Source organism: Floccifex porci, from assembly GCF_009696175.1.
In the GTDB taxonomy this organism is placed as follows: Bacteria; Bacillota_I; Bacilli_A; order Erysipelotrichales; family Erysipelotrichaceae; genus Floccifex; species Floccifex porci.
In genome coordinates this window covers 1-57,671 of record NZ_VUMM01000005.1, presented here as the reverse complement: position 1 = coordinate 57,671, position 57,671 = coordinate 1, and the positions used below count along the sequence as shown (strand labels likewise).

Here is a 57,671-nt window from a genome sequence, read left to right as displayed (position 1 = left end):
TGTGTTCCATTTACCCAAATAAGTCTGTAATATTTTCAGCCACTTCTTCAAATAATCCATCCTGCTCCTCTTCCAATTTTTCCCAATTGGATTTAGCCCAGATTTCTAAATGATTGGCAACCCCAATAATCAGACATTCCTTTTCTAAGCCAGCCAGAGATATTAAAGACGATGGGATCAAAATTCTACCCTGACTATCCATTTCACACTCCGATGCCTTTGATAACATCATACGTTGATACATACGCGCATCTTTTTTAGTAGAAGGAAGTGATGAAAGCTTTGCGTATACTTTTTCCCATTCTTCCATGGTATATACATACAGACATCCATCCAATCCACGGTTGACAACCACACGTTCACCAAGCTCTTCACGAAATTTCGCTGGCATAATCAATCGCCCCTTACGATCAATATTGTGCTCAAATTCGCCCATGAACATGTGTTTCACCCCCCACTATTCAACACAAAATGCTACTTTGTACCACTATCTTACAACATTTATACGTAAAATCCAATTCTTTTCCTAAAAAAATCATATTTTTTATTGAACTTTATTAATATTTGTTATAATTTGATTCGTAAAGGAGAAAGATTATGGGATTTATATATTTTCTATTGGGATTGCTCCCAATTATCTGGCTTATTGTTGCTTTGATTGTATTGAAAATGCCAACTTTTAAAGCTGCAATGGGATCCTTAGCTGTCGCGATTCTTCTGGCTTTATTTGTATGGAAATTGCCATTTATGAATGTATTAACCGCAACCCTGGAAGGATTTGCCAATGCAGCCTGGCCAATTATTCTGGTTATTATTGCTGCTATGTTCACATACAATCTGACATTAAAAACTGGAGCTATGGAAGTAATCAAACATATGTTGAGTTCTGTCACAAATGACAAACGTATTCTGATTTTGATTCTTGCGTGGTGTTTCGGTGGATTTATGGAAGGTATGGCCGGCTTTGGAACAGCTATTGCCATTCCGGCAGGAATGCTGTATGCAATGGGATTTGATCCAATTTTTTCTTGTCTGGTCTGTTTAATTGCCAATGGTGTACCGACTGCATTTGGTTCCATAGGAATTCCAACGGTTACCTTAGCGGGTCTAGTTGGTTTGGAAAATACAACTTTATCGTTTTACACTGCAATTCAGCTGGCTCCATTTATCCTTCTTTGTCCGATATTGATTGTTATGGCAACCGGTAAAGGATTCAAAGCATTAAAAGGAGTCCTGCCCGTTACTTTGGCATCGGGAATCAGTTTCCTGATTCCTACCATTATTATTGGAAACTTTGTAGGAGCGGAATTAGCCGTTGTGGTTGGAAGCGTATGTTCATTACTTGTTACGATTCTGATGGGTTCTAAAGTTAAACCCGATCCACAATATGAAATGGAAAAGAAAGATAAACAGCCTTTAGTTGTAAAAGAATGTGTAAAAGCATGGTCTCCATTTATTTGTATTTTTGTATTCTTACTGTTAACATCCAAACTGGTTGCTCCAGTTAATTCAGCATTGTCACAATTCTCTTCTGCCGTACAGATTTATTGTGGCCAGAATCCAAATACCTTGACGTTTGCATGGATCAATACACCAGGAATCTGGATCTTCCTGTCTGCATTTATCGGAGGAAAGATTCAGGGAGCCAGTCTGAATGACTTCGTTTCTGTCTTTGTTTCCACATTGAAACAAATGAAAGCAACAATGATTACAATGTGTTCGGTATTAGGATGTGCAAAAGTTATGGGATACGCTGGAATGATTGCTGCCATTGCAGATTTTGCCATCGGTGTAACTGGACCTCTATATCCAATCGTAGCTCCATGGATTGGAGCATTGGGATGTTTTGTTACTGGTTCTGGAACAAGTTCTGGTGTCTTCTTTGGAGCGGTTCAAGCCAGCGCTGCTCAGGCACTGCATGCAAACACATACTGGATCGTTGCATTGAATTCGATGGGTGTAGCTGCTGGTAAAATGATGTCACCTCAATCCATAGCCATCGCTTTAAGCGCGGTTCAAAAAGAAGGACAGGATTCAAAACTGTTAGCAAAAATTCTTCCTTATGGAGTTTTGTTTTTGATTCTTATGTCCATATATGCATTTGTCGGTGCAAAAATTTTATAAAGTAAAAAACCAGATTGGTATGAATCCAATCTGGTTTTTTCTTTATCTTATTTTTTATCTATGCTAATGAATTACGTCCGTAAGCTTTTTCCCAATCTTTAGAGAAAGTTTCCACTGCACTTTCTGTTGCTGGATGATCAATTAAATTAAAGGCAACATCTACAGGAACCGTTACACTTTGAATTCCAGCTTTAAACAATTCATGAACCTGACGAGTGTTTTTAAAGCTTGCTGCGATGACTTCTGTTGGCAAGTTATTTAAACGTAACATATCTAATAAGTCACAAACCTGACCAATTCCATCTCCAAAGTTTTCCATACGGTTCACATAAGGTGCTAAATAATCTGCTCCATTTAAAGCAGCCATAAATCCCTGATTTGCTGTATAAATAGCAGTCGCTAATGTTTTAATTCCTAATTTCTTACATTCTTTAATTGCTTTTAATCCTTCGTGTGTAACAGGAATTTTAACAACCATATTCTTTTCTCTTAAAGAATTGATATATTTTGCTTCTTCCATGATTCCTTCAAAGTCTGTTTTAACAACCTGAATAAAAATCAGCTGATCTGGACTTAAAATATCAATTAAATCATTGATTACATCTTCACTTGGTCTACCTGATTTTGTAATGATTGTTGGGTTTGTTGTAACCCCAGCCACTGTCAATAATTCATTTAATTCTTTAATTTTCTGGATATCTGATGAGTCAATTACTAGTTTCATTTGTATTCCTCCTAAATGCATATAAAATATAACATAACCTTATTTTAAATACAAGATATATTTTATTATTTTTTATCGTTTTTTTTATAAACAATAAATATCAATAAATATCAATTATAATCTCTTTTCAAAACCTCCCGTAATTCCCGAACCTTCATTTAGAATCACAAATGCATTTGGATCCACTTCATCAATAATTTTCTTTAATCGTCGAATTTCATATTTATTCAGACAAGTCACCAGAACATACAGATCCTGTTCGGTATAAGCTCCTTTTCCATTCCAGTACGTAACACCTCTTCCTGTACGAGACATAATTTCGTTTTTCAGTTTTTCTTCTTTTGTAAAAATCGTAGCCGCAATATTGATATTCTGATAATGACAGCGATCACAGACAAAATACATTACTGAAACGTAAATAATCGAATATAGACTGCTTTCTAAACTCCATGCAAAGGCACAGAATGAAAAAAGAATTGCGTTTAGTAAAATTGATAGCTTCCCTACCGAAAAGCCTGGTTTTATCTTCGAAAAGTAAACCCCTAATATGTCCATTCCTCCAGCACATCCACTGCTTCTTAAACAGAAACCAATTCCAATTCCTCCTAAAATAGCTCCCATCAGACAATTGGAAAGCAAATCTTCCATAACAGGAATTTGTGTTTTTGGAAGAATCGACAGCATACAGGTTTGCACAATGACACTTAAAATTGTTTTGGCACAGAACTGTTTTGAAATATTGCGTATTGCCAGTATGAACAAAGGAATATTCAACAAACCATTTATGATTCCTGTTAAATCAAAAGAGGAACGATGTGGTATATAAAAATCAAAAAGCTGGGCAATTCCTACAATCCCTCCTGAATTGATATTATTAGGTGTTACAAATAAATTAATACTGATGGCAAAAAGCATGCTTCCAAAAATCAGTTCAACATATTTATAAATTTCATTTTTTTCCATATAAACTTTGTCCTTCCATTAATCTTAGTCCTTTGGGAATTTTGTTTTTGATCACATTCCCATCGCTTTTCCCAAAACCAAAAGGATATCCCTCAAAACATGTAGCAACATATCCTTTATCGCATTTCAGATCTAAAGACAATCCGTGAATAAACTGATTGGCCTGTTCAAAATCTAAATTGATCTTATGTTTAATATTTTCTAGATCATTATTCATATAAAATGCATGAGAAGGTTCAAATCTTTTTTTTATGATGTCTCCACAGTACAATCCCTGGCGAATGCATTTCACTTTTTTAAAATCAACAAATTCTCGATTCATACAGAATATTGAATTGGATACAGTATGCATGTAAGGATATAACCAATTTAACTGTTCCTTTAAAAATTTTTGGGCTAGAGGATCGATTTTTTCTTTTTTCAAAATAGGAAGATATTTTATATCACCTTCTATTTTCTTTAGTTTTGCGACAAAATGACCTTCTCCATGATCCATAGGAAATATTCGTCTTACCTTTTTTTCATCCAATCCATCGGTTTTTAATCCACTTCTTCCAAAATTTCTTTCTATATCTATAAGCTGCATATCTTTATGTTTCTTTAAAAAAGAAACAATTACTTCTTCATTTTCTTCTTTGGCATACGTACATGTGGAATAAACTAAAATACCATCTTTACGAAGTGCTTTATACGCCTGTTCCAGAATATCCAGCTGTCTTTTCTGACAATATAGAATATTTTCGTAAGACCATTCCTGATAAGCCATTGAATGTTTTTTCATCATTCCTTCTCCAGAACAGGGCGCATCCACTAGTACTTTATCAAAACAGGAAGGAAAAGCGGAACATAAAGTTTCTGGTTTAACATTGGTTATGGCCACATTCATAAATCCCATTCGTTCCATATTAGACAACAGAATTTTACAGCGTTTTGCATCAATTTCATTGGATACCAGAAATCCATTCTTTAATCTGGCGGCAATCTGAGAGCTTTTCCCACCAGGCGCTGCACATAAATCTAAAACCACATCCTCTTCTTTTATATCCAGGCACTCCACTACAGACATAGCACTGGGTTCCTGTAAATAATACAGGCCAGACATATGAAAGGGATGATTTCCTAAAGACTTTGAAATATAAAATCCGTTTTCACAAAAAGGGGTCTGCCCTTCTATGTCTTTAAATATTCGGATAAATTTATCTTTTGATATCTTACTGGTATTAACACGAAGTCCCTGATACATTTTCTGATTCAGCGTTTCCTTAAACGCATCAAATTCATCTGGTATATAAGACTGAATTCTCTTTAAAAATAAATCCATATTTACCCCCAAATACTTTCTGGTCGAATACGACATGCATAATCGGAACAAGTTGCAATCTGATTCCATCCAGTACCAAAGGAGAAATCTGCTCCCTTTAAGAAATAGGAAATAGCCTGTTCCAATGAACAGTTTAATTCAAATACCTCAATATGACAATGTGGACCTGAAGAATTTCCGCTATTTCCACTTAATGCCAGTACATCATTCTGTTTCACCTGCTGTCCAGCCACAACATAAATCTGACTGGATAAATGACAGAAAGAAATCCCATATAAACGATTTTGTACTGATACGATCATGCACAGAGTATTTCCTCCTCCATATGGCCATCCCGAACCATTTCCTAAATATCCACTATTATCCTTTTCTGGTGCATCTGCATAAAGTATGATTCCATTGCCCGGTGCATAAATCTTTGTATACATTTCACAGGCAACATCCATACCCAGATGCATTTTACCATTTGGATAAGCCCACGTTCCTGCACTTATATATCCATTTAAAATTGGTTTTGAAAAAGAATCACTTGTCACATCTATTTCAGGATTTCCATTCAAACATGCCTGATAGGAGTCACCAAACTGATCTATGTAAGAGCCATATGGCGGTAAAGACTGAATCCCCTGTATCATTTTTGAAGGATCGTACTTTCCATCGTCTGAAAATTCTAAATTTGAATCTTTCAAGAATAATTCTTCCTGCTTCCATTGAATCTGTTTTAAAGTATCTTCTATTTCAATGATATGATTCTGGATCCATTCTATTTTTTCTTTATATTTCTCATTACATCTTAAAAGATGATCATACTGTTCTAAGATACCCATATCTATTTCAATTTGATCTTCATGCATCTGATTATAAAGCAGAAACAGCTTAATCTGTTCATACTCCTTTTTTAATTGTTCAATCTGTTCCTCATTCCATTTTAAAGTGTCTCTATACTGATAATCCAATGCTTTATATTTTAATTCCTTTTCATTCAATTCTTTTGATAATTTAAGATAAGATAAAGATTTTTCAGAAGATGTTATATTCTGATTTTCAATGGAATGAAAAATAGACTGATTTGAAATCTGTAAAGAATAAAAAGAACATAAAAAAAGACAAACACAAAGAACTGATTTCATAAAATCCTTTCTACTGTCTGCCTGTTTTTATTTTATCAGACTTTATTTATTTTACAAACACTACAATTTAAAATCAGTAAAATAAAGACTCCTGTACAAATATTTAATAAAGAACAATCCATAATGCCATGAATCAATACAATCAGTATAAAAGCAACAATCATCGCAAAATATTCAGGATGCTCATTCCATTTTCGAATTTTAACAATATCTTTAAGAATAGAAACACAGGCTGTGATTATGCATATTGTTCCCACAATTCCATAAGAACAAAGCATATCAATATAAATATTATGGCAATGTGGAGCTGGATGCCCATTGTATATTTTATTCGCAATCGAATAGGAAAAAGGCCCCATTCCAAAAAGAGTATGATCTTTAATGGATTGAAAAGCACATGTCCATATTTTAAAACGACTACCTACCGTACTGATATCCGATAATCGGGGAATCAGATCCGGTTTTAAAAACAGAACACCGCTAAGCGCAACTATAGAAACAATGGATGCCCATCCCCACTTTTTTTCTTTTGATAAAAACAAGAAAGCAGGAACCATCACAACAAATGGAAGAAAAGCAGCTCTGCATCCTGTCAGATACATAAGAACCAGATCAAAGACTCCTATTCCAACATATTTTATTTTTTCTAAACCTTTTTTACATTGCACAAAACGAACCATACAGCAGACAATTAAGAATTCAAGAATCATCGCATAGTAATTCGCATTTAAAAATGTAGAGGAGATTCTTCTTTTTGGTGAATTAAATATATGAAAATCAAAAAAAGAATATCCATTTAATATAGAAATACGATAAAATTGAAACAATCCAATCAGATTAATAAAGAAGGACATTAAAATCATGATTTCAATTATAATCTGAAAGAGTTTATAGTTTAAATGATTTCGAACAAAAGCAATATACATAAATACAAGAATCAAACCAATGGATATCCCTATTCCATATAGATTCTTATAAAAACAGCTCACAAACAATTCTAACAGAAAAAAAGGATACAATATTTTATAACCCGGTGTATTTTTTATATCCTGTATCCATTCTTTTTTCCTGAATGCATAAATTAAAATTCCAATAATGAATATTCCCTGAACAAAAATATTGATAAATAGTAAAAATATACTCATTAAAATCAATTTTTCTGTTGAATTTAACGATTGAATCTTAGCTTTTAAATCTCTCATAAAAAAACTCCTTAAAGGAGTTTTAACATAACAATACCTAAAAATCAATAAATTCTATTGAACTAATTCCGAATAGAATATACCTAGAGAACCCATATAGTTTTCTTTCCAAGGTTTATTTCTTCCACAGTAATGAATGATCACACTGTTTTTTCTTATCCATTCTATATCTATTTTTTCATTGGGATGTTTTATATTATAAAGACTTAACATTCGATCGCTTAAATTATAAAGACGATAATCTAATATTTTCGTTTTATTTCCATATAAAGCCGTTAATACATCTTGGTCAAATAAAATCATTCGATTCTTATTTTTATTCACAAACTCTAATATTTCAGTTGAATTGACAATCTTTCTTAATTTTTCAAGATTCATCAAAAGTACACCTGTATTAATATAAGGGACTGTATTTTCAATTTTTAAACGACGTGAATTGAATTTTGTGAGTCCTTCATTTACATGTGTACAGGCACAATATGCATTGTCTTCAAAATCCGTATAATACAAATTCCTTAATGAATTGATCACAACAATGTCAACATCCATATATAAAACACGATCTAAAGTATTTGGCAATAAATTAGATGCAAACAATCGATAATAGATTTCTAAAGGATATCGATTGGAAACAGGAAAAGATGAAAACGATTCCTCTGTAACAAAAATAAAATGAAATTGTTGACTAGGAAAGGAATCGATGATTTCTCTTTGCGATTCATAAGATAAATCATGGTGCAGTATATAAAATGTAAAGTCTGTATCAAATCGAATCATTGAAGAAATACATAATTTTGTTAAGGATATAAACTTTTGATTAATGGAAAATAAAATATTCATGAGAGTATACTATCACATAATATAAAAGAAAACCAATGATATGCCATTGGTTTTGTGTCTTATGGTGCCGACTATAGGACTTGAACCTACGACCTACGCGTTACGAGTGCGTTGCACTACCAACTGTGCTAAGTCGGCATGTAAAGAATTGGAAATCCAATTCTTTATTGTTGTATTTGAGCTTTTAATGCATCAATCTGTGATTGAATGGAATTGATTCTCTGTTGTGTTTGAGAAATCACATCATTATTTGTCTGAATTTGTACCTGAATTTCAGAAGTATCCTGTCCATTATCCTGAGCGTATTTCAAATCAGCCTGCAAAGAATCAGCATATGTCTGAAGTTCCTGAAGATCAGTTTTTTCACTTTCCAGTTCACCTTCCAAAGAAGCAATCTGTGCCTCATTCTGCTGCTTCAATTTTTCAAAATATTCAGAATACAGTGACGTATAAGATTTTGTGCAGTAAGAACGAGACAAATCGTCAATTTTCTTTTGAAGTACAGAATTCAATTCGCTATAAGTTGTTTTGTAATTTACAACTTCCATCTTTTGTGCATCTGTATAGCTTTCCCAGCCTTCTAAATAAGCTTTTAAAGCCTGGTACCCTTCATTGGATTCATCTTCCAGATCTGATTTTAACTGTTTCAATTCTTTAATTAAACGAGTATATGTTTTTCCAACATGATCCTTGTCCTTAAAATAATCATTAATGGCATCTTTCTGTTTATCCAGTAAGCCATCATAATCATTCTGCATATCCAATAATTCCAGTTTTTCAGAATCGGACATCATATCAAATTCATCCGCATAGGCAATCAATCGATCATAAGCTTTTAACTGTTCTTCACTGGCAACATTTTGAGGATCATAAATATAAATCTTATAAGCGTATCCTCCCATTAAACAAAGTCCTAACAATACAAGAACAATTACAATTTTAGATGTTTTTGACATCTTATTTCTTTTCTTCTTTTTCTTTTTTTCTTTTTTTATTTTTTTTGGTTTTGTCTCTTCTGTCTTTTTCTCTTCTTTTTCTTCTATTTCTGGTTTCTTTTCTTCTTCAGACTCTGTCTTTGCATTTTCATTCAAGATTCCCTGAACCGTTTTTAAAGAAGCATCTTCATCTTTCTTAAACAAAGATTCTGTTCGTTTTAGATCCAATGTCTGTTCCAGTTCTTCTTTTAAAGAATATTCCAATTCTTCCTGCTGAATGGATTTCTGTCCTCTTTCTTTTCGAAGCATATCCAGAGCGGAAGACATTGTTTCTTCTTTTTTTAAACGTTCCAACTCAGAGGTAACCTTTGGTTGTTCATTTTCTAAATCTTTATATATAGCCATTTCGGTCTTTTTTTCTAATAATGCTTTGGCGAAATCATCAATTTCTTCATATTGTTGTTTTTTTCGTTCTGTTCTTTTCACTTTCATTCCCCTCTAGTATATTATACAAAAAAATCAAAAAAATAAAAGGTGAGTGCTTAATTCTTGAAAACAAATTTTATTTTCATTATAATCAAAGCATGAACGAAGATGAATTGATTAAATATCTGGCCGATCCGATTCTTAAGCAGATCGAAAAATTGTCAAATAAACAGGAATTGTCTCAGCTTCCTCAAATCGAATTTATCATGGAACCTGGACAGGAACCTATTTATATTCAAGGTGTTCAAATCACAGAGGAATTGATTGAAAAATTAAAAACCTATTTACAGGATGAAATTGAAATGATTTGTGCTCCAACGATTTTACATTAATAGTTGCAAAATATCAAAAATATGATAAAATAGTTGGGCATCCGGGTGTGGTGAAATTGGCAGACACGTTAGACTTAGGATCTAATGCCCCAAGCGTGCAGGTTCGAGTCCTGTCACCCGGACCATTATAAAAAAATTGCTCTGAGAAATCAGAGCTTTTTATTTAGGATTTTATTAATATTGGATGCAAACTGTTTATGTCCAGATTCTGAAAAATGTATCCCATCAAAACATAATTCTACTTTTTCATATGGAATACAAGGTACTTTTAATTTCATATATTCCTGATTCAATTCTATGCTTTTCTGTTTGAATTCCACTATTTCTATAACAGGTGGACAAAGAATGCCTGCATTTTCAAAATGGGTCAAAATAATTTTCATATCCTCTATAATATTTTCAATTTTACGATACTGTAAAATATCATTGGTTCCTAAACAGATCCATATAAAATCATAGGGTTCATATACTTTCATATCCAAAATATCATGTAGACATCTTCCATTGATTCCATTTGAAATAAATTTCCAATCATGGACTTCTAAATACTCCACCCATGTTTTTTTATATTTACCACCAAAATAACTTCTTGGATCGTATCCCCATGTATTTGAATCCCCTATTACCAATGCTTTTTTCATTTTATCCCTTTTCTTAACGATTTTAAAACTCAATCGTATTCAAAATATTTTATCAAAATATCATCGATTGTTTATAAATAAGCCCAATCCATAAACAGATATTTCATATCTTTTTCATTATCAACATATTCCTGATTGTGAACGGTTCCTTTATAAATCATTTTTCCATCTTTATAGGCAAATAACTGGCAAAGATCCACTTCTTTCCAATCATCGGAATCCAGTGGCTGCGTTGAAAATATCACTGTTTTTTCTTTTTGAAGCTTGTATAAACTGTGTTTATAATTTGTATGAACATACAATATGGAACCATCGTAAATTAATAAATTTAATTTATTATGATTGGAAAGCATACATACGATATCATCTAAACAATCAAATCTTTCTTTTTCATCAAAATCTTTCATTCTTTCAACGATAAAACATAATATTCTTTCACTGTCTGTTTGTCCTTGTTGAATATCACAATAAGAATCCAGCAGTACATTATCAAATATCGTACCATTATGAGCCAGTGTCCAAATTCTTTTTGTTTCATCCGATTTAATAAACGGATGGGTATTTTCATACTTTTCTACTCCTCTGGTTGCTAAACGAATATGAGCAATGGCATCTTTTACATATATATCTGATTTCAGTCTCTCTTTTAAATAAGAAGACTGATTGGAACAGACTGGTTCTTTTTCCAGATTTACAGAATCCGAATGAAAAATGGCAAGACCCCATCCATTGGGATGGTCTTGACCATGAGAAAAAAATTCATTTAGATACGTATTGATTTCTACTTTATATTCACTAGAAATACCAAATAATTCACACATTTAAATTGCTTCTTCCTGTTGTTTCAATGCCCATTTCAATCCTTTAGAAACAAAGTCTTTTTCATATTCTTTACGAAGGATCCATGCATAACGCTTTTCTGGGTTTTCCAATTTTTCTTCTTCAAATGATAATATATCCATCTGGGATTTACAATCTTTGAATAATAATTTCATCTGATCGATAATTTTTAATCCTGCTTTAACTCCCGAAAATGAATCTTGTCCTTTTATGCTGATTTTCACTGTTTTTAAATCATAATGAGCTGCATTTTTAAAATTCTGTACTGCCTGAATTTGCTCTTCCAGACTCATCGCATCCGATTGTGTTTCACTCAACCATATCAGAAACAGTTCAATGAATTTAAGATCTCTGATATCCAATCCTTCTTTGACTAATGGATTACAGTCCACCATTCTTAATTCAATATGATTGGCGCCATTTTCCTGTAAAGAAGAAAGCGAATTGATTCCTTTTGGTTTTAAACGGATGGGATAATATAGTTCACTAAAAGCAGCAATCAATCCTGTATCCACATATTTTTGAATGCTGCTGGCATAATTCTGTATAGAAGAATAGTCAAAATAAGGTGAAAACGAATTCCAGTATCCTAAATCCGAGCATCGCATTGAAGCCATTCCATTAAAGATGGTTTTTCCTAACACTCCTTTTTCACTATAACTGGAATCCAGTACAGGACTGGCAGCACATAACATAGTAATCAGCCATCCATATTTAGCCGCCTGCTGAACAACATTTAAATAGAATTGATTTTTAAATGTAAAATAATCTTCATTTGAATCTTTCCATTTCTCTTTTATATAATCTTCTGAAAAGGAATAGTTTACATGTATGCCACATAAAGCCATTTTATATTTCCCATAACGATTGGATAAATATTCACGATATTCTTTTTTTGAAGGATCTTCAAATTCAGCAATTTCGATATCTTTTTCATTTCGTATGTAAGGTGGATTACAAAAAGGCCATAATAATTCCGGTTCGTCTAAATTGACTAATGTATTCTGTATGTATTTTATCTGTTCATATAAAGCCTGAATGGCTTGTTCTGGACTGGAACAGACTCTTGTATTGATTTCCGTTTGGCATTCACAAAAATCTTTTGTGACATAAGGTGAATGCATAAAAGGATCTTTTGTTTTAGATAAAAATCCATCTCTTGTGATTCGTAAACTTTCTTTTTCTAAGCCAAAATGACCTTTAACCCATTCTTCTTTCATGTAAAACCTTTCTTTATAAATCAATTATATCAGGAATAATTATTTTTCCTGTACCTGAACAATATGCTGTTGTTATCTCAATGATCTGACTGGCAACTTCCATTAGCTGTGAATCATCAGTAAATTCATTCCCTTGTACAATATACCACACATTTCTTGTATCTTCATTGACTAATGTCTTTTTTACCTGACGAATTTCCAGGCAACATAAAACCGTATTGGAATCATCGATATAGGCATATTCATTAAGAGCAATCTTAACATTCTGATCGGATTGTAAAGGCTGATAATTTTCACTTCCATCTGTAAACCGAAGGGTTACATTCCCTTCGGTTTGATCCATATCGTGAGCGCCTAAAGCAGAATCAATGGATATCAAATTATAGAGATCAATAATTTTATTGATGGATCCAATGTTCTTTCTTTTTATCAACATTCGTATCAGATTTTCACTGGCAGGAATATTTTTTCTTCTTTTAACATGAATGTAATCGTGAAGAAGATGATATCCTTCTAAAATTTTATCTTCTTTCACATTAAAGTCTTTATATTTTTCATATAATTCCTTTACTTTATGATTTCGATACATAATATATTCTTCACTGATTGTTTTATTGTCCACATTCTCGATCACAACAAACAGAACCTTTACGCCTTTTTCTAATACTTGTCTTTGAACCTTAAATTTCATATCTGATTTAATGCGCTTTCCAGATCAAATAGAATATCATCGATGTTTTCAATACCAATTGAAAGTCTTACTGTATTTGGTTTAATATTCTGCTGTTCTAATTCTTCCTGTGAACATTGAGAATGGGTTGTAGAAGCTGGATGAATGACCAGTGATTTGGCATCCGCTACATTTGCTAATAAAGAAAACAATTCCAGTGAATCTATAAATTTAAAGGCTTCTTCCTGTCCTCCTTTGATTTCGATTGTAAAGATGCTGGCTCCTCCATTTGGGAAATATTTCTGATATAATTCATGATCTGGATGATTCTTTAATGAAGGATGATTAACTTTTTCTACTTTTGGATGATGATTTAAAAATTCAACCACTTTTTTAGTATTTTCATTGTGACGATCTATACGTAAGGAAAGTGTTTTCGTTCCCTGTAACAGTAAAAAGGCATTAAATGGAGATAAAGTAGCTCCTGTATCTCTCAATAAGATAGCACGGATATAAGTCGCAAAAGCAGCTTTTCCAGCAGCCTGTGTAAAACGGATTCCATGATAAGATGGATTCGGTTGAGAAATCCATGGGTATCGTCCACTTTTTTCCCATTCAAAAGTTCCTCCATCTACGATTACACCATCTAAAGTCGTTCCATGTTCACCGATGAATTTAGTTGCCGAATGAACCACAATATCTGCACCATGTTCGATTGGACGAATGAGATAAGGTGTTCCAAATGTATTATCCACGACAACAGGTAATCCATGTTTATGAGCCAGTTCACTGATGGCATCCAAATCAGGAATATCGCTGTTTGGATTTCCCAACGTTTCCAGATAAATGGCCTTTGCATTGTCCTGAATGGCGGCTTCAATTTCTTCTAAATTATGCGCATCGACAAAAGTCGTATCGATTCCAATATTTTTATATGTATGTCCTAACAGATTGGATGTTCCTCCATAAATGGTTTTCTGTGCAACAATGTGTTCCCCAGATTTTGCCAGTGCCTGTATCACATAACTGATGGCAGCCACTCCATTGCTTACAGCCAGTCCAGCCACTCCAGATTCAAGGGCTGCAATACGATCTTCAAATGCTCCCTGTGTTGAATTGGTTAATCGTCCATAAATGTTTCCAGCATCTTTTACCCAAAACGATCGGCTGCATGCTGTGAATTGTGAAACACATAGGAAGTTGTCTGATAAATAGGAACCGCTCTGGAATCAGTAGACGGATCGGCCTGTTCTTGTCCTACATGCAGCTGTAATGTTTCAAATTTAAATTTTCTGTCTTTTCTTGAAATACTTGTCATATCTTTTCCTCTTCTTTCTTCTTTGTGAAACAAAAAAAACTCATCCCATAGAACGAGTTCAATTCGTGTTACCACCTATTTTCATTATTATCTTTCAATAATAACCTTAACGAGTACTATCATACCCTTTTGCGATAACGGGCAACCCCGTGCTACCCTCCTATCGAATAGCCAACTCCAAGACCATGTTCATAATTCATACTTTCTTCTTTCCACTCGCCAAAAGATCTCTATAAAGATTTGAATCATTACTCTTCTTTTCTTTGTTTTGTACTTACATACTACATTAGTAGGTATCTGTTATCAACGCATTTCCTACTATTTTTATAGGATTTGACATTTTCTTTCTATGTGTTAGACTCTTTTATATCGATAGGAGGAAAACTATGAAATTTATGAAAAAAAGTATTCTTGCTTCTGTTGCAGTTACATTATCCTGTACTTGTTTACCTGTACATGCGATTGAAACAAACGTTATCGATGAAAAATGGGGAAAACCCACTGTTGTATATGGAGCCGGCCTTAATGCCAATCAGATTCAGGCAACTGCTGAACTATTCAATATAACCAATTCAGAATATGTCAATGAACTGATTGTTGATGCCTATGATGTAAATACATATCTTGGATATTCTTTATCTTCTGGTTCAAGTCTAATTTCATCTGTTATGGTTCAAAAAACAGATAAGAGTGGTGTCGTTGTCAATATCCTGACACCTGAAAACATTACAAAAATAACGGAAGAACAATATGCCAATGCAGCCATTACTGCAGGTGTAACCAATTGCGAAATCGATGTTGCCAGCATAATGAGCGTAACCGGTGAATCGGCTTTAACTGGCGTTTATAAAGCGTTTGAAGCTAATGGTGAAGTACTGGATCCAGAAAGAACGGAAGTGGCACAGGACGAATTGCAGATCACAAATGAAATCGCTCAGGAAAATGAGGGACAGGAAAATTTTGATTCCAATGTACTGGATCAGACAATGCTGGAAATCAAACAGGAACTTGCCAATCAGAAACAGAAAAATGGTGCATTATCACAGGAAGATATTCAGAATATTGTAAATGAAATCATTCAGAAATATAAACTGAATGAAATATTAACGGAAGAAAACATCAATGCGATCATTGAATTCGCAAAAAAATACGCAAATACGTCTGCCATTGACAGTCAGGATGTATTAAACCAGCTGAATTCTCTGGCAAAATCTTTTTCAAAAAATTTTGGTGACTTACTAAAACAGGCTCAGGATTCTGGTTTACTGGATCGTATTATTCAATGGTTTAAAGATTTATTCAACCTATAAAAAATAGACTGTTACTACTTTGTAACAGTCTGTTTTACTTTCTGATTTAATTTATTATAAATTCTTTTAATAAACCATGGTTCAGAAGATACTTTTTCAACTTCTTCCATTAAAAACCATTTTACTCCTTTATTTTCATCTTCCTTTATATGCACTTCTTCATTTTCATCGGCCTGCAGCAAATATGTAATATTCAAATGAAGATGACTGGATACATAACTTCCCTTTTTCTCATGTCCATCCACTGTTAATACTTCTATTGAAAAGATGGAATCCGATAATGGAACAATGTTTTTCAATCCGCTTTCTTCTTTTGCTTCCTGAATGGCCACCTGAAGACAATCGGTATTTCCATCATTATGACCACCTAACCATGCCCAGGAATCGTAGATGCGATGATAGGCCATTAATACTTTTGTAAAATCGGAATTCACGATCCATGCACTGGATGTAATATGACACATTTCGTTTGTTCTAAAAAATATATCCTTGAGATTCAATGCTTTTAAAATCACCTGTTTATCTTTTTCTTCCTGCTGGTTATAGGGAATATACAATTCTAACTGTTTTGCTAAATCCATACTAACCAACCGTAACTTTTTCCTGTGGCAATTTAGAATACGTTTTTATATTTGAAACCGTTGCATAGATGAAAGTCAATCCTCCTACACGACCTAAATACATCAGAATAATCAGTACAATCTTACTGGAAGTATGTAAAGAAGAGGTTATTCCCATTGTTAATCCAACTGTTCCTAATGCCGAAGCACTTTCAAATAAACAAGTCAGAATAGGAAGATTTTCAAAGATACTCAATAATATACCGCCGGCAAGAAAGAAAAATACATACATCATAAATATGGTTAAAGCATTTAATACGATTTCATCTACAATTCTTCTTTTAAATACCGTAACATCCTGTCTTTTAAAGAAAATAGAAAAGGAAGCTAGTACTATAATTGCCAAAGTATTGACCTTCATTCCCCCAGCTGTCGATCCAGTAGCGCCTCCTACCAGCATCATTAGAATCATGATCAGACGACTGGCTTCACTCATTCCATAAAAATCAACAGTATTAAATCCTGCAGTTCGTAATGTTACGCTTTGGAACATAGATACCCAGAATCTTTGAGAGATACTTAAATCTTTAAATTCATGGAAAAAGAAAAACAAAAATGGAAAAAGCAATAATATTGCGGTTGTCACCAGAACCAGTTTTGACTGTAATGAATATTTTTGAAATTTAAAACGATGTTTCTGAAAATCAGACCATGTGATAAAACCAATTCCACCAATCACAATTAATAAACAGATTACAGTATTAATTAATGGATTATAGGCGTATTTCATTAAAGAACCTGGTGTATCTGGAGTGGATACCAAATCAAATCCTGCATTACAGAATGCAGAAATAGAATGAAATATAGAATACCAGATTCCTTTTGGACCATATTCTGGAATAAATTGAAACATCAGCAATACAGCTCCTATAATTTCAATTAAAAAAATTCCTTTAATAAAGAATTTCGAATATCGAATGATTCCTCCCACATATGGAGCACTGATGGATTCCTGCATCAAAGAACGAGAAGATAAACCAATCTTCTTTCCAGATAAGATTCCAATTAAAATAGCTAATGTGATTACTCCCATTCCACCAATCTGAATTAACAGTAAAATCACAACGTGTCCAAAGCTTGACCAGAAAGTGGCTGTATTATTTACTACTAGACCAGTTACACAAGTTGCGGAAGTTGCTGTAAAAAGGGCATCAATAAAAGAAACACTTTCATTTCTGGATATCGGAAGAAGAAGAAACAAAGTTCCCGTTAAGATTACAAATAGAAACCCAAAGATAATAATTCTTTGTGCTGTTAATAGCTTTCTGAATTTAAGATATCGATTCATATTCTTATTTTAAAACCTCTTGGTAAACACGCAAAACATTTTTATAGAATATTTTTTCAACTTCTTCTGTTGTGAAGCCTGCTTCATATAAAGCCTGTTCCAACAGATACATCTGTGAAGCATTTTCAATTTCACATTCACAATTGATTCCATCAAAATCGGTTCCTAAACCGATCACTTCGATTCCAGCCAGATCTTTAATGTACTGTATCTGTTTTACCATTGCTTCAATGCGACTTTTCCCATTGGGAAGATCGTGCAATTCTAAAAAGTCTCCACAGAAATTCAGTCCCATAACTCCACCTTTTTCTTTCAAAGCTAAAATCATTTCATCCGATAAATTTCGTGCAACAGGACAGATTCTTCTCGCATTTGAATGTGAGGCAACGAAAGGTTTGGTACATGTATCAAAAACATCCCAGAATCCAGCATCGTTTAAATGGGATACATCAATAATAATTCCCAGTCGCTCCATTTCCTTTATGTAAGAAAAGCCAAATGGAGTCAGTCCATTTACAGAATCCACTCTCTGTAATAGATTGGGTACTTTGGAATCCATAAAATCGGGATTTACCAGTAAATTGGGATATCCAATTCCATTTTCATAATTCCATGTCAATGCGATCATTCGAACTCCCATTCGGTAATAGTTTCTTAACATTGCCAGATCCTGAAAAACCACACCACCGTCTTCTAAAGTTAATAAAGAAGAGATTTTTCCTTCTTTTTCATTTTTTTCTATATCTTCAAAAGTATAAACAGGACTTATCCATTCTTTATTTTCTTCAAGCATACGACAATACATATCATATAATTTCATTGTTTCCTGCTCTGGAATTTCTCTTTTATTCTGATCTGTGAAAAGTGCAAAATTCTGTAAAAGATAGTTTCCTTTTTTCATTTTTTCAATATCAATGGAACAATCATTTCTAAATAAAGATACTTCCTGATGTTTTTCTTCTTTATTAAGAAGAGCAAGAATTGTATCACAATGCATATCTATCACTTTCATAAGCCATTTCTCCTTAAAGCTCTTCTTATTGTAGCACATTATAAAAAAAGATGAATCTTTTTTGACTCATCTTATTTTACTAACAATTCACAGATTTTTCTTGAATAGGCGATTGGATCTTTAATTGGGAATCCTTCAATTAAACAAGCCTGGTCATATAAGACTTCCGCCACTTCTTTTACTTTATCTTTATCATCTGTATATAAATCTTTCAATCTTTCAAAAATTGGATGTTTTGGATTGATTTCAAGAATACGATTGGCTTTCATAGGCATTGGATTGTCTGGCATATTATTAAATACACGTTCCATTTCAAAAGAAATTCCTTCCCCAGCTGTTAAGCATACAGGATCATCAATTAATTTGGAAGACAGACGAACTTCACTGACTTCTTCTAAAGAATCTTTCATAAAATCAAGTAATTCTTTGTTTTCTTCTTTTGTTTTATTTAATTCATCTTTTTCTTCCTGAGAATCGATATCCAGATCTCCCTGTGCCGCATTCTTGAATCCTTTTTCTCTATAGGTCATTAATGACTGCATCACAAATTCATCTACATTATCTGTTAAATACAATACTTCAAACCCTTTAGATTTCAAAGTCTGTACAACCGGTAATTTGTCAATTAAATTTACATCACTTCCAGAAACATAATAAATATCTTTCTGATCTTCTTTCATTCTTTGTACATATTCATTTAATGTCACAAGTTTATTTTCTTTCGAAGAATTGAACAATAATAGATCCTGCAGTTTATCTTTGTCTCTACCATAATTGTTGTAACATCCAAATTTTAAATTTATACCAAAGTTATTCCAGAACTTTTCGTATTCTTCTCTTTCTTTTGTTAATAAATTTGTTAATTCGGATAACACTTTCTTTTCAATACGAGAAGCAATTATTTTTAACTGGTGATCGTGCTGTAACAATTCACGAGAAATATTTAAAGATAGATCCTGTGAATCGACAAGACCCTTGACAAAGCGTAAATAATCTGGCAAAAGATCTTCTGCATGATCCATAATAAAGACACCACGACAGTACAATTGCAAACCTCGTTTATAATCGGCATTGTAGAATCCCTGAGGCACACGAGATGGGATATACAACAAAGCATTAAAGCTTACATTTCCTTCTACATTAAAATGAATTGTTCTAAAAGGATCGGAATAATCATAAAAATGATCTTTATAGAACTGATTGTATTCTTCTTGTGTAATCTGTGATTTTGCACGTTTCCATAAAGGAACCATTGAGTTTAATGTCTGTTCTTCGATTACTGTTTCATATTCAGGATTGTCTTTGTCTTCGCTTCCTTCTTTAACTTTTGTCGTTTCTACATTCATATGGATTGGATAACGAATATAGTCTGAATATTTCTTCACCAGATCTTTGATTTTATATGTTTTTAAATATTGAGAATAATCTTCTTCATCACTATCTTCTTTTAAAGTCAGAATAATGGTTGTACCATGATTTTCTCTTTCACCTTCAGAAATTTCATATCCACTTACACCATCACTTGTCCATTTATAAGCTGGGCAGCCTTCTTTTTTAGAAATAACAGTGATTTCTTTACTTACCATAAAAGCAGAATAGAATCCAACCCCAAACTGTCCAATAATATCAATATCTTCTTCTTTCTTATCTTCTTTTGCCATTTCTTCTTTAAAAGCTAAAGATCCAGATTGGGCAATAGTACCTAAATTTTCATCTAAATCCGTTTCATCCATACCAATCCCAGTATCTGAAATGGTAATTTTACGATTTTCTTCATCTAAATCAATTCGAATTTCCAATTCATCTGAATTCACATGTCCCTGATTTGTAAAATAATATTTATCGATTGCATCCGATGCATTGGAAATCAATTCACGAAGAAATATTTCTTTATGCGTATAAATGGAATTAATCATTAAATCTAAAATACGTTTTGATTCTGTTTTAAATTGTTTCTGTGCCATGTTATCACTCCTTTGAAAAATAAAAATTAGCACTCTTATATCGAACGTGCTAATTATACAACTTCAAATTGGCACTGTCAACATATGAGTGCTATATTTTTTTATTTTGTATTCACTTCTGCAAGAATTAATCCTGGATTTCGATCCAGTATACTTTTGATCGTATACGTACTATTAAATAAAATTAAATAATTTCCTCTGAAATCCTGTAATAATTTAGCATCCAATGAAATTTTTAAAGATTTTATATCAATGTCTTCATTCTGAATCCATCGAACATACTGATAAGACAATGGTTCTCGTATGATGTCTACATTGTATTCCTGTTTTAGACGATATTCCAGTACTTCAAACTGCAAGACACCGACCACTCCCACATATACTTTTTCAACACCGGTAGAAGGTTCCTGATAAATTTGAATGGCTCCTTCCTGGGCAATTTGAGAAACTCCCTTAACAAACTGTTTACGTTTTAAAGTGTCTTTCTGAATGATCAGTTCAAAATGTTCTGGTGCAAAAGTTGGAATGTTGTCAAACTTTATTTTCATTTTCGGATCACATACAGTATCCCCAATGGAAAAAATTCCTGGATCAAATACCCCGATAATATCCCCTGCATACGCTTCGTCAATGACTTCACGATCCTGTGCCATCATTTGCTGAGGCTGAGACAGTTTCATCGATTTATTTCTTTGAACATGATATACATTCATGTCTTTATCAAATCGACCCGAACAGATTCGCATAAACGCAATACGATCTCGATGTGCTTTATTCATATTGGCCTGAATTTTAAAGACAAATGCAGAAAATGGACTGGATACTGGATCTACGATGGTATCCTGTGCTTTTCGTGCCAGAGGAGAAGGTGTCATTTTCAAAAAGTTCTGAAGGAATGGCTCTACCCCAAAATTTGTCAGAGCCGATCCAAAAAACACCGGTGTCAATTGCCCATGATGAACCTGATTCAGATCAAATTCATAACTGGCTCCATCCAGTAATTCTACATCTTCTATTAACTGATCTGTCAATTCTTCTCCAATCAACTGATACAATGTGTCTGGATCATCTAAAGACACTTCAATTTTATCCGCTTTCTTTTTTCCTCTTTCACTATTATCAAAAGCCAGAATGTGTTTTTTATCTCGATCGTATACACCTTTAAATCGATCCCCTGAACCAATTGGCCAGTTCACTGGATACGTTCCAATTCCAAATTCAGTTTCCAGTTCTTCCATTAAGTCAAAAGGATTTTTCGCTTCACGATCCATTTTATTAATAAATGTAAAAATAGGAATGTGTCGCATTGCACAAACTTTAAATAGCTTACGTGTCTGTGGTTCAATTCCTCTTGAACCATCTATAACCATGACAGCACTATCGGCCGCCATCAATGTACGATATGTATCTTCTGAGAAATCCTGGTGTCCTGGAGTATCCAGAATATTAATACAGTAATTGTCATATTCAAACTGCATAACAGAGCTTGTAACAGAAATTCCTCTTTGTTTTTCAATTTCCATCCAGTCCGATACTGCATGTTTCGAATGTTTTTTTCCTTTAACAGCTCCTGCCATTTGAATGGCTCCTCCATATAATAAGAATTTCTCTGTTAAAGTTGTTTTTCCAGCATCGGGATGGGAAATAATGGCAAATGTTCTTCTTCTATTAATTTCCTTTTCTATATTCATGTTATTCCTCTCAAACCCTTAGTAATATAACATAAAATGACACAATTTTAAAATCTTTTTATGTTACAATAAAAGAAAGAAAGGGGGATTTCCAAATGAAAACAATAAAAAGAATTCTTTCCTGTTTCTTAACACTTTTTCTTATTACGGGTTGTGGATTTAAGGACGATGAAGAAGAAAAGGGTACATCTCTTAAATCCATTGAACTGGAATTAGAGGATGATAATAAGTATTATACAAATCAGACTATTGAAGTTGAAATTGATACAGAACCTGATTACCAGTTAACAGAAGATGATTTTTCTTTATTTGGTGGAGAAATCAAAGTCAAAGGAGATACTGCCTACTTAACATTCAAATCAGCTGGTAAATTCCATATATATGCCCAGGTAGAAGATGTTAAATCCAATACATTAGCTATTACAATTAAATCCAGTACGACCAGCAAAGTAGAAGAAAAAGAAGAAGAAGAACAGGAAGAAACAAAAGAAAATAAGGAGACAGAAAAAGAAGAAGTTAAAAAGGATAAGAACGATTTAACGGACTGGGAAAATCTAAGAGATGCCCCTGGTTCAAAAGTAAAACAGGCTAGTGAAATAGCCAACGCTTCCGATTCGTATATCAATCAGACCTTTGCCATGGAAGGATATGTTCCTTTAGATGGAGATGGTACTTTTATGGAGACAGGCGATGGTCAAAAAATCGCACTTACTGGTCTGGAAATTGAATATACCGGTAAAATTCGTGTATATGGTACATATGATGGAAATTCATTTAAAGTCCGCAGCTATTGTGCTTATTCAAATACAAAAGTAAAAGAAAACGCAGATTAAAAGACATGATCCGAAATCATGTCTTTTTTAAAACTATAGTTTTTTATTTGAACAATGACAGCATCCTTTTTGTGCCGGACAGCCAATGCAATGTGCCCCTGCTTTTTTCTGTTTTACAATATATCGAATTGCTAAAAATAATAGAATACCTATTAATCCAATCGCAATCGCATCTGCCATATTATTTTTCCTCCTTCAATTCTATATTTGTCTTATGAATCCGCAATAAAATACATCCAATGAAGAATAGAACAATCAGTAATCCAGGTAAAAATCCAGGTCCTAATGTATGGATAGTCATGATTGTACCAATCTGATATACAAGGAAGGCCACAGTATATCCCATTCCTAACTGTAAAAAGATTGCAGCCAATAACCACTTTTTACTTTTCATTTCTGAGTTCATCGCACCCAGTGCCGCAAAACAAGGTGGTGTATATAAATTAAACATCAAATATGCCAAAGCTGCAACCTTTGTGATTGCCATTGTTGTCATAACAACATTTCCACTTCCGATCAATGCCAGTTCTTCTGTATCAATGAAAGCCGATAAACCATAACAAACAGCCAGGGTTCCCACAACATTTTCTTTTGCGATAAAACCTGTTATGGAAGCAGCCGCCAATTGCCATGCACAAACACCAGTAATTGGGATAAGTATGTAAGCAATCGGTGTAGCTAAAGAAGCCAATATGGATGTAGATTCCAATCCTGCTTCAACCACTTGAAAACTCCAGTTGAAGGACTGCATGATTTGTACAACTGTATTACAAACCAAAATAATGGTTCCCGCTTTGACAATATATGCTTTTCCTCTTTCAAACATTGATGTAACCGCCAGCTTTAAACTTGGAATCTTGTATTCTGGCAATTCAATAATAAAGAAAGATTTTCGATATTTAAATCCTGTTACCGCTTTTACAATAAAAGCTCCAATCAAGATCAAGAGGATCCCGACAAAATACATCATTGTTCCAAGCCATGGAACATCTGGAAAGAAAGCCCCTGCAAATAATGCGATAACTGGCAATTTCGCTCCACATGGCATAAATGGTGTCAACATTGCGGTTGCTCTTCGTTCCCTTTCATTGCGAATGGTACGACAAGCCATAATTGCAGGTATGGCACATCCGGTTCCAATAATCATCGGAATGACAGATTTTCCAGACAGACCCACTTTTTTGAATACAGGATCCAAAACAACTGTAGCTCTAGCCATATATCCACAGTCTTCCAATAACGCCAACAAGAAATACATTACCATAACCAGAGGAAGGAATCCAACAACCGCTCCAACTCCTCCTATGATTCCATCTACAATTAAAGCCTGTAAAAATGGATTGGCATTTGCTAATAGATTGCCAACATATCCCTGGAATGTTTCAATCCACCCCACTAAATAATCTGCCAGCCATGGTCCAATCGTTGATTGAGAAATATAAAATACACAAAACATCACAATCGCAAATAATGGAAGGCCAAACAATGGATTGGTAATTATATCATCTAAACGATCTTGTTGATTTCTTACATTGGTTTCAATTTTACGTGTTTCCACTTGTTTTACGATTTCACTGACAAAATCAAATCGTTTGCGATCGGCTTTTTCCACTTCTGATTTAAGACTATGATCATAAGATGCTTCATGATAAGGGGAGATCTGCTTTTTTCCTTTAACCAATATCGCTTTTTCAATAACTTCCTTTAATCCTTCACTGGAAGTTGAAACGGTTTTTATTACTGGACAGTTTAATTTTTCCGATAATAATTTTTCATTGATTTGTGTATCTTTTTTTACATTTATATCATTTTTATTTAACGCAATGACCACTGGAATGGATAAATCCAGTAATTGTGTAGAAAAGAATAAACTACGACTTAAATTCGTCGCATCTACAATATTGATAATAACATCTAGTTTTTCATTCTTTACATACGAACTGGTAATACTTTCTTCGGAAGTAAAAGGAGACATCGAATAAGCACCGGGTAAATCTACAATTACACACTCCTCTTTACAGAATCCTTTTTTTAATGAACTCTCTCTTTTATCCACTGTTACACCAGCCCAGTTTCCTACTTTTTCATTTTTTCCAGTCAAAGCATTGTACATTGTCGTTTTTCCACTATTTGGATTTCCTGCTAAAGCAATTCTCATATACACCCTCCTATTAGTCAAGACTAACTTTAAGACTTAAAAAATAGATTTCTAAATTATAGAAATCAGATTCGCAAGATTTAAGTCGATATTATAACGTGAATCTTTAATTGAAATGACAATACCATTCTTTTTATTGGCTAAAACGGTAATTGCTTGTCCACTATAACATCCCAATGTGAATAAAAAGGAGTTCAATTCGTCATCCTGAGTATCGATAGACTGAATAATATATTCTTTTCCAATCTCTGCATTCGTTAAGTTCATATGGTTAGTCCTTTCTAACTAGAAATAGTTTACCATCACTAACTATTTAAGTCAAATAAAAAACCAGAAAATATTCTGGTTTTTTAAACGTCTATCCAATCAAATGTATAGTCACCATTAAAATCAACTTTTATTGTTGCATCTTTCACAACACCTTTTTCAATGATCTTATGAGCAATTGGAGTTTCAATGTATTTCTGAATGTATCGTTTCATAGGACGTGCTCCATAAACGGGATCCACACCCTGACTTGCGATCTGTTGATAAGCGGATTCACTGACTTGTAAATGAATATCTCTATTTTCCAATCTTTTTGCCAGCAGACCAATAAATTTTTTCGCAATCTTCGAGAAGGAATTGGAATCCAGTGCATTGAAGACAATAATCTCATCAATACGATTAATAAACTCTGGTTTAAAGAATGTCTTCACCTCATTCATATAATCATTGTAATGATCTCCTGGCTCAAATGCATATTGTGAACCCAGATTGCTTGTTAAGATAATAATTGTATTTTTAAAGTCAACCGTTACTCCCTTTGAATCGGTAATTCGTCCATCATCTAAAATCTGAAGCAGTGTATTGAATACATCTGGATGTGCTTTTTCAATTTCATCAAATAACACAATGCTGTAAGGATTTCTTCGAACCGCTTCTGTTAACTGTCCTCCTTCATCGTATCCTACATATCCTGGAGGAGCTCCAATCAAACGGGACACACTGTGTTTTTCCATATATTCTGACATATCAATTCGAATAATATGTCTTTCATCATCAAACAGCTGCTGTGCTAAAGCTTTGGCAACTTCGGTCTTTCCAACTCCAGTAGGTCCTAAGAACATAAAGGCACCAATTGGTCGATTTTCATCCTGAATCTGTGCTTTTGAACGTAAGATCGCATCGGTAACCAGTTCAAGAGCGTGATCTTGCCCAACAACTCTTTTACCCAGTTCATCCTGCAGATGAAGCAGTTTTTCTCTTTGTCCTTCTACCAGTCTGGATACTTCCACTCCGGTCCATCTAGATACAATTCGAGCAATGCTTTCTTCATCCACCGTTTCCTGAATCAGTGCATCTTCCTGATGCACTTTATGACCGGCAATTTTCTTTTCCAGATCTGGAATGATTCCATACTGAAGTCTGGCTGCATCCTCATAACGCATTTCATTTCGTGCCTGTTCCAGGTCCAGTCTTGCTTTTTCCAGAGCCTGCTTATCCGTTTGTGCATTGGCCAGTTCATTCTTTTCATCTTCCCATCTGGAATGCATTTCGTCTTTCTTTGACTGTAATTTTGCCAGTTCCTGTACGATTTCGTTTCGTCTTTGGACGGCTTTTGGTTCTTCTTCCTTCATCAAAGATGTTTTTTCAATCTGAAGCTGAAGGATCTTTCTCTGCAATTCATCCAGTTCCTGAGGCATGCTTTCCATTTCTACCTTTAAAGTTGCACAGGCTTCATCCACCAGATCAATGGCTTTATCTGGAAGAAAACGATCTGTGATATAACGATCCGATAAGGTAGCTGCAGCAATCAGAGATTCATCCAGAATACGGACTCCATGGAACGATTCAAAACGAGACTTCAGGCCACGAAGAATACTGATTGTGTCTTCTACACTTGGTTCCTGTACCTGTACTTTCTGAAAACGTCTTTCCAAAGCAGCATCCTTTTCAATATATTTACGATATTCATTAAAAGTAGTTGCACCAATACAATGAAGCTCTCCACGAGCCAGCATTGGTTTCAACAGATTAGCTGCATCCATAGATCCTTCTGTTTTACCAGCTCCAACCAGATTATGGATTTCATCAATAAACAGAATAATCTGTCCATCTGATTTTTTTACTTCATCCAGGATTGCTTTTAATCGTTCTTCAAACTCCCCACGATATTTTGCTCCAGCAATTAAGGAACCCATATCCAGTTCGATCAGTCGTTTTTCTTTTAAGGATTCAGGAACATCCCCTTTCATGATACGCCAGGCGATTCCTTCTACTACAGCCGTTTTACCAACTCCTGGTTCTCCAATTAATACCGGATTATTCTTCGTTTTACGAGATAAAATCTGCATAACACGACGAATTTCATCATCACGTCCAATAATCGGATCAATTTTTCCATCCTTAACATCCTGAACTAAATCTCTACCATATTTCTTTAACGCTTCTACATTTTCTTCTGAATTGGGTGTGTCATATTTTTTCCCATTTCGTCTTTCCAGTTCCATATTCTGGCATTGCGATTCATTCAGATTAAATTCTTTCACCAGTTTTTTTGAAATATAAGATTGATTAAACATTAAGCTTAACCATACAGTTGCAACACTTAAATACGTTTCATCGTGTTGACTTGCCCATTTTTCGGCTTTATCAAAAGATCGAATGACTTCATTGGAAAAGTTCAGATTCTGTACATTTCCTTTTACTACTCGATTGTTTTCCTGTTCAATAAGCTGTAAAGCTCTTTGTTTGTCTACATGAACTTTATCAAATAATCCGTCTAAGACATCGTCTTTAAAAATAGCTTCCAGTAAATCAATGGTATCCACGCTGGTATGCTGATAGCTTTTTGCCTGATTAATGGCGTTCATAATAATCTGCTGCAACTTTTCTGACATTTTTTCAAAGTTCATAAAAACACCTCCCTAGCACTCTTTATTCATTAGTGCTAACTGTATTATACATCACTTTTTAGCACTGTCAACATATAAGTGCTAATATTATAAAAAATAATACCGGAACCAGTAGTGATGGCAATAAATTTAATGTTTTTATATTTTTAATTTCCAGTATGGATATTCCTGAACAGAAAATCAAAAATCCTCCAACGATTGATATTTCACACATTAAAGAAGCACTCATAAAATTCCCTAAAAACAAAGCCAGAACATATATAGAACCCTGCCATAAAAATAAAACCCCTGCTGCAATGCACATACCGATTCCATATGCAGAAGCCAGAACAGTAGATGTCACTAAATCCAAAGTCGCATTTGTGAATAAAAAAGTATAATCCTTATACAAAGCTGCATTGATTGGTCCTAAAATAGACAAAGTTCCAATACAGAACAAAAGAATTCCTGTAGATAGTCCCTGTGCCAGTTTTCCTTTTGTTGAAAACCGATTCACCAGTTTGTGGAATTTTCCATCGATATCCAATATTGTTCCAAACAGACTTCCAATAGCCAAAGAAACGATAAATAAGACAGGATACTCACTATTTGGCATATTCTGTACAATGGAATTGATTCCTAATCCTGTTGCAGCCAATCCCATAGCCAGAAACAAAGCTTCTTTATATTTGTCTTTAATCCCCTTTTTTAATACACTTCCTGCAATACTTCCAATTAATATCATTCCTGCATTCACAAAAGTTCCAATCATATTCCTTTACACCCTTCTTTATTCGATTTAAAATTGAATAGATTATATCATATATGGAGGTTATTATGAAATTCAGTGACATAGACTTTTCTCGTATAAAAGAAATGATGGATAATTTAAGTGATGAAGACAAAGAAAAATTAAACGATATGGCTGACCAGATGGTGCATAAGATGAAAGATTCCAGTATGGAAGAGTCAGAAGAGGAAGAAGAAATAGACTTCTATGAATTTTTACATATCGATCCTGAAGAATATAGCGATTTGCCTGTATTAGATCCAATTGAGCAGGCTTGTGATATTGAAATGTATTATCAGGATGTACAAGATAGTGACTTCAGTGCTTGCATTTTATATTATTCTAAAGCCATTTTAAAGTTATTAAGAAATTATGTCTATCCGATTTATCAGGCCAGACTTTCTTTTTCAATGAATGTAAATACGACTACATTATTTAATTATCTTCAGCCTTTAATGATCGAAGAAAATATTCATGCCTTATCTCAGGCAATTTCCAGTGAACATTGGATTGATTTAAGAGAATTCTTACAGCAGGTCTGTATGATGTTGTCCCGTGCCGAATATGACTTTGTTCACTATGAAGAATTACAGACATTTAAATCATTATTATTTGATGAGAAAAAACTTTTAATGATAAAAGAAATCGCTCAATAAAATCAAAATAATGTTATAATAATTACATGATTGAATACTATATTACAAAAAATCGATTTATTGAAAAAATTGATTCCCCTGAAAAAGGATGCTGGATCAATGTAGTGGATCCAAATCGAAAAGAAAAGTTAACATTGATTCGTGAATTAGGAATATTAGAAGAATTTGTAAAATCAAGTTTAGACCGTTCTGAAAATGCCCACATTGACTACGATGATGATGTGAATCAGACTTTATTTATTATTGACTGCCCTCATCTGGTACGTACAGAAAATGCAACCTACAATACCTATCCACTTGGTATCGTGATATGTAATGAGTTTATCGTATCTATCAGTTTATCGGAGAATACAGAAATCAATGAAATTATAAACGGAAAAAGCAGAGGAATTAATACAAATAATCCCATTCAGTTTTTTCTTCATTTCATGTTAAAGATTTCTCAGAAATATTTGATTTATCTTCAGCAGATCGATCATTATTCTACAGAACTCTCTTCTCGATTAAGAGAAACCATGAAAAATGAAGAACTGTTATCTATGCTGGCTTTAGAAAAATCTTTGATTTATTTTTCTACTTCCTTAAAATCTGATGAAGTAACGTTAAAAAAATTAAGAAGATGCCGTCAGTTTAAGTTAAGCGAAGAAGACAATGATTTATTAGATGATGTACTGATTGAAATTGATCAGGCAAATGAAATGAGTCATATTTATAAAGATGTATTGAATGGTACTATGGATACATTTTCGAACATTATTGCCAATAATTTAAACTTCTCTATGAAAGATTTGACCATTATCACAATTTCTATGGAAGTTCCTAATATGGTATTTGGTTTTTATGGAATGAATGTTAAAGATCTTCCTATGGCTGTATCCTGGTTTCCTTTTATTTTTTCAATCACTTTAGCTTTTCTTGTCTGGTTTATTGTCAAACGTATACGATAATATGGGGCTGTTACCAAGCTGTAACAACCCCCTTTTTTTATTTTTTTATATATTCAATATGGCGATAATGTATTCCATCTTCTTCAAAGTCTGTCAGTACATTACAATAATAATCTTCTCTGTTAAACTCTGGATAGAAAACATCGGCATCAAATTCATGATCAATTTCTGTAAGATATAAGTGAGAAGAATACGGTAAAAGCTGTGAATAGATCTGTCCTCCTCCTATCACAAATACCTCTTCTTTTTTCTCTTTATACGATTCTATAAAATCTTCAATGGAATGAAAGATTTCAATCCCTTCTTTTGAATAAGATAAATCTCGAGTAATGATGATATGATGCCTTTTAGGAAGCATTCCAGGCAAAGATTCAAATGTTTTTCTTCCCATTACAATCGTATGTCCTTTTGTCATTCTTCGAAAAAACTTCATATCTTCTTTTAAATGCCATATCAATGCATTGTTCTTTCCCAGTTCATTTCGTTTTCCAATGGCCGCAATCTGTACAAGTTCCATATTTATCTCCTATTGTGCTAACGGGAATTTAATTTTACCCATATGTTTATAATCAATCAGTTTACAGTCTTTACATTCTTTTGAATGATCAAATTCATAAAAGTCTTTAATTTCTGGATTCAGCCAGAATTCAGGAGCAGGAATATCCGGATTGTTGTGATATCGATTCAGCTGTTCTTTGATTCCTTCGATCTGGTTCACATAAATATGTGCATCTTTGATCGACCAGTCAATTTTACCTGCTTTTAAACCCGTTACCTGTGCAATCATTTTTAACAGAACTGCATACTGGGTTACATTGAATGGAAGTCCTAAAGGAACATCACAGCTTCTTTGATGAACCCAGATATTCAAATAACCATCTGTCACATCCCATTCACTGGACCAGACACAGCTAGGCAGGACAGCGGTATCTAAATATTCATCCTGCCATAAGGAAATCACACGTCTTCTATCGTTTCTATCATTTTTTAAAGAATCAATCAGTTTATCAATCAGATGATATTTTTTCACAATAAACCCATAAGCTGTTCCAATTGTATGAGCATAGGATGGATCAAAATGTTTTAATACTTTACCAGTTTTTTCATCAATCCAGTCACCATTTTCATCGATTTCCCATTTATCCCAGATAAAGACATTTCTTTCCTGAAGCCATCGTACATCATTTGACTGCGCCTGATAGATCCACAACATCTCTAAAATAGCCTGACGGATAAAAAGCTGTTTTGTCGTCAGAATAGGAAATTCTTTGTCTACATCCAGTTGAAAGTGAGCACTGGGAATCTTAACTGTATTGATTCCTGTTCGATTTTTAACTTCAATTCCTTCATCCAGAATTGTTTGACAAAGTTCACAATATATTTTATCCCATCTAGACATTTTGATCCTCCTTTAAAATATAATCGTATATAAAATGAGCAATCGCATTCTCTTCATTTGTATATTCTGATACATAGTCTGCCACTTTCTTTAATCGATTTCTCGCATTTTTCATTGCCACACCACAACCAGAAGCCATCAGCATTTCACAATCATTCAAATCATCGCCAAAGCTTACTACATGCTCTTTTGAAGTCCCAAAATGTTCACATAGCTTTTCAATCCCAAATCCTTTATTAATATGAGGATCCACAAATTCAAATAAATTCTGAGCAGTAAAAAATCCTGTGCATTTATCATTTTTATATTCTCTGGCTCGTTGTTCAACGACTTTCTGATAATCTGGATCAAAGTTTAAAATCAGTTTATTGATCTTGCGATTTTTCACAAATTCATATAAATCGCATTCAATTTCATTTTCTTTATATAATCTGGCATGTGCACGAGTCTGTTCTGTTGAAACATTCACGTAACGATCATCTCCAATCAAAATCCAGAATTTCACATCGTATCCTTTAAAGAAATCCATTATTTCTATCACAATTTCTCCATCTAACAGATAGTATTCTTCTTTACTTTGAAGTCGATAATCATAGATTGCTCCACCATTCATCCCCATCACAAAACCAATATCTTTAGACATTCCCCAGTCTTCAATGGTTTTTAGAATGGTTTCTACAGGGCGTCCTGAAGCAATTCCAAAAAAGATACCATTCTGTTTCAAATCTCGTATAGCTTTCTTATTTATTTCTGATACTTCTTTTTTATTATTTAATAGAGTCCCATCCAAATCAGTTGCGACCAAAGTTACTGTATTTTCAATCATAAACATTCTCCTAACTCTTTTATTATAACAGTTTTTTTTATAAAATGGTTTTATGATCCAATATTTAAACATAACTCCTTATTCAATGAAAATACGTATTTTAAAAAAATGCTCTATACAGGATTTAATGCATTATTTTCATATATCAAAATCAAAATGGAATGAAAATGAGATTGTTCCCAATCAGAAAGAATATTTAGAAAATACAATTGTTACGATTCATTTTAAATTAAAAGAAATAAATTCAAGACAAAAAGGAGATTTAAAAATATTATATGAAGATGACTTTTTTATTGCCTGTTATAAGCCTCCTTTTTTACTGGTACATGAGGATGGCAATCATTCAAAGAATCTTCAAGATCGGGTAAATGAATATTTATACCAGCAAGGATGGCCTTATGAAAGCCAGGCACTGCATCGCATAGACACTCAATGCAGCGGAATCGTATTATTTTCAAAATTCCCTTTTTTTCAGGGACTTTTTGATTCCATTCTTGCCAATCATGACTGTATTAAGGAATATTATGCTCTGGTACAGGGAAAAATGCCTTTTCATAAAAAAACAGTACGATCCAACATAGCCAGAAATCGTCATAACAGTAAAGCTATGATCATTCATCCAAATGGAAAATTGAGTATATCCCATATTGAAGTCATAAAAAAATATTCAAATTCGACTTTATGTAAAGTTCGAATCGAAACCGGAAGAAAACATCAGATTCGTCTTCAGTTACAATCTATATCCCATCCCATAATAAACGATCCGATTTATGGAACGATTTATAATGATAAGGGATTACTTCTGGAAAATTTTCATATGAGTTTTATTCATCCTGTATATAAACATAAAATAGATATACAGATTCCTTTAGATTCAAGATTTCAGATAAAAGAATAAAACAATGTATATCCTTTACATAAAGAAAACAGAATTCCTATGCTTAAACAGGATAAGTATGGAATCATGTTTTCTTTTTTTAATACAAAGAATAAAAAACCAAAGATTACACTGATTAAAATGGCAATGGTCATTCTTTCATATCCAATAAGAAGACCAAAATAAAACATATAAGCTACATCTGCCATTCCCATCCAGTGTTTTCTATACATAATATAGGATAGTATTCCATATATCAAAGATGTACCGATTGAATAAGGGTGAAAATAAATCAGTAAGGCAAGAGAAGGGAGTATCCATTTTTTTGATATATAATATGTATAATAATCCTGTATACATAAACAATATAAAAAAATGGATACATAAATTGGAATGGGTAAATAATGAAACAGGACAAGAACCAATCCATCTAACCATAATTTATGATGGGTTTGTCGATAATAAGAAATGATTTTCATACTTTTACTATAATCATCAATTCTTACATATTCCTTATAAATATCATTTTTACCATTTTGATGTAAAAAAATTAATTTATTCTTTGATTTCAATTACAGGTAAATCAAAATCAAAAGTTAATTTGTAGGCCTGTAACTGCATTTTCTTTTTCTTTCCTTTATATCCATATTTTGTATCTGCCACCAGTGGATGACCAATACTGGAAAAAGAAGCTCGAATCTGATGAAATCTTCCTGTAAACAATTCAATTTCAACTTTAGTTTCATTTTCTTTATGTTCAAGTACTTTGTATTTTAATTTGGCTTCTTTATATCCTTCTTTTTTATTCATACTGATGATGGCTCTAGTATTTTCTTTCCGTAAATAAAGAGAAATTTCCCCATCTTTTTCTAAAATTCCAGATACCCATGCACGATAATATTTATGTACTTTATGACTGGAAATGGCTTCATTCATCTGACGCAAGGCATTGGCATTTTTAGCTCCAATAATTAATCCGGTGGTATTTCGATCCAATCGATTGCATATAGATGGTGCAAAACTAGAAGACTGATTAAAATTGTATTCTCCTTTTTCATAAAGATAAGTCTGTATGCGACTTACCACACAATCTCCGTTTTTCTGATTGCTTTGGGATAACAATCCATATTCTTTATTCACAAAAATATAATTTGAATCTTCATAAACAATATTTAATGGAAGTTTTGGATTGATTTTTCTTTCTTTTGTTTCACATACATCCTCAGGTAAAAATAATAAAACAGAATCTTTTTCTTTTAATAATTGATTAAACTGTGCCCGTTTACGATTTACTTTTATTTTTTTGTTTCGAATGGCTTTATACATCATAAATTGTGATAAATTAGGAAAAGTTTTTAATAAATATTTATCCAGTCTCTGATTCGCATCATCCTTTAATATAATCATTTCTTTCATAACAGTAGTATACTATATAGATACAAATTTGTGAAATTATTACCAAAAGGCTTTTAAATAAAGATATTTATCTGTATAATGGGTTTGATAAAAATAAAGGAGATTTTAAGTATGCCAAGAGGAGTATATAATTCCGTCACAGATATTCGTAGACGAATTTTCACAGCAATTGCTGAAATGGCTTATTCCGATGATACAGATTATGCACGTAGAATAGAAGAAATTCCTTATGAAATTCTTCCTGGTACAAAAGCGACATATCGTAACAGTATCTTTCTTGAACGAGCAATTATAGGCGAAAGATTGCGTTTAGGAATGGGACTGCCTATTCGTGAACACAGTGAATATGGAAAAATTTCTGATGGAATTGAAGAAAGTACGATCGCAAAAAAATATTATGATGATCCACTTATAAATATTATTAAATTTGCATGTAATGCATGTCCTGAGAAAAAAATATTTGTGACAAATGCCTGCCAGGGATGTTTATCTCATCAATGTACAGAAGTTTGTCCTAGAGATGCGATTCATATTGTGAATGGTCGCAGTTTAGTTGATCAGGAAAAATGTATCAAATGTGGTCGCTGTATGGATGCCTGTCCATATAATGCCATCACAAAGATCGAAAGACCTTGTGCTGCCAGCTGTGGTATGGATGCCATTACTAGCGATGAAGAAGGAAAAGCGGTTATCAACTATGATAAATGCGTAAGCTGTGGTCAATGTCTGGTCAATTGCCCATTTGGTGCCATTGTCGATAAAGGACAGATTTTCCAGACAATTTATGCGATGAAAGAAGGACATGAAGTCATTGCAGCAATTGCTCCTGCTTTTGTTGGTCAGTTTGGTCCAAAAGTTACTCCAGATAAAGTAAAATCTGCATTGAAACAGTTAGGATTTGCGGATGTTGTGGAAGTAGCCATCGGTGCCGATTTATGTACGATTGAAGAAGCGGAAGATTTCTTAAATAAAGTTCCTGAAAAACAGCCATTTATGGCTACAAGCTGTTGTCCAGCCTGGTCAGTAATGGCAAAAAAGAACTTCCCTCAATTTGCCCCTTACATTTCAATGGCATTAACACCAATGGTTTTAACTGGTCGTTTAATTAAAAAAGACAAACCAAACGCAAAAGTAGTTTTCATTGGTCCTTGTGCCGCAAAGAAACTGGAAGCAAGTCGTCGTTCCATCCGTTCAGACATTGATTTTGTCTTAACATTTGAAGAAGTTATGGGAATGTTCAATGCGAAGAAAATTGACCTTGCTAACATTGCCGAAAGCGATCCTTTAACAGAAGGTTCAAACACAGGTCGTGGTTTTGCGGTCAGTGGAGGAGTTGCTAAAGCGGTTAAAGATCTGATCAACAAACAGCACCCTGAAATCGATGTAAAAGTTCAAGCTGCCGAAGGATTAAAGAACTGTAAGTCCATGTTGATGATGGCAAAAGCCGGTCGTTTAAATGGATATCTATTAGAAGGAATGGCTTGTCCTGGTGGATGTGTTGCAGGTGCAGGTACATTACAGCCTATCACTAAATCCAGTGCATTAATTAAAAAATACGCAAACGAAAACACTCGTATTTTAGCTGATGATTCCGATTATGGTCATCGTTTAGAAGAAGTAAGTGAGCACTAAAAAGAGGAACGATTGTTCCTCTTTAATCTTTTATTTCAATTGAACTTCCTGTTTTCATATAATGAATCTGGGAATTCAAGTATTTCTTTAATATAGAATAAGCAAATTCTCCTGTACAATGACCAGTATAATAGTTACTATTTCTAGATTTTAAATCCTTTGCGATATCCTGAATGCATTGTATATCTTCATCCATATACTGACTTTGTATCATATGAAAACCTGAAATGACAATTTCAGGATCTTTTTTAAATCTTCTTTGAAATTCATCCATGATATTGACAATTCCATTGTGAGCACATCCCGACAACAATACCTTATTTTGAATCACTACATATATTTCATGATCAAATGAATCCTGAACATATTTATCCTTTACTTTATATTTTAATCGAAGATTGCTTTTTGGCCAGTATTTTTCATGGGCTACATTTCCAAATACATAAATTTCATCCATTTTAAAATCATAATCGATCCAATGAATTCGAGGACTTGAATACAATAATGAATCCATTCCAATATAATGACTTTTATCCTTTTTAAAACTATAGAACTCTCTTTTCGCATTTTTATGTATATAGATCTGTGCTTTGTCATTAATGTCTAAAAATGATTTCAATCCTCCAGCATGATCATAATGTCCATGACTGATAAAAACCAAATCTACCAAAGACAGATCAATCTTTAACTGTTTCGCATTCTGTATAAACAAATCACTTTGCCCTGTATCTACCAGTATCTTATGGTTTTCTGTTTCTACATAAATAGAAAGACCATGTTCACACATAAATGGATATTCACCTGTATTTTCAATTAAATTTACGATTTTCATACATTCAGTTTAACATATAAAGCGAAATCTGTCTTAGACAGTTTCGCTTTGTTTCTTAAATGACACAATGGTTTTAAATAAGTCTCCTTCGATTTCGATTTTGAAAGTTCCTCCCTGAATTTCAGTAAAACTTTTCACAATGGCAAGACCCAAGCCACTTCCCGTACCATGTCTTGACTTGTCTCCTCGTACAAATCTTTCTTCAATTTCTTCCGGTGTAAAATTCATTTCATCCTGAGAAATATTTTTAAATACAATCTGAACTTCCTTTTCTTTATTAAATACATCAATATATACTCTTGAAAAACTTAATGCATATTTTGATATATTAACCAGTAAGTTTTCAAAAATACGATACGTTTTATTAGAATCCAGATTTAAAATAATTTCTTCATCTTTAAAATTCTTCTTCACCACAAGATTTCTTTCCAGTAAAGATTCTTCGTTTTCAAACAGTACCTGATTTAATAAAGCAATTATATTTAAATCATTTAGCTCCAGCTCAATATTTCCACTGTTTATTTTTGAAATCTGCAGCAGATCCTGCATTAAAAGATTTAATCGATCGGCATATTTATTTAAATTTTCAAGATATTCTTTTCTTGTCTGTTCATCTAAATTTTCATCCTGTAACAGCAGTACATAATTCTTAATGCAGGTTAATGGTGTTTTTAAATCATGCGATACATTCGATATCAGTTCCACTTTCATATTCTGTGATTTTGCTTCTTCTTTAACAGCCAGTTCAAATCCATCATATACCCCATTGAAGGATTCTTTTAATGAATTGAATAAATGAACGTCCTGATTAATTTTCTGATCAAAATTTCCATCTTTCAGTTTATTGGCTGAATTTAAAATCACATTGTAGTCATTCTGTATTTCTTTTATGCGCTTCTGTGCAAAATAAAAGATTATAAACGAATAAACAATTGCACAAATAATCCCAAATCCTTCCAAAGAAGAAAACACAAACATACAGATCAGATTAATAAATACAGCTAACAGAATTGGAATTGAATATTCTTTTGAAAAATCTTTTCTTGAGATACCATAAAATTTATTCTGAATCCATATAAATAATTTATAGGTTAATGTTCTTTCTTTAAAATATACGATTGGATGTAAAATAAATTCTTTAAAAGCAAACCAGCTTAAAGATATCAGTAAATATGTCACAAAGAATAATAAAACATTTACAGCTGTCACAATTCCAGATAATTCAACTATATGAAACTGTTTCATTATTTCAAATACAGCACCCGAAGCTGTATATGCAGCTGTATATAAAGTCATGACAATTGCACATGGTAACATTATGCATAATAATGTAAACAGGATTTCAAAATATACATGTTTTGTCCACTTAAAAGGAACAATTTCTTTTAAATCATCCTTTGGCATGATGAATACGATCAATCCCAGCAATACCGTTATGATCATATAAATTATTGAAAAGAATTCAAAATAAATCTGTTCCTGATAATACATAGCATAGCCAAAGAAATTGCTGTTTGCACTGATGTCTAAAGGGATTCTAATATGGATTTCCAGATTTTCTGGAACGTTTAAAGAACAGATACTATAAATTTCATATGGATGCCCATTGTATTCTATAGTTGGCATATATTCTTCATATTCGATATATTGTCCTATATCATAGATATTATTATCTATAAAATCAGTAAAAACATCTTTAAAAATAGTTTCCAGATCTGTATACGTTCCAGTTACTTTCCAGTTTCCATTTTCATTTACCCTGTTTAATACAAAATTATTATAATCGCTTTGATTTAAGTTTTCTTTTAAATTGGAAGCTTCTTTTTCTGTTTTTATATCTTTTATATCATAATATAAAGAATCATCTTTTTTTATAAAATTGTAGTAATCTCTTGCCTGTAATTTAAACGCATTATTGATATCTTCTATTAACTGAGCATCCTTTATATTTTCATCAAAAGATAAAGGCTCATAATCTGGATCCAGTTCCATTGCCTGATAAACTAAAAAATAGACAATATCATCTTTACATCTTTGTACAAACTGATCGTTTTTCTGATTCGATATATAAGAATCCATTGTTCCATATAAGCAGACCGTTAAAATAGAGGCAACGACCAAAATGGAATAGAAAAGAAGAGTTATTAAATTTTTTCTTTTCATATTACTTTTCCCTTTCAATTTTATATCCTATTCCATAAACAACTTTTATATAATCCGGATTTTTCGGATCCACCTCAATTTTTTCTCTTAATTTTCGTATATGTACCATAATTGTCTGTGTACTAATGGCATCTTCTTTCCATACAGTTTCATATATTTCTTCCGATGAAAATATTTTTCCTGGATAAGACATTAATAATTCAAGAATATAATACTCTTTTGCGGTCAATTGAATCTGACGACCATCCACAAATACTTCTTTTGTGTCCTGATTCAATTCCAAACCTCGAACTACAAGTTTTTTTGAATTTGATGTTGTCTGTTTTAAACGGATGATCTGTTCATATCTTCGAATATGAGAATTAACACGTGCTAATAAAACCGATACTTCAAATGGTTTGGTTACATAATCATCAGCTCCTACGTTTAATCCATTGATCTTATCTATATCTTCATCTTCACTTTTTGCACTTAAAAAGATAATAGGAAAATCAAATTCTTCTCTTACTTTACATGTAAATTCAATTCCATCCATTACTGGCATCATAATATCAACGATTGCCAGATGAACTTCTTTTGTGACCTTTTCTAAAGCATCCTTTCCATTAATAGCCTGTATAACAGAGTATCCCTGATTTCTTAAAAAAATAGCTAAGGTTTCTCGTATTCCTTTTTCATCTTCTACAATTAAAATTGTATGGTTCATAAGCCTCTCCTTTCTGGATACAATATATCGAATAAAACTGAAAGAATAGTGAACTGAATTCTAAATATATTCTTAATTTTTTAATTCTATTTATAGTATCTCATATATTTTTTAAAAAAAAACACCCGAATTTCGGGTGTTATCATGACAAAGAAATATTATTCACCTTTTTCTAAAGCCAATGTACGAGTTGTTAAGTCACATACTTCAGCTGGTCCATAATACTGGATAGCTCCTGGATACGTATAAGCTGTTTCAACTGCCCATTGATCTCTATGTGCTTCAAAGAATTTGAATGGTTTTCCATCTAATTCAACAAGCGCTTTTTTGATAACTGGTTTGTCTTCTCCATGTCTTCTTTCAATATTCATCATCTTAGTGATAGGCATACCACCAGCAATCCATTCTTCAGCAGGTTTTGATAAATTAGATACTTTTGATAAATATCCATTGTATCCATACTGAATTAACATGAATGCATTGTATCCTAATGAATAACAGTAGTCAGCATCAAAGTTAGATGGGAATGCACATCTTCCTTCATAACCAAAGAAATGATGTAATGCATTAAACTTACCAGTATAAGTTCCTGCTTTTCTTCTTTCTTCCAATTTGTCTTTAACAAGAGCAGAGAATAATTTTTCAGATTCAATTAAAGAAACCTGAACGTTTCCATGTGGATCTCTTTCTAAGAACAATTGCTGTTGAATTCCTTCTGGAAGAATTTCGAATACAGCCATTGATTCTTTTGATAAACCTTGTTCGATAAATGCATATTTGTCTTTCCATGTTGGTAATGCATTGAATGCATCCGCTTTTGCACCTGCTAATAATTCATTGATTTCTGAAATTAATACAGAGAATTCAGGAACAAATTCAACGACACCTTCAGGAATGATTGCAACCCCAAAGTTATCTCCATTTGCGGCACGTTTTTCAACAGAATCTGCAATATAGTCTGCAATTTGAGATAAAGACATTTTTTTAGCTGCCACTTCTTCTGAAATTAAACAGATGTTTGGCTGTGTCTCCAGAGCACATTCCAAAGCTACGTGAGAAGCAGAACGTCCCATAACTTTGATAAAGTGCCAATATTTTTTAGCAGAGTTTGCATCTCTTTCGATATTTCCGATAACTTCACTATATGTTTTAGTAGCTGTATCGAATCCAAAAGAACATTCAATATCTTCGTTTTTCAGGTCTCCATCAATTGTTTTTGGACAACCGATAACCTGAACACCTGTATTATTTGCAGCAAAATATTCAGCTAATACAGCTGCATTTGTATTGGAATCATCTCCACCAATAATAACAATTGCAGTGATTCCATGTTTTTTACAAACTTCAGCTGCAACTGCAAACTGTTCTTTTGTTTCTAATTTTGTTCTTCCAGAACCAATGATATCAAATCCACCTGTATTTCTGTATTCATCAATATAAGCATCATCGAAAATCAAATAATCATCTTCTAATAATCCACTAGGTCCTTTTTTAAATCCATAAAGAACATTTTCTTTGTTTGTTGCTTTTAATGCGTCATATAATCCACAAATAACATTATGACCACCTGGAGCCTGTCCACCAGAAAGAATAACACCTACAACCTGTTTTTTAGCTTCTGATGTATTTTCTCCCTTTTGGAATGTGATTTCTTTTTTACCATATGTATTAGGGAATAAAGCTTTGATTTTTTCCTGATCGGCAACACTTTGTGTTTCCAATCCTTCTTTTACACAGATTTCTGAAATCCCATGTCTTAACATTCCAGGTAATTTTGGAACATACGCATATCTTGCTTTTTGAAGTGCTGAAAGATTCATTTTTATCTCCTTTTTCTAATTTTTCATACCGCTATTAGTTTAAATCATTTTCGACAAATTGTAAATAGTCTGACCCTATTTAGAACATTTAATGTTCTTCCAGTATCTGCATTTTCTCTTCCCATTCTTTCATCAAAGAATTAATTTCATTATGTTTTAGATCAATGCATTCATTCAGCTGGTCCATTTTCTGAAAATCCTGATAATATTCTGGTTCAAATCTTAATTCTCTTAAAGCTTCCAGATCTTTTTCCGCTTCTTCTAATAAATTTTCCAGTTTAACAACTCTATTTTTTAATGCTTTCATATCTTGGAAAGTCTTTTGACTTTCATTTTTTTCTACTTTTACAGATTCGATTAATGTATTCTCTATTTTTTTCTGGCAATATTCTTCATAAGTTAAGTCATAGACTTTCGATTCCTGATCCATTTCCAGAATTCGACTGGCCATTTTCTTTAAAAACATACGATCGTGACTTACAAACAATAAGGTACCATCATAGTTTTCAAGTGCCTTTTCTAAAGCTTCTTTGCTGGGTATATCCAGATGATTGGTTGGTTCATCCAGAATCAGCAGATTATCATGATCCATCATTAATTTTGCCAGGGCAAGTCGCACTTTTTCTCCACCGGATAAATTAGAAACATCTTTAAATACTTCATCCTGTGTAAACAGAAAACTGGCAAGTGTATTACGAATTTCCGTTTGTGTTGCTTCCGTATTTTCATCCCATAATTCGTCCAGGACATTTTTATCTGAACTCATCTGTGCACTTTCCTGATCAAAATACCCGATATCAATCTGATGTCCAAATCGAAACTGACCACCCAATGATGGTATCTGGTTTACCAGTGTTTTGATCAATGTACTTTTTCCAATTCCATTTCTTCCGACAATCCCCATTCTCTGATGCTGCATCAGTGTAAAGCTTACATCGCTTAAAACAGTATCATATCCAACTTTTAGATGATCCACTTCCAGCACCTGTTTTCCTCCCTTTCTGAAAGAAGAAAATGCTGCCTTCATCATAGACTGATCGGATTTGCTATCTTCAATGCGATCCATTCGATCTAAATATTTCTGTTTAGATTTGGCAAAAGCCGCTTTATTCTTTTTATATCGAAATTTCTCAATCAATGTTTCTAATCTTTGTATTTCCTGCTGCTGTCGAATATAAGCATCATGGTTTTTTATTAAGTATTCTTCTTTTGCTTTTACATAATGAGAATAGTTGCCAACATATCGAGTGGTTCTACCAAATTCAATTTCAATAACTTCATCAATTACATGATCCAGGAACATACGATCATGACTTACCAGTATGACAGCACTTGGATAGTGCTGAATATAATTTTCAAGCCATTCGATGGATTCCAGATCCAGATGATTGGTTGGTTCATCAAGAAGTAAAACATCTGGTTTCGACAGCAGAAGCTTTACTAAAGCAATTCGTGTTTTCTGTCCAGAAGAAAATTCACACAACTGTTTTTTCAGATCCTCCTGGGTAAATTGAAAGTGAAAAAATACATTTTTTAATTCCACTTCATAATTATACCCATTTAAAGATTCAAATTTATGCTGTAGAAGAGCATATTTTTCCAATTCTTTTTCACTGGAGTTGGTTTCCAGTACTTTTGCCTGCTGATTTAACTGGTTTTCAATTTCTCTAACGTATTTAAATACATCCAGCAATTCTTCATGCACCGTTCTATGTTCATCTAAGAATGTAATCTGGGATAAATATCCAATTTTTACATCTTGTGGAATCGTTAAATTCCCTTCATCCATAGATTCCTGATGACAGATAATTTTTAACAATGTGCTTTTTCCACAACCATTTCTACCAACTAAAGCAACTTTTTCATGATCTTTGATCAATAAATTCGCATCTATTAATACATCCTGTGTGCCATATGATTTTTTAACATGACTCAACTGTAATTTCATCATTTCCTCCTAAAAAAGCGGTCACTTATAAGTGACCTATTTCTCTTGTTTTTCGACTCTAAAATACTGAAGTATTCCTTTAGAAAGATTTTTTGCGATCTTTTCTTTATTTGATAAATAATAGTCTATACTTTCATCCACATTTATATTTGCATATGTAAAATACAAACCATACATTCCATAAGAATCGGCATAAATCTTATTTTCTGAAGCATGAGCTACCTGCCCTGCAAATGTCGATTTTCCACCAGATTCTCGAATTTGTGGATACATTTCCCAGGAAGTAAAATCATCCCCCTGTTCTCCCTGATAAATCACATCAAAACAGACCCCTTCCTGCAATCTGGATTCGGTCGACACAGGAGTCATACTGATTCCATGTCCTTTCATATAATACGCAATTTCATTTGCCAGCAATGCATTAGTATAAGGTGAAGTAATGATATATGGGTATACAATGGTATCATCTGCTACCATTCCTAAGGAAATGAATACTTTCGCATTAGACTCATATCCTTTACCAACACGACTGTTGGATCCATAATAAGACAGATCTTCATCCTGTTCTCTTGGAATCAATACACGCAATCCATATTTTTCCAGTTCTTCTTTTACCATCAAAGCCAGTTCATAAGAAGACTGTGCTTCACTGATTTTTTCATTGGAATATCCGTAATCAACAGAATTGGATGTGATATCAATGGTATTTCCACATGGATCCAGTACAATATCATAAATGCTGGATATAGGAGTATTATCCATTACCATTAAAAAAGCATAATTTTTCTCCATCTTTACATCTATACCGGATAAAAAATCCCTTTCTGTATGTAAGGTGACTGTTTTTACAGTTTCATTTCGACGCATTGTTGTAAATTTTTCTGATACAAATTCTTCTGAAAAATACACTCTTTTCTGTTTATAATGATCATAAACATAGATTTCGTATAATCCTTCATCCAATTGTGACAAATCAATTCCCGAATCCACACCTCCAGAAAATGTAAAAATAAATTCCTGATTATTGACCAGATTTTTTAAAAGAACATTTTTACCTAAAAGTTTATCGGTACTTTCTGTTGAGTATTGTTCTTCATACAACATTAGATTTTCACCATAGACCGTATAATCTTTTAACTGATAGGTCTGCTTAAAAGAAGTTGTAATATTTTGAGATAAGATATTGGTATCAAATACCTGATCGTATGTCATACTCATCTTATCAATGTCTGTTACACGATTCATATATAAAAAAATACTGATGGCTCCAATTGAAACAGCTAAAACAAGACCAATAAGTATTTTCGGATATTTCTTTAGATTACTTAAATTTTTCATGTATCTATTATATACAAAAAACACAAGAAAAAGAATGATAAGTATGATATTCTTTTGTGTAGAGGTGTTCTATGAAAATTCCAGACTATTTAAAAGAAGGAGACACAATTGGTATTACTGCCTGCAGTTGTGGGATCCTGGATAAAATTGATAAATATAAAGATTCCATTTCCAATATAAAGGCACAGGGATTTGGGATCCTTGAGACAAAAAATGTTTACACAAACGGAGTGGTCTCTTCCTCTTCTAAACAAAGAGCCATTGAATTAAATCAGCTTGTAGAAGACGATTCCATAAAATGCATTGCGATTGCATCCGGTGGTGATTTTTTATATGATATGCTGCCTTATGTAGATTTTCATTCCATTTCAAATCATCCGAAATGGATCATTGGTTCTTCCGATCCAACCAGTTTACTTTTTACCATTACAACCTGTTTAAATATTGCCACAATGTATACTCCATGTAACATGTCTGGTTTTAATGGAAAAATGCATCCTTCCCTATATACGTTTTTTGACATTTTAAAAGGGAAAACCGTTTATCAGAAACAATATCCATATTGTGAAGATCCTCCTTTCAGTGACAGTTTTAAAAAGAAAAATGAATGGATCCAAATAAATGGAAATGTAGATGCAAAAGGAGTTTTGATTGGTGGCTGCATTGAATGTTTAAAAGATGTGATTGGAACCCGATTTGATCATACTCTCTCTTTTGTGAATCAGTTTGAATCGGTTATATGGTATTTTGATGTATTTAATATGACAGCAGAAAGCTTATATCTGACTTTATTACAATTTAAAAATGCTGGCTGGTTTGATACATGCAGTGCCATCTGTATTGGAAAAGTTGCTTTTAAAAGTAGTTATATTGATTTATCCTATAAAGATGCCATTCAAAAGGCAATAAATGATATTCCTGTTATCTATAATATGGATATTGGCCATGTTAAACCTTCTTTTACTTTGATCAATGGAGCAATGGCACATGTCGTATATAATGAAAAAGAAGCCTATTTAAAAATCGAGGGATAATTCCCCTCGATTTTTTAAAATACAAGATTTCTTGGTGTACGTGGATAAGGTTGTACATCACGAATGTTTTGAACGCCACTTAAATACATAAGCATTCGATCAAATCCCAGACCAAATCCAGAGTGTTTACATCCTCCAAAGCGTCTTAAATCCAGATACCACTGTAGAGTTTCCTGTTCCATATTCATTTCTTTCATACGATTGACCAGAACATCATAACGTTCCTCACGCTGAGATCCTCCAACAAGTTCCCCAACATAAGGAACAAGCAAGTCACAGGCAGCCACAGTCTTTCCATCTTCATTTATACGCATATAAAAGGCTTTGATATCTTTTGGATAATCTGTTAAAAATACAGGTCCATTTACAACTTTTTCACAGATATAGCGTTCATGTTCACTCTGCAGATCCATTCCCCAGAAGATATCCTGATTTTCAAACTGATCTTTTGCTTCTTTTAAATGTTCAATAGCCTCTGTATAAGTCATTCGTTTAAAATGAGAATTCATAACTTTTGTGACTCTTTGAATGCAGTCTTTATCAATCATCTTTTCAAAGAAAGCCATTTCTTCGGATGCGTTTTCAAGACAGTACTGAATACAGTATTTAATCATTTCTTCAATACAATCCATATCATCACTCAAATCAGCAAATGCCATCTCTGGTTCAATCATCCAGAATTCGGAAGCATGCCGAGTCGTATTTGAATTTTCCGCTCTGAATGTAGGTCCAAATGTATATACATTACGATAAGCTAAAGCGAATGGTTCTACATGCAATTGTCCCGATACCGTTAACTGTGCATGTTTTCCAAAAAAATCTTTTTCATACTGATCATCTTTTCGACAGGTTACTGTAAAACATTCTCCAGCTCCTTCTGCATCGTTTCCGGTAATTTCAGGAGTATGCACATAAACAAAACCTCTGGACTGGAAAAAAGTATGAATGGCCATACTTAATACCGAACGCAAACGAAACATGGCATAATATGTATTAGCACGTGGTCTTACATGTGGAATTTCACGCATGTATTCAAAACTGTGTCTTTTTTTCTGCAGTGGATAATCATGTTCACTTAATCCCAATACGCTGACTTTTTTTGCCTGGATTTCAAATGGCTGTTTTCCCTGTGGAGTTAAAACCAAAGTTCCTTCCACTTCAATAGCTGATCCCAATGTAATTTTAGAAACTTCATTGAAATTTTCCAGATCTGTACTGTAAACAATCTGAACATTTGAAAAAGTTGTTCCATCGTTGCATTCAATAAAGCCTACTGCTTTGGAATTTCGATTGGTACGAACCCATCCCTGTATACAAATGTTTTGCTGATCCATACTTTCATAAGTTTCTTTTAATTTTTTTACTAACATTTTTTCCTTCCTCCTAAAAAAAAACGTTCCTGTCAAGGAACGATTTAAACCGCGGTACCATCCTCTTTTTTCGAAAAGAAACGACTCAATGGTTTAACGCACCAAACGGAACTGTCTACTTAATTTCTCCAGTTCAGCCAAGTAACTGTTACCCTTCTAATCCATCTGTCTGTTTTCACCAGCCACAGACTCTCTACTTTCCGTTTTAGAGGACTTTTACTTCATTGCTTTCTGATTCATCGAATTTGTTGAAAAAACCAATTCTTGTATTGATGATACCACATCAATTGCTTTTATGACAACCCCTTTTGGAGCCGATATATGCTGATGTGTAAAATCTACAATTCCGGTAATTCCACATTCAACCAAACGATTCACGGTTTCCTGTACATGATGAGAAATCGTTAAAATGGCAATATGGCAACCTGCAGGAATTTTTGTTTCCAGCTGATCCATAGGATAAATCTGAACACCAAAATGTTCTCCACATTTCTTTTCATCCACATCAAATCCACATGCAATTTCTCCCACAACATAATCCCATTTATTATAATTCAATAAAGCGCTTCCTAAATTACCTGCACCAACCAATATTATTTTTTCATCAAAATTGACTCCTAATTGTTTATTGAAAATTTCAATCAGTTTTTTAACACTGTAACCATATCCCTGTTTTCCTAAATTTCCTAAAAAAGAAAAATCTCTACGGATTGTGGTTGGTTCAATGTCTACCATTAAAGCCAATTCTTTTGACATAACTCTTTCAATGCCATTTTTTTCCAATCGATTAAGCGCTTTCAAATAGATAGGATATCGCTGTAATGTTGCTTTAGGTACACTTCTCATAACAATCCTCCACTTCAATAATAGGTTGTTTGTGAAAAATTATCAAGTGAAAACTTTTATATTTTCACAAGCAATTTACTTTATTCCACTTCAAATTTTACACGATCATGATATTCCTGTTTTTTCCCATCATTCCATTCTTCCAGACAGCGATAGTATCCTGCCACTTTTGAATAAATTTCCGTTTTCGTTTTGCAAAAAGGACAAATCGACTGTTCTCCAGTTAAATATCCATGTTCTAAACAATAAGAATAGACAGGCGATAATGTGAAACAGGGAATGGAATAATTATTACAGATTGTCTCCACCAGATTTTTCGCGTTTTCACTTGAAGAAATGCGTTTTTTCAAATAAATATCAAATAAAGTTCCTGCTGTATATTCTCCTTGAATCTGATTTTGAATGTCTAAAGCTTCAAAGACGTCATTAGTGGCATCCACTGCACAATTTGAAGAGTTGGTATAATATAATTTATTTAAAAATTGACGATCCAGTTTTGCAAACCGATAGGAAACACCTTCAGCTGGTGTTGCATCTAAATTAAAGGGTTCCTTATACTGTTTCTGATAAACAACCAGTTTTTCTTTGATAAACGTAAACACTTTTTTTGAAAAAAAGATTCCGCTTTCACTTGTCATATCTCCATCGATCCAATTTGATAACATTAACATTTCCTCCATACCTATGATTCCAATGGTTGAAAAATGGTTATCAAAAGTCCCAAGATACTGTTTTGTATATGGATAAAGTCCTCGATTTAAAAACTGATTTAATACTTGTCTTTTTACATGCAATGAACGCGCACAAACATTTAAAGTATGTTCTAATCTTTTAAAAAAATCCGCTTCGTTTTTTGAAAGATAAGCCATCTTGCCTAAATTTATCGTAACACAACCAATACTTCCCATATTTTCTCCATATCCAAAATAACCACCTGCTTTTTTGGTCAAGAGATTCGGATCAAATATAAAATCTTTGTAAGAATGAATTGTCTCTTTATTTTTCTTCACATTTTCAAAATGAGGCAAACCATACTTTGCACTTAATTCAAATAAGGTTTTCGTATGAATTCCTGAATTAAAATCAAAATCCGGATGAATTCGTATTGTAGGGATTGGAAATTGAAATCCTCTTTCATTATGGGAAGCCTTCAGAAAAATTTCCATCAATGCCTGATTGATCTGGTTCATTTCATTCTGACAGTCTTTATAATAAAAACCTTGTTTCTGATTCTGTATTTCAACTTCTTTATCCTTCATCCATTCAGGTACAGTCCAGTCTAAAATGATATTTGTGAAAGGAACCGTTGAACTTCTTCGACTGGGCATATTGATTCCATATATAAAGTTTTCCATGCATTTATAGATTTCGTCATAGCTTAAACAATCAATTTTCACAAATGGAGCCAGATATGTATCAAAACTGATTAAACTTTGAGCCCCTGCCCATTCATTCTGTACAATACTGATAAAATTTACCAGTTGAGAACATAAGGTATACAAATGTCTGCATGGTTTTGCACTGATATTTCTTGAAACTCCAATCAGACCTCTCTGAATGATCTGTTCCAGTGACCATCCTGCGCAATCCGCTGTTAACATATCCAGATCGTGAATGTGTATGTCTCCCTGGCTATGAGCTTTACAGATTTCATCATCATAAACCTGAGACAACCAGTACTGACTGATCAAAGCTCCTGAATTGGAAAAAATCAATCCTCCAATCGAATAAGAATCCATAGAGTTTTCTGTATTTCTCCAATCCCCATCATTCAAATAAGAATCAATGATCGACATATACTGATCACTGCTTTTCTTCAATTGTCGAATGTTTTCTCTTTGTTTGCGATACAAAATATAAGCTTTACAAACCTGTGAATATCCTGCCTGTGATAAGACTCTTTCAACACTGTCCTGTATATCTTCAACACTAATAATGCCATCTTTTACTTTCGACTGAAAATCAGCAGTAACTTTTAACACAAGAAAATCCAGAATAGAAGTATCGCTGTCCAGTGGTATGGACTGAAACGCTTTTTCAATGGCATTGTATATTTTCTGAATGTCTAATTTTACAATCTTTCCGTCTCTTTTTTCTACTGAAATCATTTTAATTCCCCTATCTTTGTATTTGGCAAATACGTTTTAAATATTTTTTCATATTGTTTCATGCTTTCATCTTCTACATTCCATGAATATAAAATACATTCTGTATCGGATTTTAACCATTTTGCCATTGCCTGAACTTTTGATGAATCGTGAATGTCGTGATTTAATGTAATTTCAAACCGATAATCCAAATTGTTCTTTTTAAGATATTGTATGGTTTCTTCAATTTTTTCACAATTGTATTCATTTAATCCAATAGCCTGAGAATAAAATTCAGGTGCCTGTTTAATATTTAAAATAACATAATCCACAAGTTCATCTTCAATCCAGGATTTTAAAGTATCCGGATAGCTTCCATTGGTACTGATGCAGATTTTGTATCCTAACGATTTCCCATAAGATAAAAATTCAGACAATTGAGGATGCATACAAGGTTCTCCTCCACAAATACATATAGCCTGAATCATTTTATTTCTTTTCTGCAGAAATGAATAAATATCTTCTTCTTTTATTTCCTGCATATTCTGCCTTATAAAAACATATTCTGGATGAAAACATGTCTTACATTGAAAATTACATCCTCCCGTATAGAATACAGTCGCAATTTTATTAGGATATATATTCAGATTTACTTTCTGATGATAATAAAATTTAATGGATGTATCATTAAAATCCACTAACTTTTTCGCATTTTCACTTAAATTCAAAAAATAATGAGAAAATTGTTCTATATCCTGGTCTGTCATATTCGCATTTAGCTGTTTCCACCAGTTTCTTCGTACTTCGTATACATTTGACATAATTTCTTTAGCTTTCAAAGTAGTATACAATTCTTTTGAACGTTTGTCTTTACTGGAATGAATCACTTCTAAATAACCTAAAGATTCCAGCTTCTGAACATTTTTTGTAATGGTTCCTTTATCATATTTTCCCTGAAAAGCAATTTCCTGCATAGAAATTCCTTCGTTTTCATAAACCATAATTAAAACAGGAAGCTGTGCGTAGGTTAACTGAAATTGCTGAAGTTCTCTATCAAAATACTTTTGTGTAGTACGATAGAGAATGCTTGAATCCATAAATAAATCATTCTGTTTCATAGAAACATTCTAACATGAGATAGTTGAAGCGACAACTAAGCAAAAAAAAACCCTCTATTTAAGAGGGTAAGCTTAATTCTTTATTTTTCTCTGGCATCAAAGTTCTGATCACGAACAACAACGTCATGGGCTCCACCTTCTACAATACTTGTAGAAGAAACCAAGGTAACTTTTGCGTTTTTCTGCAGTTCTGGAATGGATAAACATCCACAGTTGCACATTGTATGTCTAACTTTTGATAAAGTTAAAGATACGTTTTCTTTCAATGATCCTGCATAAGGGACATAAGAGTCAACCCCTTCCACAAAAGACATCTTCGCATCGCCACCAACATCATAACGCTGCCAGTTACGTGCACGGGCACTTCCTTCTCCCCAATATTCTTTCATATAGTTTCCATTTACCGAAACCAATTTATTTGGAGCTTCTTTAAAACGAGCAAAATATCTTCCCAGCATCACAAAATCGGCACCAAATGCCAAAGCTAAAGTAATATGATAATCGTGAACGATACCACCGTCTGAACAGATTGGAACGTATACTCCTGTTTCTTTATAGTACTCATCACGTGCTTTTGCGACATCTAAAGTAGCAGTTGCCTGTCCACGTCCAATTCCTTTCTGTTCACGAGTGATACAGATGGAACCTCCACCAATACCAATTTTGATAAAGTCTGCACCTGCATCCGCCAGGAATCGGAATCCATCTCCATCCACAACGTTACCGGCTCCAACTTTTACAGAATCTCCATAATTGTCTCGGATCCATTTGATCGTATTTGCCTGCCAGCATGAATACCCTTCAGAAGAGTCAATACATAGTACATCCGCTCCTGCTTCAATCAGTGCAGGTACACGTTTTTCATAATCTCTTGTATTAATTCCGGCTCCAACAATATAGCGTTTCTGATTATCCAGCAATTCCAGCGGATGATCTTTATGCGATTCATAATCTTTACGGAATACAAAAGCAACTAAATGCTGATCTTCATCAACGATTGGAAGCTGATTTAATTTATGCTCCCAAATAATATCATTAGCTTCCGATAAAGAAATGTCTGCTTTTCCTACAATTAATTTTTCATATGGAGTCATAAATTCTTTTACTTTTGTAGAACGATCCATACGAGAAACACGATAATCACGACTTGTCACAATTCCAACCAGTTTTCCATCTTCCTGGCCATTTTCCGTAACTGCCATTGTCGCATGACCTGTTTTTTCTTTTAATGCCAGAACATCCGCTAATGTATTTTCCGGACTGATATTAGAATCACTTGGAACAAATCCTGCCTTTGTCTGTTTTACTTTTGCGACCATTTTTGCCTGTGATGCAATGGATTGCGATCCAAAAATAAAAGATACGCCTCCTTCTCTTGCCAGAGCACAAGCCAGATCAGGCCCACTTACAGACTGCATAATTGCAGATACCATAGGGATATTTAAAGAGAGAGCAGGCTCTTCTCCTTTTTTAAATTTCACAAGTGGAGTTTTCAAACTCACATTTTCAGGTACACAATTTTCTGATGTATATCCAGGGATTAATAAATACTCACTAAAAGTTCTTGATGGTTCTTTTAAAATAATTGCCATGGCGTCCTCCTTGTTATTTATCTAATGTAATCAATTATAAGCATCGTTATTTTTTAGTCAAGCTTAATATTCGAAACCGCATACAACAACACTTACAGGTGCAATCTGAACAAGATTTGTTTTAGATTCATTACAGTTTCCATTATCAAATAATATTTTTACATTTCTATCTAGTTTATATTCATGATGATTTAAACTTGGATTAAAGAATACAATACAATGATCCATCTCTTTTCTTGTATTATATACCAATGCTTCATCTTCTATTGTAGAAAAATAAACATTGTCTTTGCATTCTTTTCGTGTTCTTAAACGAAAACATGCATGATTTTTTCGAATTTGAATTAATGCTTTTGTATTTTCTACCACATCTATATTTTTATTACGCAGATTATAATCAATCATATTATAAGAATCTTTACGACAGTAGGAATTACCAATGCCTTTTTTTGTCCTGCAAAATTCCTGACCAGAATGCAGGAAAGGGATTCCTTGTGCTAATAAACAAAAAGCATTTGCCAAAACCTGTCTTTTCTTTCTAATGTCCTCTTCTTCATTGAAGCAGCTGAATGCCAGTTTATCCCAGAGAGTATGATTATCATGACATTCTACGTAGTTTATCACTTTTTCAGGTGAATCAAAATAATAATCCAGACAGGATGCACTCATACACTGCTTTACATGTTCTAATTCATCTGTACTGCCCTGAATGTATCCTTTTTTATCCAACTGTCCATTCGAACCTTTGAATACTTCCCGAAAACGATCTGAAAAATGTGCAATACGAGGCATTTTTTCCTGATTATTCTGAGAAGCTCTTAAATATTCAGGAACAAAACTAGGCATATTCCAGCCTTCTCCATATATCATAAAATCAGGTTTTATAGAATGACAGAGTTCTTCTACTTCATTCATAAATTTACAATCCAGAACACCCATTAAATCAAATCGCAATCCATCTATGTCAAACCATTTTATGATTCTTTCAATCGTATCCAGAAAATATTTTTTTGACATAGGAGCAATCATATCGATATCATTTCCACAGAAACTACCGTTGCTGAACTTTCCTTCCCGATCCATTAAAAAATAATAATTCGGTACTAAATTATCCAGGATCGAATCTTCTTTTACATAAATATGATTGTATACCACATCAATGGTAACCTTTATATTTTCCTTATGACAATCCTGTACCAGTTTCGCAAATTCCAGTATTCTTTCCTGACATATTTCAGGATGAATGGAATAGCTTCCTTCTACAACCCGATAATGCATTGGATCGTATCCCCAATTGTAGTTTAAATCAGGATGCAGATCGTTTTTGCTTCCAAAATAGAAACATGGCATCAACTGTACATGAGTAATACCTAAAGATTTTAAATAAGTAAATCCAGTATCTTTCTTTTTTGTAATTTCATTCTCTTCTGTAAAACCATGAAAAGTTTTCGGATAATGGACACCTATATGTTTCTGGCTTGTAAAATCACGAATACTGGCTTCATAAAGAATCGCATCACAATAAGATTCTAGAGGAGTTGTTTCAATCTTTTCTGGCATATTTAAATTTGATATGTCTTCCACCACACTATAATGTAAATTTGGTCCACAGAAAGAAGAATATGGATCGGCTACCTCTCTCCAGCTGCCATTTACTCGTACAATAAATGTATAATGATAGCCTAATAAATCCTTATTGACTGTACATGAAAAAACACCTTTTTCTTCCTTATTCATACTTAGGATCGTTTCATTATTATCCTTCTTTAAGCGAAGTTTCATTTCTAAAGCAGTAGGTGCCCATATTTTGAATACAGCTTTCTTTTTTGAATAGGTCAATCCCAGATCTTTTTCTGGATAAAAATAATCCTCATAAAATTTTGAAGTCTTCACAATATGACCATACTCACATAGAACACTGCGGCCATATTCATTCACTACATAATATTCATTCCCAATTGTTAATTCCTGTTCAAAAATTAATTTAAATCTTGTAAAACCCTCATACTGATCTTTATAACGAATGGTTAAAGGTATTATATTATCATCCTGATCTTTTAAATAGAAAAATTTACTCCTTCCGTTATAAAAGTCTTTTCGCATATAGACAATGATATAATCGTAATCATCAATATATGCTTCATAAGCTTTCACTTTTCGCACAAGATTTTCCTCCTGATTCTATTCACGTAAAAACATTTTAACATATTCAGACAAATGTTCAAAAAAATGATAAACTATTTTTGATATGAAGGAGAAAATAAATGAAAACTCGAATTGAAAAAGATTGTCTTGGTGAAATTGAAGTGGATTCTACAAAATACTGGAAATCACAAACACAAAGAAGCCTTGAAAATTTTAAAATTGGAAAAGAATTAATGCCTGTTTCAATCATTAAAAGTTTTGCTCTTTTAAAAAAAGCATGTGCTCTTGCAAATTTTCATTTTAATAAAATTACGGATGAGCAATGCACTGCCATCGTTACAATCTGTGAAAAAATTCAGAATGGTCTGTATATGGATCAATTTCCTTTGCATGTATGGCAAACTGGCTCTGGTACCCAAACCAATATGAATTTAAATGAAGTCATTTCTATGCTTGGAAATGAATACACTCAAAAAAATATATTGCATCCAAATGATACAGTCAATAAAAGTCAAAGCTCAAATGATACATTTCCAGCTGCATTGCATATTATGATCGCAACAAAAATCACCAATGAACTTCTTCCTGTTTTAGATGAAATCATTATGGTTTTAAAAAGACTTGAAAAAGAAAATGAAGGAATTATTAAAATTGGTCGAACTCATCTTCAGGATGCAACACCATTATACTTATCTCAGGAGATCAGCGGATATCGTTCGATGTTTGAGCACAACAAAAAACAGATTTTACAGGCTTTGGATTCTGTTTATGAACTGGCATGCGGTGCTACTGCAGTAGGAACTGGAATCAACTGTCCCAAAGGATTTGACAAGGTTGTAGACGATATCATTGCCACAGAAACCAAAATTCCATTCAGACCAGATGATAATAAGTTTCATGCACTAACAAGCAAAGATGCCTGCGTATTTATTTCTGGTGCCCTGAAATCTTTAGCTGCCAACTGTATGAAAGTCGCAAATGATATTCGCTGGCTTGCATCCGGTCCTCGCTGTGGAATTGGAGAAATTGAAATTCCAGCAAACGAACCAGGAAGCAGTATCATGCCCGGTAAAGTAAATCCAACACAATGTGAAGCATTGACAATGGTTTCTGTTCAGGTAATGGGAAATGACAGTGCCATAGGATTTGCGGCCAGTCAGGGAAACTTTGAATTGAATGTATTTATGCCCTTGATTGCCTATAACCTGGATCAAAGCATACAGTTATTAACCGATTCAATTCATTCTTTTACAATTCATTGTTTAACTGGTCTGAAACCAAATAAAAAAGTAATTGAAGAAAATCTAAACAATTCTTTGATGCTTGTTACGTGTCTTAATCCTGTAATTGGCTATGAAAAAGCCGGACAGGCCAGTCAATATGCTTATCGAAATGGCTTGACTTTAAAAGAAGCAATCCTTGAATTAAAACTGTTAACTGAAGAAGAATTTGATGAATATGTCAAACCTGAAAATATGATTACAATATAAAAAAACTCACATTTTGATATGTACCCAATATTCTGGACATACGTTAATTTGAATTGAGTTTAACACATGGATGTTTCTCTGTATACAACAGGAGGCATCCATTTTGTTTTGGATTGAATTCTTTTGTTGTTATAGTAATAG

At 33.3% G+C, this 57,671-nt stretch carries 52 protein-coding genes, 2 tRNA genes and 1 other annotated feature (1 of these 55 running past the window's edge); of the genes, 11 read left to right on the top strand and 43 right to left on the bottom strand.

The annotated features are described in order from the left end of the window. Both rsmH and mraZ read right to left on the bottom strand, forming a co-directional pair. Positions 1-10: the start of a 16S rRNA (cytosine(1402)-N(4))-methyltransferase RsmH gene (gene rsmH / locus FYJ50_RS04190; RefSeq protein WP_154459783.1), read on the bottom strand. It extends 917 nt beyond the left edge of the window; 10 of the gene's 927 nt are visible here — the first part of the coding sequence; the start codon lies at positions 8-10; its stop codon lies off the left edge, out of view. Continuing rightward, positions 11-442: a division/cell wall cluster transcriptional repressor MraZ gene (gene mraZ, locus FYJ50_RS04185; protein WP_154459781.1), complete on the bottom strand. Its 432-nt coding sequence runs from the start codon at positions 440-442 to the stop codon at positions 11-13. It lies immediately after the preceding gene. Positions 443-597: 155 nt separating this feature from the next. Here mraZ and FYJ50_RS04180 point away from each other — a divergent pair, with 155 nt between their 5' ends. Continuing rightward, complete coding sequence (locus FYJ50_RS04180; RefSeq protein WP_154459780.1) at positions 598-2,124, top strand: L-lactate permease; 1,527 nt, start codon at positions 598-600, stop codon at positions 2,122-2,124. A 58-nt stretch (positions 2,125-2,182) separates the two neighbouring features. Here the strand turns inward: FYJ50_RS04180 and FYJ50_RS04175 are convergent, their stop codons facing one another. The 8 genes from FYJ50_RS04175 to FYJ50_RS04140 form a co-directional block, all read right to left on the bottom strand. Next, complete coding sequence (locus FYJ50_RS04175) at positions 2,183-2,848, bottom strand: transaldolase family protein (protein ID WP_154459779.1); 666 nt, start codon at positions 2,846-2,848, stop codon at positions 2,183-2,185. 114 nt (positions 2,849-2,962) lie between these two features. Next, complete coding sequence (locus FYJ50_RS04170; protein WP_154459777.1) at positions 2,963-3,811, bottom strand: YitT family protein; 849 nt, start codon at positions 3,809-3,811, stop codon at positions 2,963-2,965. Then, positions 3,798-5,132 (bottom strand): RsmB/NOP family class I SAM-dependent RNA methyltransferase, encoded by a 1,335-nt coding sequence (locus FYJ50_RS04165; RefSeq protein ID WP_154459775.1) that lies wholly within the window; start codon positions 5,130-5,132, stop codon positions 3,798-3,800. Before FYJ50_RS04165 ends, FYJ50_RS04170 begins: the two co-directional genes overlap by 14 nt. Positions 5,133-5,134: 2 nt before the next feature. Further along, entirely contained in the window at positions 5,135-6,262 is a 1,128-nt protein-coding gene (locus FYJ50_RS04160) for a M23 family metallopeptidase (protein ID WP_154459773.1), read from the bottom strand. A gap of 35 nt (positions 6,263-6,297) precedes the next feature. Beyond that, positions 6,298-7,464, bottom strand: coding sequence for an O-antigen ligase family protein (locus FYJ50_RS04155; protein WP_154459772.1), 1,167 nt, complete (start codon positions 7,462-7,464; stop codon positions 6,298-6,300). A 54-nt stretch (positions 7,465-7,518) separates the two neighbouring features. After that, positions 7,519-8,304: a glycosyltransferase family 8 protein gene (locus FYJ50_RS04150; protein WP_154459770.1), complete on the bottom strand. Its 786-nt coding sequence runs from the start codon at positions 8,302-8,304 to the stop codon at positions 7,519-7,521. A gap of 62 nt (positions 8,305-8,366) precedes the next feature. Then, positions 8,367-8,442 (bottom strand) — tRNA-Thr (locus FYJ50_RS04145). Positions 8,443-8,468: 26 nt separating this feature from the next. Continuing rightward, the gene (locus tag FYJ50_RS04140) at positions 8,469-9,725 is read right to left on the bottom strand and encodes a hypothetical protein (protein WP_154459768.1); all 1,257 of its coding nucleotides are present in this window, start codon (positions 9,723-9,725) and stop codon (positions 8,469-8,471) included. Between the two features lie 98 nt (positions 9,726-9,823). Between FYJ50_RS04140 and FYJ50_RS04135 the strand changes: the two genes are divergently transcribed. Together FYJ50_RS04135 and FYJ50_RS04130 are read left to right on the top strand one after the other, a co-directional pair. Continuing rightward, positions 9,824-10,057, top strand: a complete 234-nt coding sequence (locus FYJ50_RS04135; RefSeq protein WP_154459766.1) for a hypothetical protein — start codon at positions 9,824-9,826, stop codon at positions 10,055-10,057. A gap of 41 nt (positions 10,058-10,098) precedes the next feature. Beyond that, positions 10,099-10,182 (top strand) — tRNA-Leu (locus FYJ50_RS04130). A gap of 24 nt (positions 10,183-10,206) precedes the next feature. Here the strand turns inward: FYJ50_RS04130 and FYJ50_RS04125 are convergent. From FYJ50_RS04125 to FYJ50_RS10790, 6 genes are all read right to left on the bottom strand, one after another. Continuing rightward, positions 10,207-10,698 (bottom strand): SGNH/GDSL hydrolase family protein, encoded by a 492-nt coding sequence (locus tag FYJ50_RS04125; RefSeq protein WP_154459765.1) that lies wholly within the window; start codon positions 10,696-10,698, stop codon positions 10,207-10,209. 71 nt (positions 10,699-10,769) lie between these two features. Next, the gene (locus FYJ50_RS04120) at positions 10,770-11,519 is read right to left on the bottom strand and encodes a class II glutamine amidotransferase (protein ID WP_154459763.1); all 750 of its coding nucleotides are present in this window, start codon (positions 11,517-11,519) and stop codon (positions 10,770-10,772) included. Next, positions 11,520-12,758: a hypothetical protein gene (locus tag FYJ50_RS04115; protein ID WP_205946414.1), complete on the bottom strand. Its 1,239-nt coding sequence runs from the start codon at positions 12,756-12,758 to the stop codon at positions 11,520-11,522. It abuts the gene before it with no gap. A 13-nt stretch (positions 12,759-12,771) separates the two neighbouring features. Beyond that, entirely contained in the window at positions 12,772-13,449 is a 678-nt protein-coding gene (locus FYJ50_RS04110) for a B3/B4 domain-containing protein (RefSeq protein ID WP_154459760.1), read from the bottom strand. Then, positions 13,446-14,564, bottom strand: a complete 1,119-nt coding sequence (locus FYJ50_RS04105; protein WP_338082995.1) for an O-acetylhomoserine aminocarboxypropyltransferase/cysteine synthase family protein — start codon at positions 14,562-14,564, stop codon at positions 13,446-13,448. The genes FYJ50_RS04110 and FYJ50_RS04105 overlap by 4 nt, the downstream gene beginning before the upstream one ends. Positions 14,565-14,578: 14 nt before the next feature. After that, positions 14,579-14,779 (bottom strand): PLP-dependent transferase, encoded by a 201-nt coding sequence (locus tag FYJ50_RS10790; RefSeq protein WP_277352320.1) that lies wholly within the window; start codon positions 14,777-14,779, stop codon positions 14,579-14,581. A gap of 12 nt (positions 14,780-14,791) precedes the next feature. Continuing rightward, positions 14,792-15,019 (bottom strand) — a binding site (T-box leader). A 113-nt stretch (positions 15,020-15,132) separates the two neighbouring features. On the opposite strand from FYJ50_RS10790, the gene FYJ50_RS04100 reads away from it, so the two are divergent. Continuing rightward, the gene (locus FYJ50_RS04100) at positions 15,133-16,056 is read left to right on the top strand and encodes a DUF1002 domain-containing protein (RefSeq protein WP_154459758.1); all 924 of its coding nucleotides are present in this window, start codon (positions 15,133-15,135) and stop codon (positions 16,054-16,056) included. A gap of 14 nt (positions 16,057-16,070) precedes the next feature. Here the strand turns inward: FYJ50_RS04100 and FYJ50_RS04095 are convergent, their stop codons facing one another. From FYJ50_RS04095 to FYJ50_RS04075, 5 genes are all read right to left on the bottom strand, one after another. Beyond that, the gene (locus FYJ50_RS04095; protein ID WP_154459756.1) at positions 16,071-16,637 is read right to left on the bottom strand and encodes an NUDIX hydrolase; all 567 of its coding nucleotides are present in this window, start codon (positions 16,635-16,637) and stop codon (positions 16,071-16,073) included. 1 nt (position 16,638) lies between these two features. After that, the gene (locus tag FYJ50_RS04090; protein WP_154459755.1) at positions 16,639-17,964 is read right to left on the bottom strand and encodes a TrkH family potassium uptake protein; all 1,326 of its coding nucleotides are present in this window, start codon (positions 17,962-17,964) and stop codon (positions 16,639-16,641) included. A gap of 4 nt (positions 17,965-17,968) precedes the next feature. Next, entirely contained in the window at positions 17,969-18,976 is a 1,008-nt protein-coding gene (locus tag FYJ50_RS04085) for a dipeptidase (protein WP_154459754.1), read from the bottom strand. 71 nt (positions 18,977-19,047) lie between these two features. Further along, on the bottom strand, positions 19,048-20,940 hold the full coding sequence (gene htpG, locus FYJ50_RS04080; RefSeq protein ID WP_154459753.1) for a molecular chaperone HtpG: 1,893 nt from the start codon (positions 20,938-20,940) through the stop codon (positions 19,048-19,050). Between the two features lie 101 nt (positions 20,941-21,041). Continuing rightward, the gene (locus FYJ50_RS04075; RefSeq protein ID WP_154459752.1) at positions 21,042-22,631 is read right to left on the bottom strand and encodes a peptide chain release factor 3; all 1,590 of its coding nucleotides are present in this window, start codon (positions 22,629-22,631) and stop codon (positions 21,042-21,044) included. 95 nt (positions 22,632-22,726) lie between these two features. Between FYJ50_RS04075 and FYJ50_RS04070 the strand changes: the two genes are divergently transcribed. Continuing rightward, positions 22,727-23,464, top strand: coding sequence for a hypothetical protein (locus FYJ50_RS04070; protein WP_154459751.1), 738 nt, complete (start codon positions 22,727-22,729; stop codon positions 23,462-23,464). 33 nt (positions 23,465-23,497) lie between these two features. Here the strand turns inward: FYJ50_RS04070 and FYJ50_RS04065 are convergent, their stop codons facing one another. The 5 genes from FYJ50_RS04065 to FYJ50_RS04045 form a co-directional block, all read right to left on the bottom strand. After that, positions 23,498-23,644: a FeoB-associated Cys-rich membrane protein gene (locus FYJ50_RS04065; protein ID WP_154459750.1), complete on the bottom strand. Its 147-nt coding sequence runs from the start codon at positions 23,642-23,644 to the stop codon at positions 23,498-23,500. Position 23,645: 1 nt separating this feature from the next. Continuing rightward, complete coding sequence (feoB, locus tag FYJ50_RS04060) at positions 23,646-25,622, bottom strand: ferrous iron transporter B (protein ID WP_154459749.1); 1,977 nt, start codon at positions 25,620-25,622, stop codon at positions 23,646-23,648. Positions 25,623-25,673: 51 nt separating this feature from the next. Beyond that, the gene (locus FYJ50_RS04055) at positions 25,674-25,889 is read right to left on the bottom strand and encodes a FeoA family protein (protein ID WP_154459748.1); all 216 of its coding nucleotides are present in this window, start codon (positions 25,887-25,889) and stop codon (positions 25,674-25,676) included. Between the two features lie 83 nt (positions 25,890-25,972). Next, a complete protein-coding gene (locus tag FYJ50_RS04050) occupies positions 25,973-28,519 on the bottom strand; it encodes an ATP-dependent Clp protease ATP-binding subunit (RefSeq protein WP_154459747.1) in 2,547 nt (848 codons plus the stop codon). A 67-nt stretch (positions 28,520-28,586) separates the two neighbouring features. Continuing rightward, positions 28,587-29,270: a DUF554 domain-containing protein gene (locus FYJ50_RS04045; protein ID WP_154459746.1), complete on the bottom strand. Its 684-nt coding sequence runs from the start codon at positions 29,268-29,270 to the stop codon at positions 28,587-28,589. A gap of 65 nt (positions 29,271-29,335) precedes the next feature. On the opposite strand from FYJ50_RS04045, the gene FYJ50_RS04040 reads away from it, so the two are divergent. Together FYJ50_RS04040 and FYJ50_RS04035 are read left to right on the top strand one after the other, a co-directional pair. Next, positions 29,336-29,944, top strand: coding sequence for a hypothetical protein (locus tag FYJ50_RS04040; RefSeq protein ID WP_154459745.1), 609 nt, complete (start codon positions 29,336-29,338; stop codon positions 29,942-29,944). A gap of 26 nt (positions 29,945-29,970) precedes the next feature. Next, positions 29,971-30,891 carry a magnesium transporter CorA family protein gene (locus FYJ50_RS04035; RefSeq protein ID WP_154459744.1) on the top strand — a complete coding sequence of 307 codons (921 nt, stop codon included), beginning with the start codon at positions 29,971-29,973 and terminating at the stop codon, positions 30,889-30,891. A gap of 37 nt (positions 30,892-30,928) precedes the next feature. Here the strand turns inward: FYJ50_RS04035 and FYJ50_RS04030 are convergent, their stop codons facing one another. The 3 genes from FYJ50_RS04030 to FYJ50_RS04020 are packed head-to-tail and all read right to left on the bottom strand — an operon-like array spanning position 30,929 to position 33,116. Continuing rightward, positions 30,929-31,408 carry a dihydrofolate reductase gene (locus FYJ50_RS04030; protein WP_154459743.1) on the bottom strand — a complete coding sequence of 160 codons (480 nt, stop codon included), beginning with the start codon at positions 31,406-31,408 and terminating at the stop codon, positions 30,929-30,931. A 9-nt stretch (positions 31,409-31,417) separates the two neighbouring features. After that, positions 31,418-32,290, bottom strand: coding sequence for a thymidylate synthase (gene thyA, locus FYJ50_RS04025; protein WP_154459742.1), 873 nt, complete (start codon positions 32,288-32,290; stop codon positions 31,418-31,420). After that, the gene (locus FYJ50_RS04020) at positions 32,283-33,116 is read right to left on the bottom strand and encodes an HAD family hydrolase (protein ID WP_154459741.1); all 834 of its coding nucleotides are present in this window, start codon (positions 33,114-33,116) and stop codon (positions 32,283-32,285) included. The genes thyA and FYJ50_RS04020 overlap by 8 nt, the downstream gene beginning before the upstream one ends. A 52-nt stretch (positions 33,117-33,168) precedes the next feature. Between FYJ50_RS04020 and FYJ50_RS04015 the strand changes: the two genes are divergently transcribed. Then, positions 33,169-34,014, top strand: a complete 846-nt coding sequence (locus tag FYJ50_RS04015; protein ID WP_154459740.1) for an RluA family pseudouridine synthase — start codon at positions 33,169-33,171, stop codon at positions 34,012-34,014. Here the strand turns inward: FYJ50_RS04015 and FYJ50_RS04010 are convergent. Together FYJ50_RS04010 and FYJ50_RS04005 are read right to left on the bottom strand one after the other, a co-directional pair. Continuing rightward, a complete protein-coding gene (locus FYJ50_RS04010; RefSeq protein WP_154459739.1) occupies positions 33,999-34,472 on the bottom strand; it encodes a prepilin peptidase in 474 nt (157 codons plus the stop codon). The genes FYJ50_RS04015 and FYJ50_RS04010 overlap by 16 nt on opposite strands. Before the next feature lie 76 nt (positions 34,473-34,548). Next, positions 34,549-35,409 (bottom strand): RluA family pseudouridine synthase, encoded by an 861-nt coding sequence (locus FYJ50_RS04005; RefSeq protein WP_154459738.1) that lies wholly within the window; start codon positions 35,407-35,409, stop codon positions 34,549-34,551. 111 nt (positions 35,410-35,520) lie between these two features. On the opposite strand from FYJ50_RS04005, the gene FYJ50_RS04000 reads away from it, so the two are divergent. Then, positions 35,521-37,041, top strand: a complete 1,521-nt coding sequence (locus FYJ50_RS04000) for a 4Fe-4S dicluster domain-containing protein (RefSeq protein WP_154459737.1) — start codon at positions 35,521-35,523, stop codon at positions 37,039-37,041. A 22-nt stretch (positions 37,042-37,063) separates the two neighbouring features. Here FYJ50_RS04000 and FYJ50_RS03995 read toward each other — a convergent pair whose 3' ends face one another. From FYJ50_RS03995 to FYJ50_RS03970, 6 genes are all read right to left on the bottom strand, one after another. Then, complete coding sequence (locus FYJ50_RS03995) at positions 37,064-37,873, bottom strand: MBL fold metallo-hydrolase (RefSeq protein ID WP_154459736.1); 810 nt, start codon at positions 37,871-37,873, stop codon at positions 37,064-37,066. Positions 37,874-37,906: 33 nt separating this feature from the next. After that, positions 37,907-40,036 carry a sensor histidine kinase gene (locus FYJ50_RS03990; protein WP_154459735.1) on the bottom strand — a complete coding sequence of 710 codons (2,130 nt, stop codon included), beginning with the start codon at positions 40,034-40,036 and terminating at the stop codon, positions 37,907-37,909. A 1-nt stretch (position 40,037) separates the two neighbouring features. Continuing rightward, positions 40,038-40,742 (bottom strand): response regulator transcription factor, encoded by a 705-nt coding sequence (locus FYJ50_RS03985; RefSeq protein WP_154459734.1) that lies wholly within the window; start codon positions 40,740-40,742, stop codon positions 40,038-40,040. A gap of 158 nt (positions 40,743-40,900) precedes the next feature. Beyond that, a complete protein-coding gene (locus FYJ50_RS03980) occupies positions 40,901-42,562 on the bottom strand; it encodes a diphosphate--fructose-6-phosphate 1-phosphotransferase (protein ID WP_154459733.1) in 1,662 nt (553 codons plus the stop codon). Between the two features lie 88 nt (positions 42,563-42,650). Further along, entirely contained in the window at positions 42,651-44,510 is a 1,860-nt protein-coding gene (locus FYJ50_RS03975; RefSeq protein ID WP_154459732.1) for an ABC-F family ATP-binding cassette domain-containing protein, read from the bottom strand. A gap of 36 nt (positions 44,511-44,546) precedes the next feature. After that, a complete protein-coding gene (locus FYJ50_RS03970) occupies positions 44,547-45,848 on the bottom strand; it encodes an N-acetylmuramoyl-L-alanine amidase CwlD (protein ID WP_154459731.1) in 1,302 nt (433 codons plus the stop codon). A 71-nt stretch (positions 45,849-45,919) separates the two neighbouring features. Between FYJ50_RS03970 and FYJ50_RS03965 the strand changes: the two genes are divergently transcribed. Then, positions 45,920-46,882, top strand: a complete 963-nt coding sequence (locus FYJ50_RS03965) for a S66 family peptidase (protein WP_154459730.1) — start codon at positions 45,920-45,922, stop codon at positions 46,880-46,882. Positions 46,883-46,896: 14 nt separating this feature from the next. Here FYJ50_RS03965 and asnS read toward each other — a convergent pair whose 3' ends face one another. The 6 genes from asnS to pulA all read right to left on the bottom strand — a co-directional run bounded on the left by asnS (position 46,897) and on the right by pulA (position 56,058). Beyond that, positions 46,897-48,252, bottom strand: coding sequence for an asparagine--tRNA ligase (gene asnS / locus FYJ50_RS03960; RefSeq protein ID WP_154459729.1), 1,356 nt, complete (start codon positions 48,250-48,252; stop codon positions 46,897-46,899). 216 nt (positions 48,253-48,468) lie between these two features. Beyond that, entirely contained in the window at positions 48,469-49,104 is a 636-nt protein-coding gene (locus tag FYJ50_RS03955; RefSeq protein ID WP_276984003.1) for a redox-sensing transcriptional repressor Rex, read from the bottom strand. Positions 49,105-49,178: 74 nt separating this feature from the next. Next, the gene (locus FYJ50_RS03950; protein ID WP_154459727.1) at positions 49,179-51,206 is read right to left on the bottom strand and encodes a ribonucleoside triphosphate reductase; all 2,028 of its coding nucleotides are present in this window, start codon (positions 51,204-51,206) and stop codon (positions 49,179-49,181) included. Continuing rightward, on the bottom strand, positions 51,203-52,303 hold the full coding sequence (locus FYJ50_RS03945) for an anaerobic ribonucleoside-triphosphate reductase activating protein (protein ID WP_154459726.1): 1,101 nt from the start codon (positions 52,301-52,303) through the stop codon (positions 51,203-51,205). Before FYJ50_RS03945 ends, FYJ50_RS03950 begins: the two co-directional genes overlap by 4 nt. An 80-nt stretch (positions 52,304-52,383) precedes the next feature. Next, entirely contained in the window at positions 52,384-53,895 is a 1,512-nt protein-coding gene (locus FYJ50_RS03940) for an IMP dehydrogenase (RefSeq protein WP_154459725.1), read from the bottom strand. Positions 53,896-53,958: 63 nt separating this feature from the next. Continuing rightward, the gene (gene pulA, locus FYJ50_RS03935; RefSeq protein WP_338082994.1) at positions 53,959-56,058 is read right to left on the bottom strand and encodes a type I pullulanase; all 2,100 of its coding nucleotides are present in this window, start codon (positions 56,056-56,058) and stop codon (positions 53,959-53,961) included. A 101-nt stretch (positions 56,059-56,159) separates the two neighbouring features. Between pulA and fumC the strand changes: the two genes are divergently transcribed. Next, entirely contained in the window at positions 56,160-57,530 is a 1,371-nt protein-coding gene (gene fumC, locus FYJ50_RS03930; protein ID WP_154459724.1) for a class II fumarate hydratase, read from the top strand. Positions 57,531-57,671: the final 141 nt, after the last annotated feature.

What these genes read in the sequence shown, in the direction of transcription:
- FYJ50_RS04125 (WP_154459765.1), bottom strand. Translation starts at nt 10,698, where the DNA reads ATGAAAAAAGCATTGGTAATAGGGGATTCAAATACATGGGGATACGAT.
- feoB (WP_154459749.1), bottom strand. Translation starts at nt 25,622, where the DNA reads ATGAGAATTGCTTTAGCAGGAAATCCAAATAGTGGAAAAACGACAATG.
- FYJ50_RS04000 (WP_154459737.1), top strand. Translation starts at nt 35,521, where the DNA reads ATGCCAAGAGGAGTATATAATTCCGTCACAGATATTCGTAGACGAATT.
- FYJ50_RS04090 (WP_154459755.1), bottom strand. Translation starts at nt 17,964, where the DNA reads ATGAATCGATATCTTAAATTCAGAAAGCTATTAACAGCACAAAGAATT.
- mraZ (WP_154459781.1), bottom strand. Translation starts at nt 442, where the DNA reads ATGTTCATGGGCGAATTTGAGCACAATATTGATCGTAAGGGGCGATTG.
- FYJ50_RS04075 (WP_154459752.1), bottom strand. Translation starts at nt 22,631, where the DNA reads ATGAATATAGAAAAGGAAATTAATAGAAGAAGAACATTTGCCATTATT.
- FYJ50_RS04040 (WP_154459745.1), top strand. Translation starts at nt 29,336, where the DNA reads ATGAAATTCAGTGACATAGACTTTTCTCGTATAAAAGAAATGATGGAT.
- thyA (WP_154459742.1), bottom strand. Translation starts at nt 32,290, where the DNA reads ATGTCTAGATGGGATAAAATATATTGTGAACTTTGTCAAACAATTCTG.
- FYJ50_RS04035 (WP_154459744.1), top strand. Translation starts at nt 29,971, where the DNA reads ATGATTGAATACTATATTACAAAAAATCGATTTATTGAAAAAATTGAT.
- FYJ50_RS04085 (WP_154459754.1), bottom strand. Translation starts at nt 18,976, where the DNA reads ATGAAAGTGATAGATATGCATTGTGATACAATTCTTGCTCTTCTTAAT.
- FYJ50_RS04165 (WP_154459775.1), bottom strand. Translation starts at nt 5,132, where the DNA reads ATGGATTTATTTTTAAAGAGAATTCAGTCTTATATACCAGATGAATTT.
- asnS (WP_154459729.1), bottom strand. Translation starts at nt 48,252, where the DNA reads ATGTTAGTAAAAAAATTAAAAGAAACTTATGAAAGTATGGATCAGCAA.
- FYJ50_RS04170 (WP_154459777.1), bottom strand. Translation starts at nt 3,811, where the DNA reads ATGGAAAAAAATGAAATTTATAAATATGTTGAACTGATTTTTGGAAGC.
- htpG (WP_154459753.1), bottom strand. Translation starts at nt 20,940, where the DNA reads ATGGCACAGAAACAATTTAAAACAGAATCAAAACGTATTTTAGATTTA.
- FYJ50_RS04095 (WP_154459756.1), bottom strand. Translation starts at nt 16,637, where the DNA reads ATGGATTTAGCAAAACAGTTAGAATTGTATATTCCCTATAACCAGCAG.
- FYJ50_RS04065 (WP_154459750.1), bottom strand. Translation starts at nt 23,644, where the DNA reads ATGGCAGATGCGATTGCGATTGGATTAATAGGTATTCTATTATTTTTA.
- FYJ50_RS03970 (WP_154459731.1), bottom strand. Translation starts at nt 45,848, where the DNA reads ATGAAAAATTTAAGTAATCTAAAGAAATATCCGAAAATACTTATTGGT.
- FYJ50_RS04015 (WP_154459740.1), top strand. Translation starts at nt 33,169, where the DNA reads ATGATCCAATATTTAAACATAACTCCTTATTCAATGAAAATACGTATT.
- FYJ50_RS03940 (WP_154459725.1), bottom strand. Translation starts at nt 53,895, where the DNA reads ATGGCAATTATTTTAAAAGAACCATCAAGAACTTTTAGTGAGTATTTA.
- fumC (WP_154459724.1), top strand. Translation starts at nt 56,160, where the DNA reads ATGAAAACTCGAATTGAAAAAGATTGTCTTGGTGAAATTGAAGTGGAT.
- FYJ50_RS04055 (WP_154459748.1), bottom strand. Translation starts at nt 25,889, where the DNA reads ATGAACTTAACGAATGCAGAGATTGGAAAAGAATATATTATTCAGTCT.
- FYJ50_RS04175 (WP_154459779.1), bottom strand. Translation starts at nt 2,848, where the DNA reads ATGAAACTAGTAATTGACTCATCAGATATCCAGAAAATTAAAGAATTA.
- FYJ50_RS04020 (WP_154459741.1), bottom strand. Translation starts at nt 33,116, where the DNA reads ATGATTGAAAATACAGTAACTTTGGTCGCAACTGATTTGGATGGGACT.
- FYJ50_RS04030 (WP_154459743.1), bottom strand. Translation starts at nt 31,408, where the DNA reads ATGGAACTTGTACAGATTGCGGCCATTGGAAAACGAAATGAACTGGGA.
- FYJ50_RS04150 (WP_154459770.1), bottom strand. Translation starts at nt 8,304, where the DNA reads ATGAATATTTTATTTTCCATTAATCAAAAGTTTATATCCTTAACAAAA.
- FYJ50_RS04160 (WP_154459773.1), bottom strand. Translation starts at nt 6,262, where the DNA reads ATGAAATCAGTTCTTTGTGTTTGTCTTTTTTTATGTTCTTTTTATTCT.
- FYJ50_RS04120 (WP_154459763.1), bottom strand. Translation starts at nt 11,519, where the DNA reads ATGTGTGAATTATTTGGTATTTCTAGTGAATATAAAGTAGAAATCAAT.
- FYJ50_RS03985 (WP_154459734.1), bottom strand. Translation starts at nt 40,742, where the DNA reads ATGAACCATACAATTTTAATTGTAGAAGATGAAAAAGGAATACGAGAA.
- FYJ50_RS04155 (WP_154459772.1), bottom strand. Translation starts at nt 7,464, where the DNA reads ATGAGAGATTTAAAAGCTAAGATTCAATCGTTAAATTCAACAGAAAAA.
- FYJ50_RS04110 (WP_154459760.1), bottom strand. Translation starts at nt 13,449, where the DNA reads ATGAAATTTAAGGTTCAAAGACAAGTATTAGAAAAAGGCGTAAAGGTT.
- FYJ50_RS04045 (WP_154459746.1), bottom strand. Translation starts at nt 29,270, where the DNA reads ATGATTGGAACTTTTGTGAATGCAGGAATGATATTAATTGGAAGTATT.
- FYJ50_RS04180 (WP_154459780.1), top strand. Translation starts at nt 598, where the DNA reads ATGGGATTTATATATTTTCTATTGGGATTGCTCCCAATTATCTGGCTT.
- FYJ50_RS04050 (WP_154459747.1), bottom strand. Translation starts at nt 28,519, where the DNA reads ATGAACTTTGAAAAAATGTCAGAAAAGTTGCAGCAGATTATTATGAAC.
- FYJ50_RS04115 (WP_205946414.1), bottom strand. Translation starts at nt 12,758, where the DNA reads ATGAAAGAAGAATGGGTTAAAGGTCATTTTGGCTTAGAAAAAGAAAGT.
- FYJ50_RS04070 (WP_154459751.1), top strand. Translation starts at nt 22,727, where the DNA reads ATGAAAACAATAAAAAGAATTCTTTCCTGTTTCTTAACACTTTTTCTT.
- FYJ50_RS04135 (WP_154459766.1), top strand. Translation starts at nt 9,824, where the DNA reads ATGAACGAAGATGAATTGATTAAATATCTGGCCGATCCGATTCTTAAG.
- FYJ50_RS03980 (WP_154459733.1), bottom strand. Translation starts at nt 42,562, where the DNA reads ATGAATCTTTCAGCACTTCAAAAAGCAAGATATGCGTATGTTCCAAAA.
- FYJ50_RS03965 (WP_154459730.1), top strand. Translation starts at nt 45,920, where the DNA reads ATGAAAATTCCAGACTATTTAAAAGAAGGAGACACAATTGGTATTACT.
- FYJ50_RS04100 (WP_154459758.1), top strand. Translation starts at nt 15,133, where the DNA reads ATGAAATTTATGAAAAAAAGTATTCTTGCTTCTGTTGCAGTTACATTA.
- FYJ50_RS03990 (WP_154459735.1), bottom strand. Translation starts at nt 40,036, where the DNA reads ATGAAAAGAAAAAATTTAATAACTCTTCTTTTCTATTCCATTTTGGTC.
- FYJ50_RS03975 (WP_154459732.1), bottom strand. Translation starts at nt 44,510, where the DNA reads ATGAAATTACAGTTGAGTCATGTTAAAAAATCATATGGCACACAGGAT.
- FYJ50_RS03945 (WP_154459726.1), bottom strand. Translation starts at nt 52,303, where the DNA reads ATGAAACAGAATGATTTATTTATGGATTCAAGCATTCTCTATCGTACT.
- FYJ50_RS03950 (WP_154459727.1), bottom strand. Translation starts at nt 51,206, where the DNA reads ATGATTTCAGTAGAAAAAAGAGACGGAAAGATTGTAAAATTAGACATT.
- FYJ50_RS03995 (WP_154459736.1), bottom strand. Translation starts at nt 37,873, where the DNA reads ATGAAAATCGTAAATTTAATTGAAAATACAGGTGAATATCCATTTATG.
- FYJ50_RS04010 (WP_154459739.1), bottom strand. Translation starts at nt 34,472, where the DNA reads ATGAAAATCATTTCTTATTATCGACAAACCCATCATAAATTATGGTTA.
- FYJ50_RS04005 (WP_154459738.1), bottom strand. Translation starts at nt 35,409, where the DNA reads ATGAAAGAAATGATTATATTAAAGGATGATGCGAATCAGAGACTGGAT.